Genomic DNA, 54,003 nt, shown 5'->3' with positions numbered 1-54,003 from the left:
CGTCGACCTTCGGCTCCGGCAGGGCGGCGACCTCGGTCGCGGGCTCGGCCGCGGGCTCCGGCGTCACTTCCTTGACCTCTTCCGGCACCGGGTCCGGCGTCGGCGGCCGCTGCACGGTCTTTTCCGGCGCCGCCGCGGTTTCCTGCTCCACGGGCTTTGCTTGCGGCCTAGGCGGCGTCTTCAGGTCGATCTCGTTCTCGCCGGCGTTCTGCGCATTCTCCAGCGTCTGCGGCTTCTCGGACGGTGTCGGCGACGATCGCTCCGCCTTCGGCGCGTCCTTGACGCCCTGCTGCGTCTGGGTGATCGATTCGACCGGAACGATGTCGACCGGCAGCGCCTCGACATCCGCCACCTCGAACTTTTCCGGGCTGCCGATCGACACCAGCGCGAAGGCGATCGCGGCGGCGTGCAGGACAGCGGATGTGGCGAGACTGCCTTTCATCGTCGATCCGGTCAGTTGTCCGTTTCCTGGAGCGTCACCAGGCCGATGTTCTTGTATCCGGCCGCGGAAATCCGGGCCATGACCTTCATCACCGTGCCGTAGTCGGCATTGGTGTCGCCGCGCACGTAGATGCGCTCCTCATAGCCCGTCGTGGCGATCGCCTGCAGCTTCGGCACGATCTCGTCGAGCGCGATCTCCGTCTCCTGGATGTAGATGCCGCCGCTCGGATTGACCGAGACGGTGATCGGCTGCGTCTCGGAATTCATTGCCTTGGCCTGGGTTTCCGGCAGGTCGATCGGCACGCCGACCGTCATCATCGGCGCCGCGACCATGAAGATGATCAGGAGCACCAGCATGACGTCGACGAAGGGCGTGACGTTGATCTCGCTCATCACCCCGCCGCGCCTGCCGCCGCCGCGCCGGCGCCGTCCGCCGCTGCCGCCCTTTGCTCCGCCTGCTGACATGCCCATGGTCGATCTCCGTCGTTACGTGCGCGCGCGGCTCACTGCGCCGCCTGGCGCGACTGCAGCTTCTCGTCGATCTGGCGCGACAGGATGGCGGAAAATTCGTCGGCGAAGCCTTCCATCCGGGCGGAGAGCTTGCCGGCATCGGCGGAGAACTTGTTGTAGGCGATGACGGCGGGAATGGCCGCGAGCAGGCCGATCGCGGTGGCGAGCAGCGCCTCGGCGATGCCCGGCGCGACGACGGCGAGGTTGGTCGATTTCGAGCCGGCGATCGCCTGGAACGAGGTCATGATGCCGACGACAGTGCCGAACAGGCCGACGAAGGGTCCGGCCGAACCGATCGTCGCCAGAGAACCGAGCCGGGCCTCGAGCGATTCCGCCTCGCGCGACAGGGTCACGTCCATCGCCCGGTCGATGCGCATCTGCAGGCCGATCGGCGAGCGGGCGCCGCGCTCGAAGGATTTCTTCCACTCGCGCATCGCCGCGACGAAAATGGCACCCATGCCCGACGGCGAGCGGTCCGACAGCGTCCTGTAGAGCTCCTCGAGCGACTGGCCGGACCAGAACACCTGCTCGAAGGCGTCGAACTGGCGGCGCGCACGGCCGAAGGCCAGCGTCTTGTCGACCACGATCGCCCAGGTCCAGACCGAGGCGGCCATGAGGCCGATCATCACGATCTTGACGACGAGGCCCGCCTCCATGAAGAGCGACCAGAGCGTCACGTCGCTCGTCACGGCGGCCAATGCATCCTGTTCCATCGATGAAGTCCCCGAATCCCAATGCCCGGTAGGAGCCGTGCAGGCTCGTGACCGGGGTGCCAAGACGTCCAGTGCGCAAGAGTGCCGGCTGTCATGCTGACCGGGCGAAACCCCGGAAATTCAATGCTATGCCAGGCCTTCTTGCCGTAAAATTTGGTTAAAGGATGACGTGCGCCGCACAAAATCCCGTCGACCGGATTAAGACATCATTGTGGTTAACAGAATATTAGCGACCGCGGCAAAAAGGCCACGCAAGGCGTGGCGCTGTTCCGCCCGGAACAGCGAAGGTGGGGAGGCCGGCGCAGGATTGCGACAGGGCGCGGCACACCATCCGCGTCGAAGGGAGGCCGCGACCATGCGCAGAACGCTTTTTTTCCTGATCCTTGCGGCAACAGCGAATGCCGCAGCCGCCGCCATGCCCCCGCCCGGGGCCGGCGGCGCGCGCTCCGCCGCGCTCGACGGATCGGCCGCGGACGAGGCGCATGAGCTCTTCGACGAGCCCTTCTGCATCGTCGAAGAGGTGAGCACCCGCGACCGGCAGGGGGCCCGGCGCCTCACGGCGGTCGAGATCTGCGTGTGAGGTCAGGCTTCCCGCCCGAGGAAGCGCTGCGCCAGGATCTCCGGCAGCCGGCGCGGCCGTCCCCTGGCGTTGATCACGGCGATGACAACCTTCGCGGCGATCAGCACCGTCTCTCCCCTGCGGATCTCCTGCGCCAGCACCATCTTGGCGCCGCCGGCCTTTTCCGTCCGGGTCAGCACCGTGACGATGTCGTCCATGCGGGCCGGCGCCCTGAAATCGATTTCCATCCGGTGGACGGCGAAGAGCAGCCCCTCCGCATCCGCCTCCATGAACATCGAATGCTGCTCGACGCCGAGCAGGCGCAGATAGTCGGTGCGGGCGCGCTCCATGAAATGCAGGTAGCGGGCATGGTAGACCATGCCGGAGAAATCCGTGTCCTCGTAATAGACCCGCTGGTCGAGCCGGTGACCGTCCGGCGTCAGCGCACCGGCGAGATGGGCAAGGGAATCGGACATCGCTTCGGCACCTCCGTCGTCTTTGCCGCGCATGTGCCGGAGAGACGGCGCTTTTGCAAGCATTGCAGGCCTGTCACACAAGCGGCGTAAGCACGGCTCCGTTCGCATATTTGACGGAGACGACGCGCATGAAGATCGCGATACTGGGCGGCGACGGGTTCTGCGGCTGGCCGACCGCGCTGCACCTGTCTGCGGCAGGCCACGAGATCCACATCCTCGACAACCTGTCGCGCCGCTGGATCGACACGGAGCTCGGCGTCCAGTCGCTGACGCCGATGGATTCGATCCAGGAGCGCACCCGCGTCTGGCATGCCGAGACCGGCCGGCGCATCCATTTCCACCTGATCGACCTTGCCCGCGACTACGAGCGGCTGAAATCCTGGCTCGCCGGAGAGCGGCCGGACGCGATCGTCCACTTCGCCGAGCAGCGGGCCGCCCCCTATTCGATGAAGAGCGACCGCCACAAGAACTACACCGTCGACAACAATGTCAACGCGACGCACAACCTCCTGAACGCGCTCGTCGAGATCGGCCTCGACGCCCATCTCGTCCATCTCGGCACGATGGGCGTCTACGGCTATTCGACGGTCGGCGCCGCGATCCCCGAGGGCTATCTGCCGGTGACGATCGAGACGGCCGACGGGGGCGCGGCGACGCAGGAGATCCTCTACCCCTCCAATCCCGGCTCGATCTACCACATGACCAAGTGCCTCGATCAGCTTCTCTTCCAGTTCTATGCTAGGAACGACGGTGTGCGCATCACCGACCTGCACCAGGGCATCGTCTGGGGCACGCATACGCCGGAAACGCGGCGCCACCCGCAGCTCGTCAACCGCTTCGACTATGACGGCGACTACGGCACGGTGCTCAACCGCTTCCTGATCCAGGCCGCGATCGGCTACCCGCTGACGGTGCACGGCACCGGCGGGCAGACGCGCGCCTTCATCCATATCCGCGACAGCGTCCGCTGCATCGAGATCGCGCTCGAAAACCCGCCGGATCGCGGCGGACGGGTCGCGATCTTCAACCAGATGACCGAGACGCACCGGGTGCGCGACCTTGCCGGGATCGTCGCGTCGATCACCGGTGCCCGCATCGCCCACCTGCCCAATCCGCGCAAGGAGATGGCCGAGAACGACCTCGTCGTGAAGAACGGGAAATTCCTCGGCCTCGGCCTCGACCCGACGCTGCTGCGCGACGGTCTCCTGTCGGAAATCGTCGATGTGGCGAAAAAATTCGCCTACCGCGTCGACCGCACACGCGTTCCGGCCGTCTCCGCCTGGACGCGCGACATCGCTCCGCTGCTCGACCACGATCCCGAAGGCCTGAGGCTGCGGTCCGTCTCGTGACCGGTTCCGCTCCCTCGCCGGGGCCGGCCGGCCGACATGCCTTCGTCACCCTCGTCACCAATGCCGACTATGCGCTCGGCGCCACGGCGCTTTGCCGCTCGATCCGCGCGACCGGCAGCAGCGCCGACATCGTCGTGCTGCACACGGGCGGCGTCGGGCGCTTCGCGCTTGAGCCGCTCGGCGATCTCGGCTGCCGGCTGATCGAGACGGCGCACCTGCCGCTTTCCGACGCCTTCAACGCCCGCCACGCGCGCCGCACCGTCCATGCCGTCGCGCCCTTCTCCAAGGGCCGCAAGCCGGACTTCCACACGCCTCTCGACAATTTCTGCAAGCTGCGCCTGTGGCAGCTCACCGACTACGAGCGCTGCATCTTCATCGACGCCGACGCGCTGGTGCTGAAGCCCGTCGACCGCTTCTTCGATTATCCGGAATTTTCCGCCGCGCCGAATGTGTATCAAAGCCTTGCGGATTTTCACCGGCTGAACTCCGGCGTCTTCGTCGCGGCGCCGTCGCTTTCGACCTTCGAGGCGATGCTCGACCGGCTCGATGCGCCGGGCGCCTTCTGGCCGCGCACGGACCAGGCCTTCCTGCAGGCCTTCTTCCCGGACTGGCATGGCCTGCCGGTGACGATGAACATGCTGCAATATGTCTGGTTCAACCTGCCGGACCTCTGGGACTGGCAGGCGATCCATATCCTTCACTACCAGTACGAAAAACCCTGGGAGAAGGACCATCCCCGGGCGAAGGCGCTAAAACCCCTGATCGATCTGTGGCATGATGTGCTTCACGGGAGGCCGATCGCCGATCCCGCGTCGCCCCCCAACCCGGAGAAGGGATGACCCGCGTTCTCGTTACCGGCGGCACCGGCTTCGTCGGCCGCTTCATCGTCGAGGATCTGCTGGCGAACGGCTATGCCGTGACCGTCGCCTGCCGGACGCCGCCCGCCAGCGGCCTGTTCTCGAAGCCGGTCGCCTTCCTGCCGATGACGCTCGACGCGGACAGCGACCCGATCGATCTTTTTTCCAGCGCCTACTATCTCGTCCACGCGGCCCTTGACCATCTGCCGGGGCGCTACCGTGGCGGCGAAGGCGACGATCCCGCCGGCTTTCACGCGCGCAACCTCGACGGCACGGCGCGGCTGTTCGAGGCGGCGAAGGATGCGGGCGTCCGGCGCTGTGTCTTCCTGTCGAGCCGCGCCGTCTATGGCCCACAGTCCGGAGACGATGCGCTGGCCGAGACGATGCCCTGTCGCCCCGACACGGATTACGGCAGGGTGAAGCTGCAGGGTGAGCGCCTCCTGCAGGCGCTGTGCGGCCATGGCTTCGTCACGGCGAGCCTGCGCGTGACCGGCGTCTACGGGGCGGCGCGCCCCGGGCAGCCGCACAAATGGCAGGAACTGTTCGACACCTATCGCGCCGGACGGGATGTACCCGTCCGCATCGGCACCGAGGTGCACGGGCGCGACGTCGCCGCCGCCGTGCGGCTGATGCTCGCCGCCGATCCGATGCGCGTCAGCGGCGAAAGCTTCAATGTCGCCGACGTCGTCGCCGACACACGGGAGATCCTCGCGCCTGTGAAAGAGGAAACCGGCTGTCCCCATCCCTTGCCGGAGGCGGCCAGGCGCGCCGGCGCACGGCCCGTGGACACCGCCAAGCTCAGGGCGCTCGGCTGGCAGCCCGGCGGCCGGTCGCTGTTCGATGCCACCCTGCGGGATCTGGTGCGGGCGCTCCGTGCGGCGCCTGCACCGGCGTGACTATCACCCATCCCTGACGATCAGCGCCTTCCATCTTTCCGACAACAGTGTGTCGGCATGGCCGGCGCGGAGAAGCCAGTCGATATGACCGGCGACAGGATCGTCGTTGTCGGAGGATCTTCGCCCGCCTGTCCGTTGGATGCCGGGCAAAAAAGGACTCTCCGGCGAACACTGCTCTACGGGAAAGGCTCCTTCTCTCTATTTCCACGCAGTGTCCGGACCTCAAATCCTGTCCGGAGTGGGCTGGAAATGCCACGACCGGTCCTGCGCCCGATGGTGTTGTCGGACAATCACCACCGGTTGTTGATGTCGCCGGCGCGCCGTCTCGACCTCAGCTCCGCCGCGAGGGACGGCTACGCTCAGGGCGAGCCCGTTTTCGATCGCCTGGCGGCGTCGGCGTGCGGCGGACACCCGCCCGTCGGCATGCTCACCGGCTTTTCTTCACCTCCGAGCGGCTTTTCAGCACCCGGTCGCCATCCTCCTGCCGGATCAGGAAAGCCGGCTCCTCCGTGTCGGCCTTGCGCTTGATCCGCTTGCCCTTGATGGTGCGTGTCACGTCGTCGGTGAACGTCTCGGCCACGGTGCCCTCCGCGCTGGATTTGCCCCAGCGCCAGGTGACGGCATCGCCGGTCTTGATCTTCTGCATGGCACTCTCCCTTTCCGTGCGGCGGAAACACCCCGTCGCGCCGAAGGTTCCGGCGGGCGAGGATCGGCGTCAGAATTTGAGGTCGAGGTCGCCGTCGTGCCAGACGACGTGGCGTGGCGTCTCGGGAAGGGATTCGATCTGCTCGGCGATGAAATAGGGCGGGATGTCGAGCGCCCGCAGCGACGCGACCGTCGCCCGCGCCCATTTGAATTCGAGGGCGTTGCGGCCGTCTTCGATCCGGTGAACCACCTCCGTCTCGTGGAAGGGGAACTGCTCCGGGATCTCCATCCGGTAGTAGAAGCCGATCTCGTGATAGTCTCGCCCCTCGTAGCGGAAGAAGTTCTCGACGCTCCAGAGCAGCGGGCCGACGGTGACCTCGCAACCGATCTCCTCGCGCATCTCCCGGCGCAGCGTTTCGGCGGAGGTCTCGCCGATCTCCGCCCGGCCGCCCGGAAATGTCCAGAACGGCTCATGCGTCGCCCGGTGCACCAGGACGTGGCCGTCGCGGAAGCCGAGGCCGGCGATGCGGAAATTGAACCGCGCCGGCCTGGCGTCGATCCGGATCATCCGCCGCCTTGCCATCACTCGTCCTCTTCGAGGCCGAGGCGGAACTGCGTCGCCTCGACATCCCGCGGCGCGGCGAGGCCGAGATGCTTCCACGCGTTCGCCGTCAGCACCCGGCCGCGCGGCGTGCGCTGAATGAAGCCCTGCTGGATCATATAGGGTTCGATGATGTCCTCGATCGCGTCGCGCGGCTCGGAGAGGCCGGCCGCGATCGTCTCAATGCCGACCGGGCCGCCGCCGAAATTGAGCGCGATCATGGTCAGATACCGGTTGTCGAGCTGGTCGAGACCCTTGCTGTCGACGAGCAGCCGGTTCAGTGCCTCGTCGGCGATCGCCCGCGTCACCGCTTCCGCCCGCGCCACCTCGGCGAAATCGCGGACCCGGCGCAGCAGCCGGCCGGCGATGCGCGGCGTGCCGCGCGAACGCCTTGCGATCTCGACGGCGCCCTCGTCGGTCATGCCGAGGCCCATCAGCCGCGCGCCGCGCCGGACGATCAGTTCCAGTTCCTCCACCGTGTAGAAATTCAGCCGCACGGGAATGCCGAACCGGTCGCGCAGCGGCGTCGTCAGCAGGCCGAGCCGGGTGGTGGCGGCGATCAGGGTGAAGCGCGACAGGTCGATCTTGACCGAGCGTGCCGCTGGCCCCTCGCCGATGATGAGATCGAGCTGGAAATCCTCCATCGCCGGATAGAGGATTTCCTCCACCGCCGGATTGAGCCGGTGGATCTCGTCAATAAAGAGCACGTCGCGCTCTTCGAGATTGGTGAGCAGCGCGGCAAGGTCGCCGGCCTTGGCGATGACCGGGCCGGAGGTCGAGCGGAAATTGACGCCGAGTTCCTTGGCCATGATCTGGGCCAGCGTCGTCTTGCCGAGGCCGGGCGGACCGACGAAGAGCACATGGTCGAGCGCCTCGCCGCGGTTCTTCGCCGCCTCGATGAAGACTTTCAGGTTGGCGCGCGCCTCCGCCTGGCCCGTGAACTCGTCGAGCGACTGCGGCCGCAGCGCGGCATCGACATCCTCGCCGCGCTTTTCGGCGGAGACGAGGCGGGTGGGTGTGTTCATGTCAGGAGTTCCATTCCGGGGACGGAGCGCGCCGCCTTCTCGTCGAGGGTCAAGGTCCTCGCGCACCCCGAAACCCGATTCAGTTCCGCGATCAACGCATCCGCCATATCAGCGCCCGAGGTTCGCACGCATTCGATCGCATTGCCGACACTCTCAAAATCGTCGATTTCCACATCACGCCGCTCCAGAAGCCCTTGGAGAAGATGCATCATCTCGACGTTGCGATAGCCGTAGCGGCTGCGAAGCGTCCAGACCATCTCGACCAGAAGGACGACATTGATGACGATCACGTCGTCGTCGGCGAGCGTTCCGAGAAATTGCCGGACGATGGCATGCTGGCCCTCGTCATCCCCGACAAACAGCCGGACGAGAATGTTCGTATCAATCCCTATCCGCGTCACGCTCGTGTTCCATGGACCGCATGACATGTTCGGAAGCGCCGTCACGCGCAGCCTTCGTCAACGCATCAACCGTCGCGCCCGCGCCCTGCGGCGGCGGACCGAGAATGCCGGCCATATCCGCGAGGCGCTTGTTCCGGGGGACCACGATCATCTGGCCCTCGCGCACCCAGACATAGCACCTGTCGCCCGCCTTGATACCGAGCTGGTCACGAACGACCTTCGGCACCGTCATCTGCCCTTTTGATGTGATTGTCGCCTGCTGTCTGCCGACATTCATGGAATGCACTCCTTACTTCCGGACATTAGTAAGGCGTATCGCGAGAGGCAATGCTTCATCGTGACAGCTCCTTCAGCCCCAGCCGGATCAGCCTGGCGCTGTCGGCCCCTTCCCCGCCGCTCTTCAACGCGGCGGCGACGGCGTTGGCGGCCTGATCGCGGGAATAGCCGAGATTGGTGAGGGCCGAGACGGCGTCCGAGACGGGCGCGGGAACCGCGCCGGCGCCGAGCTCCTGCTTGAAGCCGATGGTCGCCGACGCCTCGCCGGCAAAGGCGGGGACCTTGTTCTTCAATTCGGTGAGGATGCGGATCGCCACCTTCGGGCCGACGCCGGGCGCGCGGGAAATCGCCGTCTTGTCCTGCAGCGCGATCGCATTGGCGATCTCGCCCGGCGACAAAGTGGAGAGGATGGCGAGCGCCACCTTGGAGCCGACGCCTTGCACGCTCTGCAACAGGCGGAACCATTCCCGTTCCAGCGCCGACAGGAAGCCGAACAGGCGAAGCTGGTCCTCGCGCACATAGGTCTCGATGAAGAGCAGCGCCGCCTCGCCCGGCGATCCGAGCCGCGACAGCGTGCGCGACGAGCAGTAGGCGACGTAGCCGACCCCTTGCACGTCGATCACGGCATGGTCCTCGCCGATCTCGTCGATCACGCCCTTCAACTTACCGATCATCGTCGAAACCCCCGATGAGAAGACATGTCAGCCCACGGCTTGGCGCAGCCGGCGGGCACCGCGATGATGCGCATGGCAGATGGCGATCGCCAGCGCATCCGCCGCGTCGTTGCCCTTGAATTCCGATTTCGGCATCAGGATCTTCAGCATCATGTGGATCTGCTGTTTCTCGCCGTGACCGACGCCGATGACCGCCTTCTTCACCGCGTTCGGCGCATATTCGGAAACCTGCAGACCGGCGCGGGCCGGCACCAGCATGGCAATGCCGCGCGCCTGCCCGAGCTTCAGCGTCGCCACCGCATCCTTGTTCACGAACGTCTGCTCGACCGCCGCCTCGTCCGGCTTCAGCTCATGAATGATATCCGCCAGTCCATCATGAAGCTGGCATAGGCGCGAGGCGAGATCCATCTCGCCGTCCGACATCACGGTGCCGGAGGCGACGAAGCGCAGCGAATTGCCGAGCGTGTCGATGACGCCCCAGCCGGTGCGGCGGAGCCCGGGGTCGATGCCGATAATGCGAATCGTGCCTTGCATGCGCGGATCCTAGTGTCCTTTGCCGCAACCTGCCACCGGAATGTGAACAAAACAAAAACATCCGCAACGGAGCCTGCTTGCATTTCCCTTGCGGATTTCTTGGAATCCGGTCTGGATGTTCCTACATGCGGGGCTCCGGTTGCGACGAAAAGGTGAATGCCATGATCCCGTTCTCGATCCTCGACCTCTCGCCGATCACGCAAGGGTCGACGCCGGCGGACGCCTTCGCCCATTCGCGACGGCTGGCGCAGGAGGCCGAACGGGAGGGCTACAGGCGCTTCTGGCTCGCCGAGCATCACGGGATGAAGGGCATCGCCAGTGCCGCCACCGCCGTCGTCATCGCCCATGTCGCTGCCGGCACCAGGACGATCCGGGTCGGTTCGGGCGGAATCATGCTGCCGAACCATTCGCCGCTCGTCATCGCCGAACAGTTCGGCACGCTGGCGGCGCTCTATCCCGACCGCATCGATCTCGGGCTCGGCCGCGCGCCCGGCACCGACATGCGCACGGCCCAGGCGCTGCGGCGCAACATGGAGGCGAGCGCCAACAATTTCCCGAACGACGTGATCGAGCTGCAGACGCTGCTCGGCCCGGCGCAAGGCGACCACGGCCTGATCGCCATTCCGGGCCAGGACAGCAACGTGCCTATCTGGTTGCTCGGCTCGAGCCATTACAGCGCCCATCTCGCCGGCATGCTCGGCCTTCCTTTCGCCTTCGCCTCCCATTTCGCGCCGGACATGCTGCTCTCGGCGCTGGAGATCTACCGCGAGCGGTTCCAGCCGTCCGCACATCTCGACAAGCCGCATGCGATGGTCGGCATCATGGGCGTCGCGGCCGACACGGACGACGAGGCCGCCTATCTCTTTACCTCGATGCAGCAGTCCTTCGCGGCGCTGCGCCGCAACGCGCGCGGGCAGTTTCCGCCCCCCGTCGCCTCGATGGACGGATTGTGGTCGGCGGACGAGCGGATCTTCGTCGATCATGCGATGACCTATGCCGTGGTCGGCGGGCCGGAGACGATCCGGCGGAAGCTCGAGGCCTTCCTGGCATTGACGGCGGCGGACGAGCTGATCGTGTCGATGCCGATCTTCGACATGGGCGCAAGGCTGCGCTCGGTCCGCCTCTTCGCCGAGGCGCGGCGCGCCCTTGCGGGCGGCGGGCAGGCTGCCTCCTCCGCCGCCTGAGCGGCGGAGGCAAAACCACGGTCAGGCCGAGAGGCGGGCCATGACCTCGTCGGAGACCTCGAAATTGGCGTAGACGTTCTGCACGTCGTCATCGTCCTCGAGCGAGTCGATGAGCTTCATCAGCGACTGTGCCTTCTCCTCGTCGACCGGGACGTTGTTCTGCGGCCGCCAGATCGCCTTCACCGTTTCCGGCTCGCCGAGCGAGGCTTCGAGCGCCTTCGAGACGTCGCCCAGATCCTCGAAGCCGCAATAGACGGTGTGCCCCTCCTCGCTGGACAGCACGTCCTCCGCGCCGGCCTCGATCGCGGCCTCCATCACCGCATCGGCATCGCCGACCCCCGGCTTGAAGGTGATCTCGCCGACGCGGTCGAAGGAGAAGGAGACGGAACCGGTCTCGCCGAGCGCGCCGCCGGCCTTGGTGAAGATCGAACGCACGCTGGAGGCAGTCCGGTTGCGGTTGTCGGTCAGCGCCTCGACGATGACGGCGACGCCGCCGGGACCGTAGCCTTCGTAGCGGATCTCGTCATAGTTCTCGCCGTCGGCACCCGATCCCTTCTTGATCGCCCGCTCGATATTGTCCTTCGGCATGGACTGGGCCTTGGCGTTCTGCACCGCGAGGCGCAGGCGCGCATTCATGTTCGGGTCGGGCAGGCCGGCCTTGGCGGCGACGGTGATTTCGCGGGCGAGCTTGGAAAACATCTTGGAGCGGATGCCGTCCTGCTTGCCCTTCCGGTGCATGATGTTCTTGAACTGTGAATGCCCTGCCATGGCGCCCTGCCCCTTGATGACCGTCTGTTCTGGAAGTGGGCGCGTTATAGGTTCATCGGCGCTTTTCGTCCAGATGGGCGGCGGCTTTTCAACTTGCGCCGATACGGCGCCGGCTGAGGAAGAAGCCGTGGCCATCGGCGCGCGAGCAGGTGAGCCCCGTGCGTTCCGACAGGCAGGAGAAGGGGCCGGCACGCCAGACCTCGCCATAACCGAGGACCGGTCCGGCGGCGCAGCAGCCCTGGTCGCCGGGTGCCTCGTCCATCCGGCCGCGCCCGGTGCTGGACAGGATCGCCCGGACATAGACCGGCTCGATCCGGTCGCAGGCAAGCTCGGGCCCGCCATCGGCGGGGCGATAGACATCCGTGCCGCCGGCGGGCGTATAGACGCAGCCGATATTGCCCGACGGCAGGACGAACTGCTGCTGCGGCTCGACCGCGATCACGGGCGCCGGCAAAGGCTCGACGCGGCGGGTGCCGCCATCGGCGGTCGGCTCGCGCGGCGGCGGCGCCGGGCCTTCGGCAAGCGCGGCACCGGCAAGGAACAGGAGGGCGAAGCACAGGGCGAGGCAGGACCGCATGCGGGGTTTCCCGAGCGCTGGAGCGCGTCCACCGGCTGCGGCCGGCAGCATCGCGCGAGGGGATGGTGGTTCAGACGCCCTGGAGGATATGGATCAGCGGCTTTCTTGGCAAGGATCGCAGCGACACGGTGACGCTCGGTCCCGTGGCATAGCTCCTGTCGAAGCTGTCGTCGAACATCGACAGGAAGGCGGTGATCGGCGGGCCGCGGCGATGCATCGGCAGGATGAGGGAGGAGCGCAGCCGCGTCACCACCCGGCTCATGCTTTCCGCGCCCATCGTCAGGCCGCCGTCGACCGGCACCATCAGCACGTCCAGCCGGCCGATCTCGGCGTAATGACCTTCGTCGAGTTCGTGATGCAGGTGGCCGAGATGGCCGATGCAGAGGCCGGCGATCTCGAAGATGAAGATCGAGTTGCCGTCCGGTTCCATCACGCCGCCGCCAGAGCGGATGTCGGTCGTGACGTTGCGGACATAGGCGTCGCCGACGACGAGGCCGTGCCGCGCCGGCCCGCCGCCGTCGCCCCAGCCGTGCAGCACATGGGCGATGCCCGGCTCGGGGTTCAGCGTGTAATGGGTCGAATGCGCCTTGTTCATGGTCGCGACGGTCGGGGTCGCGGCCGGCCTGTACCAGCCATTGTAATCCGTGACGATCGAGACGCCGCCGGCGGTCTCGATGTTGAAGGTGGAATGGCCGAGATAGGTGATGCGCACCGCCTCCGCCCTTGCCTGGGCGGGCAGGACGTCGCTTGCGGAAAACGACGCGTATACGACGTCCGGCAGGGTCCTCGCGATGGCCTGGCACTGGCTGACCGCCGGCCGGTCCTGCGCGGCGGCATCGGGAGGCACTGACGCCAGACCGGAAAAGGCGGATATCAGGAAGGAGAAAGCCAGGCCCCATTGCCGCATCATGCCGCGCTCCAAGGATCATCTCCACGATGGCGAAAGGATCGGACAAGGCGGCGTCAAGGTCCAGCCGCCGCGGCCCTGAAAACGCTCACATTCGCGTCATCGGCACGGCGGCGGCGAGCGCAGGGCACGCTTTGACAACGAGGTTCCGGGGATGCGAAAACGAAGAAAGCCGGCTGCCTCCACAGCCGGCTTTCCTCTCCAAGACCAGCAACGACCGGCGTCCGTAGACCTCCCATGCCGACGTTGTGGGAAACATGAAAGAAACGTCATCGGAAAGGCTCCCACCCACCCAATGCGCTCAGCCTTTTCTTCTGGCCGTGCGGTGCGTTCTTCATGTCTCGGAATGTGGACGATGGGATAGCAAAAGATCTTCGCGATGAAAAGAGCAAAGACTGCTTCTGAAACGTTTTAAATCCCGCAATACTTTGAGAAATTTACAAAGTTTGAGCAAAAGACCAGGCCTCGGGCGATTGCCCGAGGCCTGATGAAGAAACTTTCAGAAGCAGAAATTTATTTTGCCTGATGCAGGATATCGACGCCCGGCAGCGGCTTGCCTTCCATCCATTCGAGGAAGGCGCCGCCGGCCGTCGAGATATAGGTGAAGTCGTCGGCGACGCCGGCATGGTTCAGCGCCGAGACCGTATCGCCGCCGCCGGCGACGGAAACCAGCTTTCCGGCGCGCGTTTCATCGGCGGCGAATTTCGCCACCGCCACCGTCGCCGTGTCGAAGGGCGCGATCTCGAACGCACCGAGCGGACCGTTCCAGACCAGCGTCTCCGCCTTCGCCACCCAGTCGTTGACCGCGGCGATCGAGGCCGGCCCGACATCGAGCACGATGGCGTCGGAGGGAATGGCGGCGATGTCGACGACCGTATTTTCCGCATTCGCCTTGAATTCACGCGCGACGACGCCGTCGACCGGCAGGACGATGGCGCAACCGGCCTCCTTCGCCGCCGCCTGGATGGCGCGGGCGGTCTCGGCCAGATCATGCTCGCAGAGCGACTTGCCGACATCGACGCCGTTGGCGGCGAGGAAGGTGTTGGCCATGCCGCCGCCGATGACCAGGGCGTCGACCTTCTTCACGAGGTTCTGCAGAAGGTCGATCTTGGTCGAGACCTTGGCGCCGCCGACGATGGCGACGACCGGGCGCTTCGGATTGCCAAGGCCCTTTTCGAGCGCCTCGAGTTCCGCCTGCATCGTGCGCCCCGCATAGGCGGGCAGATGGTGGGCGAGGCCTTCCGTCGAGGCATGCGCCCGGTGCGCGGCGGAAAAGGCGTCGTTGACGTAGATGTCGCCGTTCTCCGCGAGTGCCGCGGTGAATTCGGGCGTGTTCTTCTCCTCCCCCTTGTGGAAGCGGGTGTTCTCGAGGAGCAGGATGTCACCATTCCCGAGCGCGGCGATGGCGGCGGCCGCGGCCTCGCCGATGCAGTCGGCCGCGACATGCACGCGGCTGCCGAGGATGTCCTCGACGGCGGGCGCGATCAGGCCGAGCGACATGTCGGCGACCTTCTCCCCCTTCGGCCGGCCGAAATGGGCGAGCAGGATCACCTTGGCGCCCTTTTCCGACAGTTCGCGGATGGTCGGCGCGACGCGTTCGATGCGGGTCGTGTCCGTCACCTTGCCGTCCTTCACCGGCACGTTGAGGTCGACGCGCACCAGCACGCGCTTGCCGGCGATGTCGGTGAGGTCGTCGAGGGTCTTGAACGTCATCGTTGGGTCTCCGGTCAGAGTCTCGAAAAGAGCGTGGGATAATCGGTCACCAGCCCGTCGGCATCGACCGGCAGGTCGGCGGAAAAGCTGCCGTCCGCGACCTCGAAGCGATAGAGCCGGCCGTCCTGAAGCGCGGTGTAGCGCTGGCCATGGCAATGGGGCTGGAGCGTGTCGAGCGGGATATAGAGCATGGCGAGGTCCGCCCGGCCCGAAGCGGCTGCGAGGTTGAGGCGGCGGATCGGCAGGGTGTTGGTAAAGGGCGTGGCCGAGAGATCGATGTCGAGGCAGCCGTCGAAGGCGGGCAGGTCCTCGCCCCGCGTCGTCCACCAGCGGCCTTCGCCATCGGTGAAGAGATCGAGCACGAGGCCGTCGGTGCGCTCGACCGTGACCGCGCGCACCTGCCAGCGCTCGTCGCAGTCGATGCGGTAGCGGCAGGAAAAGCCGCGGCCCTCTCCCGCACCGATCACGACGGCTTCGGCGCGCAGACCCGCGCCGAAGCCGAATTCGAACGGCCTGATCGTCAGATGCTCGAGCCCCTGCCCGTCATGCGCGCGCCAGCGCGCCTCGGTCGGGCGAAGCGGCCGGAACATCGCCCGGTCAGATCAGCTTGGCGAACGCCACGGCCGTGTCGTTCATGCGGTTGGAGAAGCCCCACTCATTGTCGTACCAGGTGAGGATCCGCACGAAGGTCCCTTCGAGCACCTTGGTCTGGTCGATCGCGAAGATCGAGGAATGGGTGTCGTGGTTGAAGTCCTTCGACACCAGCGGCTCTTCGGTGTAGCCGAGGATGCCCTTCAGCGCGCCGTCGGACGCAGCCTTGATCGCGTCGTTGATCTCGGCGGCCGTGGTGGCGCGCTTGGCGACGAACTTGAAGTCGACGACCGAGACGTTCGGGGTCGGCACGCGGATCGAGGTGCCGTCCAGCTTGCCCTTGAGGTGCGGCAGCACGAGGCCGACGGCCTTGGCGGCGCCAGTCGAGGTCGGGATCATCGACAGGGCTGCCGCGCGGGCGCGGTAGAGGTCCTTGTGCATCTGGTCGAGCGACGGCTGGTCGTTGGTGTAGGAATGGATCGTCGTCATGAAGCCGTGGTCGATGCCGACGGCGTCGTCGAGGGTCTTGACGACCGGAACCAGGCAGTTGGTCGTGCACGAGGCGTTGGAGATGACCAGGTGGTCCTTCGTCAGCTTGTCGTGATTGACGCCGTAGACGACGGTCAGGTCGGCGCCGTCGGCCGGGGCCGAAACGATGACGCGCTTGGCGCCGGCCGTCAGGTGGGCTGCGGCCTTGTCGCGCGAGGTGAAGATGCCGGTGCATTCATAAGCGATGTCGACGCCGAGTTCGGCATGCGGCAGGGTCGCCGGGTCCTTGATCGCCGTCACCTTGATCGGCTTGCCGCCGTTGACGACGATCGTGTCGCCCTCGACGGTCACCTTGGCCGGGAAGCGGCCGTGGATCGAGTCGTAGCGCAGCAGGTGGGCATTGGTCTCGACGGGCCCGAGATCGTTGATGGCGACCACCTCGACGTCGGTGCGGCCGGATTCGACGATGGCGCGCAGCACGTTGCGGCCGATGCGGCCGAAGCCATTGATGGCAACTTTCACAGTCATGTCAGGTCTCTCCCTGTATCTTGAAAGGGGACGAAGCGGCGGGGCCGGCGGTTCACGCCCGGCCCCGCCTTGAACATCAGGTGAGCTTGGCCTCGGCGGCCTCGACGACGGCCTCCGGCGTGATGCCGAAATGCTTGTAGAGCTCCTTGTACGGACCGGAGGCGCCAAAGCCCTTCATGCCGATGAAGGTGCCGTCGGCGCCGATGAACTGGTCCCAGCCCTGGCGGATGGCGGCCTCGACGGCGATCTTGACCGGCGCGTCGCCGATGACCGAGGCCTTGTAGCCGTCGGCCTGCTCCTCGAACAATTCGACGCAGGGAACGGAGACGACGCGGGTGGCGATGCCCTTGCCGTTCAGCGTCTCGGCCGCCTTGACGGCGATCTCGATCTCGGAGCCCGAGGCGAAGATCGACACCTTCGCATCGGCCGCGGGCACCAGCTCATAGGCACCGCGGGCGCAGAGATTGTCCTCTTCGTAGACGGTGCGGACCGGCATCAGGTTCTGACGGGTGAGCGCGATCGCCGAAGGGCGGTTGTGGCTTTCGAGCGCGAGCTGCCAGACCTCCGCCGTTTCCGTCGCATCCGCCGGGCGGAAGACGAGGAGGTTCGGGATGGCGCGCAGCGCCGCCATGTGCTCGACCGGCTGGTGGGTCGGGCCATCCTCGCCAAGGCCGATGGAATCGTGGGTGAGCACGTGGATGACGCGAATGCCCATCAGCGCCGCGAGCCGGATCGACGGACGGCAATAGTCCGAGAAGATCAGGAAGCCGCCCGAATACGGAATCAGGCCGCCATGCAGCGCGATGCCGTTCATCGCCGCCGCCATGCCGTGCTCGCGCACGCCGTAATGGATGTAGCGGCCGGAGAAATCGGTCGGCGTGATCGACTTGGTCTGGCTGGTCTTGGTGTTGTTCGAGCCGGTGAGGTCGGCCGAGCCGCCGACGGTTTCCGGAACGACGCCGTTGATCACTTCCAGCGCGTCTTCCGACGCCTTGCGGGTCGCCGGGTTCGGCTTGGTTTCGGCGAGCTTCTTCTTGTAGTCGCTGATCGCGGGCCCGAGCGCTTCCGGCAGGTCTCCGGCGAAGCGGCGCAGGAACTCGGCCTTCTTGCCGGCATCCGTCGCTTCGAGCGCCTTGTTCCAGTCGGCATGGGCGGCAGACGCCTTGACGGCGCTGTCGCGCCAGCCGTCGAGCACGTCTGCGGGCACGACGAAGGGCTCGGACTCCCAGTTCAGCGCCTTGCGGGTCGCGGCGATCTCGTCCTTGCCGAGCGGCGAGCCGTGCACCTTGTGCGTGCCAGCCTTGTTCGGGGCGCCGAAGCCGATGACGGTCTTGGCGGCGATCATGGTCGGCTTGTCGGACTTCTGCGCTTCCTCGATGGCAGCGGCGATCGCGTCCGGATCATGGCCGTCGATGGCGATCGTGTGCCAGTTGGCGGCGCGGAAGCGGGCATGCTGGTCGGTGGAATCGGCGATCGAGATCGGACCGTCGATGGAGATGTTGTTGTCGTCCCAGAAGACGATCAGCTTGTCGAGCTTCAGGTGGCCGGCGAGCGTGATCGCCTCCTGGCTGATGCCCTCCATCAGGCAGCCGTCGCCGGCGATCACATAGGTATAGTGATCGATCAGCCCGGCGCCGAACTCCTCGGAAAGCTTGCGCTCGGCGATCGCCATGCCGACGGCGGTGGCAATCCCCTGGCCGAGCGGGCCGGTCGTCGTCTCGATGCCGCTCGCATGGCCGTATTCCGGATGGCCGGCGGTGCGCGACCCGAGCTGGCGGAAATTGGCGACCTCCTCGATCGTCATGTCCTCATAGCCCGTGAGATAGAGGAGCGAATAGAGGAGCATCGAGCCGTGGCCGGCCGACAGCACGAAGCGGTCGCGGTTCGGCCAGAGGGGGGCCTTCGGATCGAACTTCAGGTAGCGGGTGAAGAGCACGGTGGCGATGTCGGCCGCGCCCATGGGCAGGCCGGGATGGCCCGAATTTGCTTTCTCGACAGCGTCCATGGAGAGGAAACGGATCGCATTTGCCATCCGGTTGTGGGTTTCACGAGAAGTCATGACTGTTCCGTTGCGTTGGATTGTCAGGGAACGGTCTCTATCCTCCAAAGACCGTGTGAGAAGCGGGTGACACATAGCAGGTGCGCGGACCAAGTCAATAAAAACGCCGGGTTCCGGCCCGTGCGCGACAGGTTTTCACGCCGCTGCGACACCCCCTCCCGATCGATGTGAAACGGTGGAAAAGCGCGTCAGCGACCCCCGTGTGGAAGGGCGCGGTCCGCTTCGGCGATTGACGCCGGGCACCGGTCTTTCCTACGTTAGGGGCAGTGAAGTGTGCGCAGGCGGCGGACGATTCGCGGAGAGCCCTCCAGCGATGATGCGCCGCGCGTCAAGCGTGCGGAACGGGACCATGGCGGCAGGACAGAAGGTGGCGGCGGCGATCGAGGAATTGCGCGCGGCCGTGCGCGGGCTCGATGGCGCGATCGATGCGCGCTTCGCGCGCGAACGCGACCAGGGCGAGATCGAGGGCGAGGTACGGCGGGTCAACACCGACCGGTCACGCCTCGCGCAGGAACTCGACCAGTCGCAGTTTCGCGCCAACCGGCTCGAAGAGGTCAACCGCGAGGTCTCGCGCCGGCTGGTGACGGCGATGGAAACGATCCGCGCCGTGCTCGACCGCTGACGCCGACAGGTCGGACGTCGACAGGGGACAAAGGAAAAGCGTCATGGCGCAGATAACGGTGATGATCGACGGCAAGGCCTATCGCATGGCCTGCGAGGAGGGCCAGGAAGACCACCTGACCGAGCTTGCCGCGCGTTTCGACCGCTATGTCGGCCATCTGAAGTCGCAGTTCGGCGAGATCGGCGACCTGCGGCTCACGGTCATGGCCGGGATCATGGTGACCGACGAGCTTTCGGAGGTGAACCGGCGGCTGAAGGCGCTCGAGGCCGACGTCGCGGCACTGCGGCAGACCCGCGACAGCTTCGCCGCCGAGCAGGAACGCAGCGAGGCGACGATCGCCGCGGCGCTGGGCGAGGTCGCCGCGGACCTCAACGGCATCACCGCCAAGCTGAACGGCCGGACAGTCGCGCGGCACTGACGCCGCGCACCCGCCTCAACGCATGGCGAGCCTTTCGGCAGGACGGGTGGCGAACACCGCGCTCGCATCGCTGACGATCGCCACATGGGCATGCGCCGCGCGCGCCGCCGCCGCCGCATCGGCCCGCAACACGGCCCGCACGATCTCCTCGTGCTCGTCGAAGGATTTCGTCAGACGTCCGGGAATGCGGAACTGGGCGCGGCGGAACGGGGCGAGGCGCGATCGCGTCTGCATCGCGAGATCGGTGATGTGGTCGCTGTGGGCGCCCCGATAGAGACGGGTGTGGAAATCGGTATTGTGCGCTTCGTACTCGTCCTCGGCGTTGCGATGGACGAGGCGGGCGGAGGCGCGATGCTCGGCCTCGAGCAGGCGGCGCTCCTCCGCCGTCATCCGCTGCGCCGACAACCGGGCGCAGATGCCTTCGAGCTCCGCCATCGCCTCGAACATCGAGGCGAGATGGTCCGGCGTTACCGTCGACACGACCGCGCTGCGGTTCGGCTCCCGCGCGACCAGGCCCATGGCGCAGAGCTGGCCGAGCGCCTCGCGCACCGGCGTGCGCGACACCTCGAAGCGGCCCGCAAGCGAGATTTCGTCGAGCTTCTCGCCGGGACGCATCACGCCGGTAACGATCATGTCGGCGATCGCCCGGACCATCTGCTCGACGGTGGTTCCCGAGCGGACGACGACACGCTTGCGCGGGCGCCGGACGGACGCCGATTCTCGATCATGACTCATATTGTATACACATGCACGGCGCGGGAGACCTTGTCAATTCCCGCAACAATATATTGAAATCTATCAATATTTATTCTCGCAGGGACGGGACTTCCCGTGGGAGGCACCGCAAGTGCGGAGCCTGGTCGCTACATAAGACAGAATTTTAATCAATGGACAAAATTTCATCATTTAAGAGGAAAAACTGCATGCAGTTTTGACATAGGTCGATCCCTTATATCGGTAAACATATGATTTAACTCGATTTAAAAATTGGCATGCAGGTTGCATACAGTTCACTGCGATCCTTTGAACCGCCTTGAACAGGGAGCCTGCCGATGACCCGCCTTTCCCTTACCCGCCGCACATTCCTGCGCACCTCCTCCGCCGCCGGCCTTACGCTCGGCCTCGGGCCGTCGCTCCTCGCCGGCCGCGCCGTCGCGCAGGAAGCCCTGACCGTCGGCTTCATCTATGTCGGCCCCAAGGACGACTACGGCTACAACCAGGCCCATGCCGAGGGCGCGGCCGCCATCAAGGCGCTGCCGGGTGTGACCGTCGTCGAGGAGGAAAACGTTCCCGAAACCGTCGACGTGCAGAAGACGATGGAATCGATGATCAACCTCGACGGCGCGACGCTCGTCTTCCCGACGTCCTTCGGCTATTTCGACCCGCATATGCTGGCGATGGCGGCGAAGTATCCCGACGTGCAGTTCCGCCACTGCGGGGGCCTGTGGCAGGAGGGCAAGAACCCGATGAACACGGGCTCCTATTTCGGCTATATCGGCCAGGGCCAGTACCTGAACGGCATCACCGCCGGCTACGCCTCGAAGAGCAAGAAGATCGGCTTCGTCGCCGCCAAGCCGATCCCGCAGGTGCTGCAGAACATCAATTCCTTCCTGCTCGGCGCCCGCTCGGTCGATCCGGCGATCACCTGCCAGGTGATCTTCACCGGTGAATGGTCGCTGGCGGTCAAGGAGGCGGAAGCCACCAACGCGCTGATCGACCAGGGCGTCGACGTCGTCACCTGCCATGTCGACAGCCCGAAGGTCGTGGTCGAGACCGCCGCCGGCCGCGGCGCCTTCGTCTGTGGCTACCATGCCAACCAGAGCCCGCTCGCGCCGGAAAAATACCTGACCGGCGCCGAATGGGCCTGGGGCAACGTCTACACCGATTTCATCAAGAAGGCCCAGGCCGGCGAGCCGCTCGGCAATTTCGTCCGCGGCGGCTTGAAGGACGGCTTCGTCAAGATGAGCCCGCTCGGTCCGGCCGTGTCGGAGGAGGCCCGGAAGAAATTCGACGCAACGCTCGCCGAGATGACGGGCGGCGGCTTCTCCGTCTTCAAGGGTCCGATCAAGGACAACAAGGGCGCGGACGTCGTTGCCACCGGCACGGCCTATGCCGAGGACGCGATCGAGCTCGAAAGCATGGGTTACCTCGTCGAGGGCGTGATCGGCTCGACGTCGTGATTGACGGTTGAAGCGAGGAGATCGCCATGACGATCGAGGTGAACAGTCCCGCCCTGCCGCCCCTCATCCGGACCTCCGGAAGCCGGGCCTTCCTGGAATGGCTCGCCCGAAGGGGCGAACCTTTCGCGATTGCCGTCGGCGCGATGGTCGCCGGCCTGGCGATCTTCTCCGTCTTCATCCTGCTGAACGGCAAGTCGCCGGTCCAGCTGTTCACGCTGATGTATACCGGCGCCTTCGGCTCCTGGTTCTCCTGGCAGAACAGCCTCAGCCGCGCGGCCCCTCTCCTCCTGACGGCGCTCTGCGTCGCGCTGCCGGCACGGCTCGGCCTCGTCATCATCGGCGGCGAGGGTGCCGTCGTGCTCGGCGGGCTGGCCGGGGCGGCGATCGCCCTGCCGCTGACGGCGACCTTTCCGCCGGTGATCGTCCTGCCGCTGATGGGCATCGCCGGCATGATCGCCGGCGGCGTCTGGATCGGCCTCGTCGGCGTGCTTCGCCACTATCGCGGCGTCAACGAGACGATCGCCTCCCTCCTGATGGCCTATATCGCCATCGCGCTGATGAACCAGATCATCGAGGGGCCGCTGCGCGATCCGGCCTCGCTCAACAAGCCCTCGACCACGCCGCTGCCGGCCGAGTTCATGCTCGGCAACATCCCCGGCATGGATGTCCACTGGGGCCTCGTCATCGGCGTCGTCGCCTGCCTCGTCTCCTACATCCTGATCGAGGCGACGAGCTTCGGCTTCGCCGCCCGTATCGCCGGCGGCAACGTCCGCGCGGCGCAGATCCAGGGCCTGCCCGTCGGCCGGCTGATCGTCGGCTTCACCGCGATCGCCGGCGCCTTCGCCGGCCTTGCCGGCATGGTCGAGGTCGCGGCGGTGCAGGGCAGCGCCAACGCCTCGATCGCCGCCGGCTACGGCTATACCGGCATCCTCGTCGCCTTCCTCGCGCGCCACAATCCGCTGGCGATCATCCCGGTCGCGATCCTTCTCGGCGGCATCGACGCCTCGGGCGGCCTGATCCAGCGGCGCATGGGCCTGCCCGACGCCACCGTGCTGGTGCTGCAGGGCACGCTCTTCATTGTCATCCTGTTCTGCGAGACCTTCTACGGCCGCTTCAGGATCTTCAATCCCGACCTCTGGAAAAGGAGCGCATGATGGAAGACTCAGGCATCGGCCTCTGGGGCGTGCCGCTCGCGATCTTCGCCGGCGCCATCCGCGTCTCCACGCCCTTCATCTTCGTCTCGCTCGGCGAGGCGATCACCGAACGCTCCGGCCGCATCAATCTCGGGCTCGAAGGCACGCTGGTCTTCGGCGCGATGACGGCCTACGCCGTCGCGGTGATGACCCAGTCGCCCTGGCTCGGCGTTCTCGCCGCCATGGGAACCGGCGTGCTCTTCGGCCTGCTGCACGGCTTCATCTGCAAGTTTCCGAAGGTCAACGACATCGCCATCGGCATCGCCATGATGCAGTTCGGCCTCGGCATCGCCTTCTTTCTCGGCAAGCCCTTCATCCAGCCCTCGGCGCCGCGTCTGCCGTCGATCCCTTTCGGCGGCTGGGCGGAAAGCCCGCAGGTGCAGGCGGCGCTGAACATCAACGTGCTGTTCATCCTCGGCGGCCTGCTCGCCGTCTTCCTCTGGTGGGCCTTCCGCAACACCCGCCTCGGCCTGATCCTGCGTGTCGTCGGCGACAGTTCGGATGCGGCGCGCGCCATGGGGCTCAACCCCGACACCGTCCGGCTGATCGCCACTGGCGTCGGCGGCGCGCTCGCCGCCGTCGGCGGCGCCTATCTCTCGCTCTATTATCCCGGCTCCTGGAACGAGGGCATCTCGTCTGGCCAGGGCCTGATGGCCGTGGCGCTCGTCATCTTCGCCCGCTGGAACCCGATCGGCTGCTTCTTCGCCGCCCTTCTCTTCGGCGGCGCCGGCGCGCTCGGGCCCGCGCTGCAATCGATCGGCGTGACGCAAGGCTACTACCTCTTCTACGCCGCCCCTTACGTGCTGACGCTCGCCATCCTGATCGCCACCTCCTCGCCGACGCGCGCGCTCGCCGGCGCGCCGGGTGCGCTGTCGATCACCAAATGATTCCCGCTTTTCCGAATGACCGCTGATCTCAGGAGTTTCGACATGGATGCGATGGCAGAGGTGACAGGCGACTACATCAAGGCCGATCCCTACGACTGGCCTTGGAACGGCAAGCTCAGGCCCGACAACACCGCGCTGATCATCATCGACATGCAGACCGATTTCTGCGGCAAGGGCGGCTATGTCGACCATATGGGCTATGACCTGGCACTGGTGCAGGCGCCGATCGAACCGATCAAAAAGGTGCTCGCGGCGATGCGGGCCAAGGGCTACCACATCATCCACACCCGCGAGGGCCACAGGCCGGACCTTGCCGACCTGCCGGCCAACAAGCGCTGGCGCTCGCAGCGCATCGGCGCCGGCATCGGCGACGCCGGCCCCTGCGGCCGCATCCTCACGCGCGGCGAACCGGGCTGGGACATCATCGAGGAACTCTACCCCCTTCCCGGGGAAGTGATCATCGACAAGCCCGGCAAGGGTTCGTTCTGCGCCACCGACCTCGAACTGATCCTCAACCAGAAGCGCATCGAGAACATCGTCTTGACCGGCATCACCACCGATGTCTGCGTCTCGACCACGATGCGCGAGGCCAACGACCGCGGCTTCGAATGCCTGATGCTGGAGGATTGCTGCGGCGCCACGGACTACGGCAACCACCTCGCCGCGATCAAGATGGTCAAGATGCAGGGCGGCGTCTTCGGCTCCGTCTCCAATTCCACCGCTTTCGTGAGGGACCTGCCATGAAGGTCGGCGACGCGCTTCCGGAAAAATCCACCCCCGCCGTCAGCATCGAGACGGTGGACATGACCATGCGCTTCGGTGCCTTCACCGCGCTCGACCACGTCTCGATCAAGGTGCCGGCCGGCTCCTTCCACGCGCTGCTCGGCGAGAACGGCGCGGGAAAATCGACGCTGGTCAAATGCATCATGGGCTTCTACCACCAGACCTCCGGCCAGCTGATGGTCGACGGCCGCGAGGTGGCGATCGCCTCGCCGCGCGACGCCGCCGGGTTCGGGCTCGGCATGGTCTACCAGCATTTCACCCTCGTCCCGTCGCTGACCGGGGCGGAAAACCTGGTGATCAGCCGGACGAGCGTGCCGGCGGTGATCAACTGGGCAAAGGAGCGCAAGACGCTCGCCGCCTTCATGGAGCGCATGCCGTTTCGCATCCCGCTCGACCGGCCGGTGAGCGAGCTTGCCGCCGGAGAGAAGCAGAAGCTTGAAATCGTCAAGCAGCTCTATCTCGGCCGCACCTTCCTCGTCCTCGACGAGCCGACCTCGGTGCTGACGCCGCAGGAGGCGGACGAGATGCTCGGCCTCGTGCGCGGCATGACCGAACGGGGTGAGCTGACCGTGCTGATGATCAGCCACAAGTTCCACGAGGTGACGAAATTCGCCGACGCCGTCACCGTTCTGAGGCGCGGCAGGATGACCGGCACCGGCAGGGTCTCCGACCTCTCGACCAAGGCGATGGCGGCGATGATGATCGGCGACGTCAAGCTCGCCGAGCTCGACGAACGCATGCCGACGCCGGCCGACGCGAAACCGGTGCTGACCATGTCGGACATCCGTGCGCCGGACCGCTCCGGCCTGAAGGAGATCGCCATCGACAGTCTCACGGTCAAATCCGGCGAGATCGTCGGCATCGCCGGCATTTCCGGCAACGGCCAGAAGGAACTCGCCGAGGTGCTTGCCGGCCAGCGGCCGACCGACGCCGGCATGGTGAGCGTCAAGGGCGAGAGATACGGCGCGACGCGCGGCGAGACCCGGGCAAACAATGTCCGCTTCATCCCGGAGGAGCCCTTGAACAATGCCTGCGCCCCGCGCATGACGGTGACGGAGAACCTCGCCTTCCGCACCTTCGACGTCGACAAGGCGGGCAAGGACGCGATCTGGCTCGACATGAAGGCGATGAAGGCGCGGGCAGGCAGGCTGATCTCGGATTTCAAGGTGAAGACGGCTTCGCCCGCCTCGCCGATCGCGGCGCTTTCCGGGGGCAATGTCCAGCGCGCGGTGCTGGCGCGGGAACTGACCGGGGATGTCGACCTGCTGGTCGTCGCCAATCCCTGCTTCGGCCTCGATTTCTCCGCCGTCGCCGAGATCCGCGCCCGGATCATGAAGGCGCGCAATGCCGGCACGGCCGTGCTGCTGATCTCGGAGGACCTCGACGAACTGCTCGAACTCTCCGACCGCATCCTCGTCATGTCCGAGGGAAGGCTCGTCTACGAGACCCCGGCGCGCGGTGCCGACATGGCCGCGATCGGCGCCCATATGGCAGGACATCACTGATGCGCGACATACCCGCCTCCCCCTTCGCCTTCCCCCTCACGACAGAGGCGGTCGCGCTGATCGTCATCGACATGCAGCGCGATTTCGCCGAACCCGGCGGTTTTGGCGCCAGCCTCGGCAATGATGTCAGCCGGATCACGAAAATCGTGCCGGACGTCGCAAGGCTGATCGAAGGCTTCCGCCTCGCCGGCCTGCCCGTGATCCACACGATGGAATGCCATAGGCCGGATCTCTCCGACCTGCCGCCGGCCAAGCGCGACCGCGGCAATCCGACATTGCGCATCGGCGACCAGGGGCCGATGGGGCGCATCCTGATCGCCGGAGAACCCGGCACGGCCATCCTGCCGGAACTGGCGCCGCTCGAAGGCGAGGTCGTCATCGAAAAACCCGGCAAGGGTGCCTTCTATGCGACGCCGCTCGGCGAGATTTTGAAAGAAAAGGCGATCCGGCAGCTCGTCTTCGCCGGCGTGACGACGGAGGTCTGCGTGCAGACGACGATGCGCGAGGCGAACGACCGGGGCTACGAATGCCTGCTCGCCGACGAGGCGACGGAAAGCTACTTTCCGGAGTTCAAGGCGGCCGCCATCGCGATGATCACCGCGCAAGGGGGGATCGTCGGCTGGGTCGCCCGTGTCGACGACATACTGGAAGGACTGGCGCATGGCTGAGACGACCCGCGCCGCGCTGACCGCCGGCGGCTGGAAGGACCTCGCCTTCGAGCCCTTCCGCCCCGGCGTCACCCTCCACTGGATCACCCGCTTTGCGGGCGACCAGCCGGGCGTGGCGCTGCTGAAATACGAGCCCGGCGCCGCCGTTCCGCGGCACCGGCATGAGGGGCTGGAGACGATCCTCGTGCTCGACGGCACGCAGTCGGACGAGACGGGGGACTATCCGGCCGGCAGCCTGGTGGTGAACGCCACCGGCACGGAACATTCGGTCTGGAGCACGGACGGCTGCGTCGTCCTCATCCAGTGGGACCGCCCGGTCCTGATCCTCGAGGAGACAGCATCATGACGGACGGACAGGCCTTCGACATCGCATCGCTGCACGCAGCCTATGCTGCAGGCTTCACGCCGGCGGAGATGATCGACACGGTGCTTTCGCGCATCGACGCGGTCGACGATCCCGGCATCTTCCTGCATCTGCCGACGCGCGACGAACTCCTGGCCGAGGCGGAAAAGCTCGGTCCCTTCGATCCGCACACCTTCCCGCTCTGGGGCATTCCCTTCGCCGTCAAGGACAATATCGACGTCGCCGGCATGCCGACCACCGCCGCCTGCCCGGACTATGCCTACAGGCCGGCGGCCGACGCGACCGTCGTGCGTCTTTTGAAGAACGCCGGTGCCATTGTCATCGGCAAGACCAATCTCGACCAGTTCGCCACCGGCCTCGTCGGCGTGCGCACCCCCTATCCGGTGCCGCGCAACGCCATAGACCCTTCGCTCGTGCCCGGCGGGTCGAGCTCCGGCTCGGCGGTGGCGACCGCACACGGCATCGTCTCCTTCGCGCTCGGCACCGATACCGCCGGTTCGGGCCGCATTCCGGCGGGGCTCAACAACATCGTCGGGCTGAAGCCGAGCGTCGGCGCGCTGTCGACCACCGGCGTGGTACCGGCCTGCCGCACGCTCGACTGCGTGTCGATCTTCGCGCTCACCGTCGACGATGCCTTCTCAGTCTTCTCCGTCGCGGCGAAGCCGGATGCCCTGGACCCCTACTCCCGGACGCTGCCGCCCCCCACGCCGGCAGCCCCCGTGCTGACGGTCGGAGTACCGCAAAAGGCCGACCGCCAGTTCTTCGGCGACGCCGCGATGGAGGCCGCCTATGAAACGGCGCTGGCCCTTGTCTCCGGGCTCGGGCACCGGATCGTCGAAGTCCCGTTCGCCGATTTCTACAAGACCGCGAACCTGCTCTACGAAGGCGCCTGGGTCGCGGAACGCTATGTCGCGGTCAAGGATTTCTTCGACGCGAAGATCGACAGCTTCCACCCCGTCACGCGAAAGATCTACGGCGCGGCAAGCGAACTGACGGCGGCCGACGCTTTCGAGGGGCTCTACGCCCTGCAGGCGCTGAAGAAGGCGGTCGCGCCGGTGATCGCCTCGGTCGATCTCTTCTGCCTGCCGACGGCGCCGCGCCATTTCACGAGGGCCGAGCTGGAGGCGGAACCGATCCGGGAAAACTCCCGGCTCGGCACCTATACCAACTTCGTCAACCTGCTCGATCTCTGCGGCATCGCGGTGCCGACGGGAACGCGCGGCGATGGCCTGCCGGCAAGCGTCACGCTGCTCGCGCCCTTCGGCCGGGACGGGCTGACGGCCGCGCTTGCGCGCGACATCCATGCCGCAAGCGGCCTGCCGCTCGGCGCCACCGGCTGGACGCAGGCCCCGGCACGCCCGCCGGCGATCGTTGAGGAGGACGTCCTGATCGAGCTCGTCGTCGTCGGCGCCCATCTCTCGGGCATGCCGCTGAACGGCCAGCTTCGAGATCTCGAAGCCCGCTTCTCGCGCGCGGTGACGACGACGCCCGATTATCGTCTCTACGCCCTTGCCGGCCAGGTTCCGGCAAAGCCGGGCCTGATCCGCGCGGCGCAGGGGAGCGGCGCCGCCATCGCGGTCGAGGTCTGGCGGCTGACGCCTTCCGCCTTCGGCCGCTTCGTCGCCGCCATCCCCGCCCCGCTCGGCATCGGCACGATCGCCCTTGCCGACGGTAGCACGGCCAAGGGCTTTCTCTGCGAACCGGCCGGGCTTGAGGGCGCGACCGACATCTCCGCCCATGGCGGCTGGCGCGCCTTCGTCGAAAGCCAGCAGGCCGCCTGATCAGCCGGTCTGCAGCACCTCGGGCAGCTCCCCGCGCGACAGGCGCACGCAGGAAAGGATGCCGGTCATGAAGGCGCCGGTATCGACATTGATCCGCGACGGCTGCAGGTCGACGCCCCGCACTGGCGTGTGCCCGTGCACGACCAGAAGCCCGGGATCGGGCGGGGGATCGCCGCGGCGCGGCCGCGTCCAGAGCAGCACGGCATCGCGCTGGCGCGCAAGCGGCACGCCGGCCTCGACGCCGGCATGGACGAAGCAGAGGCCGGGGAACGAGAGGAGCGACGGAAGGTCTTCCAGAAAGGCGAGATGGGCGGCCGGCAGCATGCCCGCCGGCAGGCAGGCCCTGCCGTCGGCGCCCCGCGACAGCGCGACGTCATAGGAAGCGAGCGTCTCGATCCCGCCGAATTCGAGCCACGCATGATCGAAGGATGGGCTCTCCAGAAAGTCGAGCATGGTCTGCTCGTGGTTTCCGGCAAGGCAGATGCGCTGGAAGCCGGGCGGCGGCGGCGCCAAGAGATGGTCGATCACCGCCGCCGAGGCTGGCCCGCGATCGACATAATCGCCGAGCATGACGATCAGCGCCTCGCCCGCGCGGCCGCGCCGGTCGGCGGCGATCCGCGCCTCGAGCGCAAGGAGCAGGGCGAGATGGCCATGCACGTCGCCGATCGCATAGACATGCTCGGGAGCATGGTCGAGAAAGAGCTTTCGGCGCCCGCCCGGCGCCTCGTCGTCGATCGGCATCGGCCTCTCCCGTGTCAGACGTCGTCCGCAGCTTCGAACGGCAGGGTGCGGCCTTTGTGCGCCCTTGCCCGCCGCATCGCAAGCGGGGCCGCGGAAAATTGCCGGCGCCGCATTCCCCGGCCCCGGCTCCCCGTGATATGGCCGCCGGAACGACAGCAGGGACCGCGCGCATGACGACGACGATCTACGGGATCCGGAACTGCGACACGATGAAGAAGGCGCGGGCCTGGCTCGACGCCCGGGAGGTTCCGCACGCCTTCCACGACTACAAGGCCTCCGGCATCGACCGGGAAACGCTGTCGCGCTTCGTCGCAGCACTCGGCTGGGAGGCGGTGCTGAACCGGGCCGGGACGACGTTCCGCGCGCTGCCCGAGGAGGCGAAGCGCGGCCTTAACGCGGAAAAGGCGATCGCGCTGATGCTCGCCCAGCCCTCGATGATCAAGCGCCCGGTGCTCGACATCGACGGCCGCCTGACCGCCGGCTTCAGGCCGGAGCACTATGCCAAGCTGTTTGCGGTTTGACCCCATGTCGAAGACCACGCCCGCGACCCAGTTCCTCACCCGTGCCGACGTCACCTTCACGCTGGCGCGCTACGACTACGACCCTTCGGTCGACCGGATCGGCATGGCGGCGGCCGAGGCGATCGGAGAACCGGCCTCGCGCGTGCTGAAGACGCTGATGGCGGAGGCGGACGGCAAGCCGGTCTGCGTCGTCCTCCCCTCGGACTGCGAGGTCAGCATGAAGAAGCTCGCCACCGCCGTCGGGGCGAAATCGGCGACGATGATGAAGCCGGCCGAGGCCGAGCGGCTGACCGGCTACCATGTCGGCGGCATCAGCCCCTTCGGCCAGAAGAAGAAGGTTTTGACGGTGATCGAGGCCAGGGCCTTCGAGGAGCCCTATGTCGTCGTCAATGGCGGCCAGCGCGGCCTGCAGATCCGCCTGTCGCCGGCCGACGCCCGCGCGGCGCTGCAGGCGATCGCGGCACCGGTCGTCGCCGTGTAACGCGCGCCGCGCGGGCGTTGAACCGGGCGGCCGCCTGTCGTAACCCTGTCTCTCCGCCGCGCTTCACGGCCATTTCAGGGAGAGGAAGACCCATGACCACGCATCGTTTCGAGCCGACCCGCTATTCCAACGTCATCGGCTCGCTGGCGCCGGCCCTGACGGTCGCGAGCGGCGACACGGTGGTGACGCGGACGCTGGATGCCGCCGGCTTCGACAGCGACGACGTCCGGCAGGCCTCCGGCCCCAATCCGATGAACGGCCCGGTCTTCGTCGAGGGGGCCGAGCCCGGCGACGCGCTGAAGGTGGAGATCCTCGCCATGACGCCGACGCGCGACACGGGCTGGACCTACAGCGTGCTCGCCGCCAACGTCGTCGACCCGGGCGCCGTGCGCGGCCTGCCGCCAAGCGAGAAGACGATCTGGGCGATCGATCGGGACGCCTCGACGGTTCGGCTCGCAGAACCGGTCAAGGGGCTTGAGGATTTCGTCCTGCCGCTCGCACCGATGATCGGCTGCTTCGGCGTCGCCCCCGCGCTCGGGCAGGCGATCTCGACGGCGACCAGCGGCGAGTTCGGCGGCAACATGGACTACCGCCTGTTCGGCCCCGGCGCCACCGTGTGGTTCCCGGTCTCGGCGCCCGGCGCCCTCTTCTTCCTCGGCGACGGCCATGCGGTGCAAGGGGACGGCGAGATCGTCGGAACCGGGGTGGAGACCACCTTCGAGATCACCGTCCGGCTCACCGTGGAAAAGGCCGCGCGCCTGACATGGCCGCGCGCCGAAACCGCGACGGACATCATCACCATCGGCAATGCCCGCCCGCTCGACCAAGCGCTGCAGCATGCCACGACCGACATGCTCGCCTGGCTGACGGCCGATTTCGGCCTCGACGCGCGCGCGGCGAGCCATCTTCTCGGCCAGGTCGTCCGCTACGACATCGGCAACGTCTTCGACCCGGCCTACACGATCGCCTGCCGCGTCGCGAAGTCCTGGCTGACGCGACGCCAGAGTGCCTGAGCGACAATCGGGATCCGTTTGCCCGGAAGAGGCAAACGACAACAAAAAATGCAAGGTGAGTCTGCCTGGTTCAAATGAACCTGGCGGACCCCAGCAGTCTGTCCATTCGCCGATCGTCGACCAGAAAGCGGCTTGCAACGGGTGGAAACTTTTTTCATACTCGCAGGCGGACGGGAAAGCCTCCTCGGCGGGGCGCCGTCCGGTTGCGGCAGACCGGTCCCGGTGGTGGAGCATCGCGGGCCGGCACAGGAGGATGGTCACGTCGGAGACTGCCGGACGGCAGCATGCCGGCCAGGATTTTCGAGACATCGTTCGGACTCTTGCCGGCTGCCAGCGGATCCTGCAGCGCGCTCTGCCGCGGCATGGTTCGACGGGTTGCCGCAGCTCGGCCGGAAACAACAGGGAGGTGAGGTATGCTTGAAACGAATTTGGAATCCCGCATCGATGCGGTTCTCGACGCGCTCGGCGACGCGCTTCAGCGCAAGGACATCGACGCGATCGTGGCGCTGTTCGAGGAGGACGGCTACTGGCGCGACCTGCTCGCCTTCACCTGGACGCTGAGCACCCAGGAAGGCAAGCCTGCGATCCGCGCCATGCTGGAAAGCCAGCTCGAGGCGGCGGCACCCGTCTCGATCGCGCGCGACAGGAGCGAGCCGGCGATCACGCAGGACGGCGCGACGATCGGCTGGTTCCTCATCGAGACCGCGCTCGGCCGCGGCACCGGTCATCTCCGCGTCCGCGACGGCAAGATCTGGACGCTGCTGACGACGATGTCAGAACTGAAGGGCCACGAGGAGCCGCGCGGCACGCGCCGGGCGCTCGGCGCGCCGCATCACAGCCGCACCGTCCAGGAGACGTGGAAGGAAAAGCGCGAGAGGGAGGCGGCCGAGCTCGGCTACACCACCCAGCCGGAGGTGCTGATCATCGGCGGCGGCCAGGGCGGGCTCGCGCTGGCGGCACGGCTGCGCCAGCTCGACGTTCCGACGATCGTCGTCGAGAAATTCCCGCGCCCCGGCGACAGCTGGCGCAACCGCTACAAGTCGCTCTGCCTGCATGATCCGGTCTGGTACGACCACATGCCCTACCTGCCCTTCCCCGACAACTGGCCGGTCTACACGCCGAAGGACAAGATCGCCGACTGGCTGGAATCCTACGCCAAGACGATGGAGCTGAACTGCTGGACCTCGACCACCTGCAAGTCGGCCTCCTATGACGAGGCGGCCGGCGAATGGACCGTCGTCGTCGAGCGCGAGGGCGTGGACGTCGTGCTCCGGCCGAAGCAGCTCGTCTTCGCCACCGGCATGTCCGGCAAGGCGAGCATCCCGACGATCAAGGGTCAGGACGTCTTCCGCGGCGTGCAGCAGCATTCCTCGCACCATGCGGGCCCGGATGCCTGGAAGGGCAAGAAGGCGGTCGTCGTCGGCTCGAACAACTCCGCCCACGACATCTGCGCGGCGCTCTGGGAGAACGGCGCCGACGTGACCATGCTGCAGCGCTCGTCCACCCATGTGGTGAAGTCCGACACGCTGTTCGAGATGACGACCAGCATCCTCTATTCGGAGAAGGCGCTCTCCGAGGGGATCACCACCGAGAAGGCGGACATGCGCTCCGCCGCCACGCCCTACCGGCTGATGGCCGAGCTGCACAAGCCGGTCTATGCCGACATCCGCGAGCGCGACGCCGATTTCTACGCCAAGCTCGAGAAGGCGGGCTTCATGCTCGATTTCGGCGAGGACGGCTCCGGCCTGTTCATGAAATACATGCGGCGCGGCTCCGGCTACTACATCGATGTCGGCGCGAGCGAGCTGATCATCGACGGCAGCATCAAGCTGGTCAGCGGCGCGACGATCAGGGAGCTGACGGAGAACGGCGTGCTCCTCGAGGACGGCCGCGAGCTTCCCGCCGACCTGATCGTCTACGCCACCGGCTACGGCTCGATGAACGGCTGGGCCGCCGACCTGATCTCGCAGGAGGTCGCCGACAAGGTCGGTCCCTGCTGGGGCCTCGGTTCGGGCACGACCAAGGATCCGGGTCCTTGGGAGGGCGAGCCGCGCAACATGTGGAAGCCGACGCGCCAGCCGGGACTCTGGTTCCACGGCGGAAACCTGCACCAGTCGCGATTCTACTCGCAATATCTGGCGCTGCAGCTGAAGGCACGCCAGGAAGGCATTCCGGTCAAGGTCTTCGACGGCCGGGCGTGACTCGGAAATCATGACGATAAATGCCCGCCCCGCCCGTGTTGCGGCGGGGCGGACGGACAGAAAGCGGACTGCATGGACAGGACAATGCGCACGAACCGGCACTGGCCGCATCGCGGCGGCACGTTCGAGGCGATGATGACCGCCGAGCCGGAGACCCTCGCCGTTTCCGAGCCCGGCGACGAGGAGGTCATCGCCCGGGTGGAGGCGGTCTCGATCTGCTCGTCCGACATCAAGATCATGCGCATGGGGCCGGAGCATCCGCTCTTTGCCGGCGCGAAGGGCGCGATCGACACGGTGCTCGGCCACGAGGCCTGCCTGCGCGTCGTCACCGTCGGCGCGGCGCAGGCCGGACGGTTTCATCCGGGCCAGCGGCTCGGCCTGCAGCCGGCCATGGTGATCGACGGCGCCCGCAGCATCATCGGCATGGACCGGCCGGGCGCCTTCGCGCAATATCTGCGCCTCGGCCCCGAGGCCCTGTCCGGCCATGTCTTCGACGTTCCCGAGACGGTGTCGGCGGCCGCGATCGCGCTTTTGGAGCCCTATGGCTGCGTGGAGAAGAGCTGGCGTCCGAATGTGCGTGGCCAACTCCTGCCCGGCGGCCGGGCGCTGGTCGTCTCCGCGCCGGGCGCCGATTTCTCGCTGGCCGACGTGCCGGAATGGCGGGAGATCACCGTCGTCGGCGACGTGCCGGATTTCCTGCGGCCGCGCGCGGTCACCCGGGCCGACGGCCTCGACGGGCTCTCCGGCCGGTTCGACGACATCCTCGCCCTCGGCGACCTCGGCGCAGCCCACCTCGAACGGCTCGCGGGGCTGCTGGCGACCGGCGGCGTGCTGCTGCAGGGACGGACGGGGCCGTCGCCCGGTCCGGTGTCGATCGATCCGGCGCGGCTGCATTATGACGGGCTGAGCTTCCTCGGCACCTCCTCGCGCGATCTCGATGCAGCGCTTTCCCCGGACGCGCAGCGCTTCGACGTCCGTCCCGGCGGTGTCGCCCTCGTCCACGGCGCCGGCGGCGCGATGGGTCGCATCCACGTCCACCGCCTGCTGCAACTGCCGGAAGGCCCGCGCACCGTAATCGCGACCTCACGCAAGGGCCAGCGGATCGACGACATCCTGCGCGATTTCAAGGCGATCGCCGACGCCAACGGGCGCCGGCTGATCGCGGCCGGCGCCGAGGATCTGGCCGGTATCCTGAAGGAGCACGCGCCGGCTGGCGTCGACGACGCGATGATCGTCGCGCCGAGTGCGGCCGCGATCGCGCAGGCAACGGGCCTGCTCGCGCCGGACGGGCTCCTCTCCCTCTTTGCCGGCTTTCCCTACGGACAAGGCGTCGCCGTCGATCTCGCGGCCGTCGCGTTGACCGGAATGCGCTTCACCGGCTCGACCGGATGCTCGGTCGAGGACATGCGCAACGTGCTTTCCCGCGTTGAGGCCGGCACGCTCGACCTCTCCGCCAACATCGCCGCCGTCGCCGGGCTCGACACGCTGCCGAAGGCGCTGATGGCCGTCTCCGAGGGGACGGTGTCCGGGAAGATCGTCGTCTATCCGCAGGTGCCGGATCTGCCGCTGACGCCCGTCGCCGGCTGGAGCGCCGAGGACGAGCACGGGCTGACGGGCGGCGGCTGAGCCGCACGCAGCCTTGCAACCTGCCGGAGACCCCCTCGACCAGTCGTCCTCCCGCTCTCGATCCACTCGCCGGCCGAGGCGATCGCGCTTCGGCCGGACAGGATCGTTCAGCAGCGCCGGCCGGCCTTGCGCTCCTCGGCGAGCCGGCTCGCGGTCCAGATGCTGTCGGCGATCGACCGGGCGGTGAGCGTGACGGGAACCGAGTGGATGACGTTGGTCGGCTTCATCGCCAGTTCGCCGACGCTCGCCAGATCCGCCTCGGTCGCGTCCTTCAATCCGAGATCGGCAAGCGTCGTCGGCAGGCCGAGATCGATGCAGAAGTCGAGCGCTTCCTCCAGTTCCTCCGGCGGCCGGCCTTCGAGCACCAGCAGGCAGATGACGCCGAAGGCGACCTTCTCGCCGTGGAAGAAGTGATGCGTCGGCTCCAGCGCGGTCAGCGCGTCATGGACGCCATGGGCCGCGGAAACGCCGCAATTCTCGAAGCCGAGGCCGCTCAGGAGCGTGTTCGCCTCGATGATGTTCTCGACCGCCGGCGTCAGCCGGCCGCTGCGCGCGGCGGCAAGGGCGGAACGGCCGTCACGCATCAGCACGTCGTGGCAGGCGCGCGCGATGCGGGCACCGGCAACCGTCGCGGCATAGCCGTCGCCGATATAGTTGTTCGAGCGGGATTCGAGGTTCGATCGCGCCTCGTACCAGGTCGACAGCGCATCGCCCATGCCGGACACGAGGAAGCGCACCGGGGCGCGGATGATCAGTTCGCTGTCGACCAGCACGATGTCGGGGTTGCGGCCGCAGCGCACGACATGGTCGTAGACACCGTCGGCCGTGTAGATGACACCGAGCGAACTCGTCGGGGAATCGGTCGAGGCGATCGTCGGCACCGTGGCGATGCGGGCGTCGAGGTGGAAGGCGGCGATCTTGGCCGTGTCGAGCGCCTTGCCGCCGCCGACACCGATGACGATGCCGGCGCCGGACGCACGGCCTTCCGCCACGCAGCGCTCGACCTCGGCGTCGGTCGCCTCGCCGCCGAAGCGGACGAAACGGCTCGACACGCCCTTGCCGGCGAGCCCCTTCTCGATCGACGGCACCAGGCTGTCCCAGAAGAAGGCGTCGATGACGACGAGCGCCGATGTCGCGATCGGCGCGACATAAGCGCCGAGATCGGCGATCACGCCGGGTCCCTGGACGTAGCGGAGGGGGCCACCATAGCCGCGTTGGGTCATGTCACGTCATCCTGTCGGGTTCGAGAGGTCGGGCCTGCCCGGAACGTCCGGCGGCAGGCGGTGATGGGGCGCTGCCGGCCGCTCACCGGGCATGCTCGAGGGCGAATTGCGCGATCGCCTCGTCGGTGACGAGGACGGTGACGAGGCCCGCGCGCAGCACGCCGAGAACGACGGCCGACTTGTCGCTCCCCGAGGCGATACCGATCACGCGGGCGCCGCGCTTCACATCGGCAAGCGACAGGCCGATGGTGCGGGCGTCGAGATCCTCGTCGACGATCCGGCCGTCGCCGTCGATGAAGCGGCCGAGCACGTCGCCGACCGCGCCCTTCTCCAGAAGCGCGCTCATTTCCGCCCTGCGGACATTGCCGGAACGCACCAGCACGGAATCCTCGCTGAGCGCGCCGCAGGAAAACATCAGGATCTCGGCCGAACGGGCCCTGTCGAGCACGTCGGCGACGATGCGGTCGCGCTCCAGCACCTCGCGGGTGATGCGCTGGCCGACGATCGCCGGCACCGGCAGCGGCACGAGCTGCGCATCGGCCTTGCGGGCGAAGACGGCGGCGACGTCGTTGTGGTACATCACGCCCGGAATGGGCACGACCGTGCCGTTGATCTGCACGACCTCGCCGCCCTCGCTCCATTTGTCCGGAAGCCAGTGGGCGACGGCGCCCATGGTCCGGCCCCAGGAGACGCCGACGGTCGCGCCCTTCGGCTTCAACTGGGCGATATACTGTCCGGCGGCCTGGGCGACCGTGTCCAGCCCCTCCGCCTGCTCGCCCTCGCGCGAGACCACGACGGAATCGGAAAGGTTGAAGGCCCGCTGCAGCGCCGCCTCCAGATCCGGCCGGCGCGGCGAACGCGGCACGATCTCGATGCGGACGATGCCGAGGTCGCGCGCTTCCTGCAGCAGGCGGCTGACCTGCCAGCGGTTGAGCCCCGTCTCGGCGGCGATCTCCGACTGGTTCAGCTCCTGCTGGTAGGTCATGCGCGCCACCTTCACCATCAGGTGCTCGCGGCTTTCGTCCAGCGGCAGGCGGTTGCTGGCACGCTCGCTCTCTTCCCTCATGGCCGCTCCGAGGCTTTCGAGGAGGCGGCGTCCGAGAGCCGGTGGAAGACGGGCGCAAGCCGTTCGGTCGCGTCGCGGTAGTCGGCGAGCATGGCGCGATACTGCCGGTGGCGGCCGGGATCGGGCTGCCGTTCGACGACCGGCGCGCGCAGGGCCCGCGCCGCCGTCGTCAGGTCGGGAAAAAGGCCGAGCGCGACGGTGCAGGCGACCGCCCCGCCATAGAGCGACAGGTTGTCGTCGAGCGCCAGTTCGACGGGTTTGCCGATTGCGTCAATCGTCGCCTCCAGCCAGAGCGGATTGCGCATGATGCCGCCGGAGACGACGATCCGGTCGATCGTCACGCCCTGCCGTTCGAGGTCGAAGACGACGTTCGCCGCGCCGAGCGCCACGCCGGTGACCGCCGCGCGATAGATCGAGGCGCGGTCGTGGGAGAGCGACAGGCCGAGGAAGGCGCCGCGCAGGCGCGCATCGCGATAGGGCGTGCGGTTGCCCATCCAGTAGTCGAGCGCGAGAAGGCCCGTCGCGTCCGGCGCGATCGCGGCGGCATCGGCGCAGAGCGCGCGAAACCCGGCCTCGTCGACGCCGAAGATCGTGTGGCTCAGCCATTGCAGGATGGAGCCGGCCGAGACCTGGCCGCCCTCGATCATCCGGAGACCCGGCGTCAGCGCGTTCGGATAGGGCCCCCAGACGCCGCGGATGTCGCGCCCGTCATCCTCGACCTGGGTCAGGTGGACATTCGAGGTGCCGCCGATGAACAACATCGATCCGGGCGTCACCGTATCGGCGCCGAAGGTGCCCATATGGGCGTCGATGCCGCCCTGGACGACGACGGGCGTACCGGGAATGCCGAGCATATGCGCCATCTCCGGCAGCATCGGCGCGATGATGGCGCCGATGTCGACGATGCGGCCCGGCAGCTTGTCGCCGAGTTCCGGCACGCCGAGAAGCGCGTATAGATCGGTGCAGAAGGCGCGGTTGCGGCTGTCGTAGTTCCACTTGCAGGTGGCGTTCATCAGCGAGCCCGCCCAGACGCCGGTCAGCCGGTGGTTGACGAAATCGAGCGCCTCGCAGATCACCTCGGTGCGGGCCCAGAGGTCGGGCGCGTTGCGGGCGAACCACATGGCCTTCGGCACCAGCCATTCGACCGCGTCCGAGCCGCCGCTGTCGGCAAGGATCGGGTGATCGACGGTCTCGGTGAAGGCAGCCTCCTCGGCTGCGCGCGCGTCCATCCAGAGAACGGCCGGCGCCAGCGGCCGTCCGGCCCGGTCGCAGACGACGACCGTCGAGGCGAAGGTCGCGACCGCGACCGCGGCGATCTCCGGCGATCCCGCCTCGGCGACGAGGCCGGGGACGATGGAGGCGAGCGCGCGCATCCAGTCCTCCGGGTCCTGCTCCGCCCGGTTCGGCGGCAGGTGGCGCGTCCGGTAGGGTGCCTCGCCCCTGGCGACGATGCGATTCGTCGCCGTGTCGAAAATGGCGGCGCGGGCGCCGCCCGTGCCGAAATCCAGACTGAGAACCGCAGCCATTCCGCCCTCCCCTCAACAGCATTTCCCGCCGCAGCGCATCGGCTCCGGCACCGGACCATGCGGCGAAGACATGGGCCGGAACCATGTCCCGCGACCGCGCGGCCGCCCTTCCGGGGCAGTCAGGGATGGAACAGCACCTTCGAGAAATGCAGATCCTTCGCCGCGAACCGCTCGAAGATGCCCGGAAGCTCCTCGAGGTCAAGATCATGCGAGATCATGAACTCCCACTTCAGCTCGCCGGTGGCGAATTTCTCGATCGTCGTCGTCCATTGCGGCCCCGGGAAGGGCGCGCCAAAGCTGTTCCAGGAACCGTGCAGCGACACTTCCTGGCGCAGGAAGCGCTGGAAGGTGGCGTTGGAGAGCGTGACGTCCGGCACCGGGATGCCGATGAAGGTGACATGACCGCCGGGGGCGGCGAGCGTAATTGCGGCGTTGATGGTGGAATCCAGGCCGACCGCCTCGATGACGAGATCGGCGCGCTCCTTGTTGGCGGCGAAATCGGCGGCAAGCACCAGCACGTCGGCACCCGCCTCGCGCGCCAGCGCCAGCTTCTCCTCCGACACGTCGACGGCAATCACCTTGGAGGCCCCCATCAGCCGCATCCACTGGATGGCGAAGAGGCCGATCGGCCCGCAGCCGACCACGCCGCCGACCTGGCCGACGCGCATGCCGCCGGCCTTCCAGAGCGCATGAAGCGCGATCGAGGCCGGATCGGTCATGGCCACGGCGCGCGGATCGACATGCTGCGGCGTCTTGATCAGGTTCTCGACCGGCACGGCGACATATTCCGCATAGGCGCCGTCGCGGCGACTGCCGAAATAGTCGTAGTCGCGGCAGCGCGAGAAGTTGCCGGTCTTGCATTCGATGCACTGGTTGCAGGGCAGAAGCGGCGCGATGGCGGTGAGCTCGCCGACATCCCAGCCGGTGACGCCCTCGCCGAGCGCGTGGATATGGCCGGAAAACTCGTGGCCGGTGATCAGCGGCATCTTCCACGATCCCTTGACCAGCATGCGCGGCAGGTCCGAGCCGCAGACCCCGACGGAGGCGACCCGGAGCAGGACCTCGCCCGGCCCTGCCGCCGGCGTCGGCCGGTGCTCGAGGCGGATGTCGCCGGGCGCGTGCAGCACGATGGCGCGCATGAGATCGTTCGGACGGTGGGCAGTCATCGTGTCACCTTTCGTAACCCGCGCGGCGCAAGCGGCCTGCCAGCGGAACATCACAATTGTGATTTTTTATCACATATGAAAAACGGGATGCAAGGGTCCGGCGAAGGAAAGAGGTATCCCCCGTCACGCTGCGGCCGAAACGCCGGCCCGGGAGGGCGTCCCCTCCCGGGCGCACGGCCTATCGCTTCAGGGAGCCGGTGCTGTACTGCAGCAGCATGGCGATGACGATGATCGCGCCCATATAGACCTGCTGGTGGTAGCCCGGCACGCCGGCGAGGTTCATGATGTTGGTGATGATGCCCATCACCAGCGCGCCGAGCAGCGTGTTGATGACCCCGCCCTTACCGCCCATCAGGCTCGCCCCGCCGATGACGACGGCGGCGATCACGTTCAGCTCCGCGCCGACGCCGACCTGGGCGGAGCCGACGCCCGTGCGGCTCGCCGCGATAATGCCCGCGACGCCGGCGAGCAGGCCGGAAATGACGTAGACCGCCAGGATGTAGCGCGGCACCGCGATGCCGGAGAGGCGCACCGCCTCCTCGTTGGATCCGATCGCGGTGATGACGCGGCCGAAGCGGGTGAAGTTGAGCACGATGCCGCCGACGATATAGACGGCGAACATCAAGAGGACGGGCTGCGGAATGCCGAAAAGGAAGCCGGAGCCGAAGCGGCTGAAGGCGGCACCGGCCTCCTCGAGCGGGATCGGGCGGCCTTCCGAGATGATCAGCGACAGGCCGCGCGCCACCGCCATCATCGCGAGCGACATGACGAAGGAGGGCAGCCGCAGATAGGCGACGAAGCCGCCGGTGACGAGCCCGCACAGGCCGCCGCAGACGAGCACGAGCAGGATGGTGGTCGCCGTGCCATAGCCCAAGATCGCGCAGAAATAGCCGGTGAGCACCGAGCCCAGCGCCATGACCGAGCCGATCGACAGGTCGATGCCGCGCGTCAGGATGACGAAGAGCATGCCGACGGCCATGATGCCGGCGGTGGAGGCGACCTGGCGCAGCACGTTGAGGATGTTGCCGCGGCTGAGGAAACTGTCCGACCACCAGGTGGCGACGATGACGAGCACGAGGAAGATCGCCAGCGTGCCGAAGCGCTGGACGATCAGGCGGATGTCGGCGAGGTTGTTGCGGGCCTGCGGCGCCGCCGTCTCTGTCGTATGGGTCATGCGTGGCTGCCTCGTCTCACGTCTGGTCTGGTCGCGATGGTTCCGCCCGTCATCGACAGGCCGAGCAGGGTTTCCTCGGAATAGTCGGCGGGGAGCAGTTCGCCGCGGATCCGGCCCTGGCCCATTGCCAGAACCCGGTCGCAGAGACCAAACAGCTCCTGGTGCTCGGAGGAGATGACGAGCACCGCCTTGCCCTCCTCCGCCAGCTTGTTGATCAGCGCATAGATTTCCGTCTTGGCCCCGACATCGACGCCGCGCGTCGGCTCGTCGAGGATGATGACGTCGCCATCGGCATGGAACCACTTGGCGAGCACGACCTTCTGCTGGTTGCCGCCCGACAGCGTCGACACCGGCGCATCGATGCTCGACGCCTTCAGCCGCAGGCTCTTGCCGAGCGCGGTGACGCTCTCGCGCTCCGCCGCCGGCCTCAGGAAGCCCAGCGCGTTGACCACCGTCGACATGCGCGCCATCGTCGCGTTGACGCGGATCGGCTTGTCGAGGACGACGCCCTGCTCCTTGCGGTCCTCCGGCACCAGGCCGATGCCGGCCTTCACCCCGTCCTTCGGCGAGCGAAGCGTCACGACCTTGCCCTTCAGCCGGATCGTGCCGCTGTCCAGCCGGTCGGCGCCGAAGATCGCCCGCGCCACTTCCGTGCGGCCGGAGCCGATCAGGCCGCCGAGACCGACGATCTCGCCGGCGCGCACGGAGAAGCTGACGTCGCGCACCATGCGGCCGGCATTGAGCTTCTCCACCGTCAGCAGTTCCTCGCCGATCGTGCGCCGGGCGCGTTCGGGGAACATGTTGGCGATCGGCCGGCCGACCATCATGCGGATGATGTCGTCGATCCCGACGTCGCCGGTCGCGACCGTGCCGACCGTCTCGCCGTCCTTCATCACGGTCATCCGGTCGGCGATGTCGAACACCTCGTCAAGGCGATGGGAGATATAGACGATGCCGACGCCGCGGGCGCGAAGGCCCCGGATGATCTCGTGCAGCTTCATCGCGTCCTTGGCGCCGAGCACGGCGGTCGGCTCGTCGAAGACGATGATCTTGATGTCGCGCGACAGCGCCTTGGCGATCTCGACAACCTGCTGGTGGGCCACCGCCAGCGTGCCGACGATCCGGCCGGGATCGATGTCGAAGCCAAGGCGGTCGATCAGTTCCTTGGCCCGGCTGCGCAGGCTGGAATGGGAGATGATGCCGGGCAATTCGCCGAGAAAGATGTTTTCAGCCACGCTCAGATCGGGGGCAAGCGCCAGTTCCTGGTGGATGACGACGATGCCGAGCGCGCGCGCATCGCGCGGGTCGCGGAACTCGACGGGCTTGCCGTCGATGACGATCTCGCCCTGGCTCGGAATGAGCTCGCCGCCCAGCACGCGCATCAGCGTCGATTTTCCCGCGCCGTTCTCGCCGAGCAGCGCATGGACCTCACCGGGCCGCACGTCGAAATGAACGGATTTCAGCGCATGGATGCCGCCAAAGGATTTGGAGATAGACGTCAGTCTGACGAGTTCGGTCGCCATGCTCCCCCCAATAGAACCCGCCGCGCGACCGGGATCGCGGCAACAGGCGCCACAGCTGTTGTCTCTAAGGCCCCGCGATGCCGGGATCGCACGGGCTTTGCCGCCGCGAAAACGACGGCCAGGCAAGGGACGACCGGCGCTGCCGGCCGTCCCGACGCGGCGGCCTCGCGGCCGCCGCAGGGAGACGGGAACTCAGAAAACGGCGTCGGCGCGATAATACTGGTCGACGTTTTCCTTGGTGATGACGGCGGGCGTCGTCAGGTTCAGCTTCGGGAAGTCGGAGGGAAGCTCACCCTTGACGGCCTTCAGCCCGATGTCGACGGCGGTGCGGGCGACGAGATCGGGATCGTTGAGGCCGGTCGCGCCGTACTTGCCTTCCTTGATCAGCGCGAGCGCCTCCTTCTGGCCGTCGGCGGCGGCGAGCGCCAGCACGTCGGTCTTGCCCTGGGCCTCCAGCGCCTTCAACGCGCCGAGCACCATGGAATCATTCTCGCCGAGAACGACATTGGCGTCCGGATGGGCGGTCAGCAGGTCTTCCATCGCCGCGAGGCCGCCCTCGTGGGCCCAGCCGCCCCAGCCCTGGCCGACCACCTGGAAGCTGACCTTGCCGTCATTGACGAGCTGGCCTTCGACGAGGCCCTTGAACACGCCGAGACGGCGATCGCGCCCGACCTCGTTGCCCTTGTCGCCGGACAGAAGAATGATCTTCAGATCCTTGCCCTTGGTGGCGTTGGCGAGCCACTGGCCGACGAGCACGCCGTTCTGGTCGTTCGAGGAACGGACCTGCGTGACGACGTTCGCCTTGGTGTTGATCGAGGAATCCATGACCACGACCTTGACGCCGGCGGCGGTCGCCGCGTCGGCTGCGGCAACGAGGCCTTCCGGATCGCGCGGGTTGAGGATCAGGAGGTTGACGCCGCGCGCGACCATGTCCTCCACGTCGGCGATCTGCTTGGCCATGTCGTTCTGGCCGTCGGCGCTGGTCACCTCGCAACCGGCCTTCTTGGCCTGGTCCTCGGCGGCCGCCACCTGGGCGGCGAAATAGGGCGCGCCGAGCGTATACATGGCGATGCCGACCTTGCAGTCGGCGGCATTCGCCACGCCGGCCGAGGCGACGCCGGCCATCAGCGCCAGCACATAAGCAGCAATTGAACGTTTCATGGGTCACTCCTCCGATTTCCATGAGCCTGGAGGCCTTCACACCTCCATTATGTAGTTAAATTACATTCACTGCCGCGGGTCAAGGACAAAAGAAGCCCCAAAATTGATACATCCTCACAATGGTGATGACGTCTTCGCCGCATCGCAGCATTCTGGCTTATTTTCGTGCTGCAATGCGGATTCACTTACAAGAGACGCGGCGGCGTCGGGAACGGCGCTCAGCAAAATATGTACTTTTACTACGCAATTCACACGCGTAATTGCCTGTCTCCGCTGCACCCGGCATCCTCGCCCGCAGGGCGCGACCAGCGGGCGTCGCGATCGTGCGCACCGCCGCGTGCCGGAGACAGGAGCGTGTTCTGCGCCGGTTCCGGCAGCCGACGCCCGGCCTGCACGGCGTCCGGCACGCCTCGACATTGGCGCAAGATCCGCCGCGTCCCGATGTCCTTGTCTCCGGAGACGGGCCGCTATCGGACCCCCCTGCCTGTCACCGTCCGGTTGCCGTGTGCAAGGCCGGGCAGCCGCAACCGCACGCTCGGATCCGCTCCTCGAAAACCGCGCGCCTTCCGTCCCATCCCCCGTTCCGCTCCGCCCGCATCCGGACATGGCGGATCTGCCTGCATCCGGCACCGTCGCGACAACCTTGCCTTTCCGCCCGCGCCATGGCATCAGGCGCCCTCCTTGCGGCTGTTTCGCCGCCATCCCCGCTCCCGCCGAAAGCGTGTCGCGACCTCTCACGGATCGCCTCTCCGCTTGAGGCCCCTGTTTTTACGCATGTTTTCTCGCAGAGCGCGGCACGCTCCCGCAGGACATGCCTTTCTGACCTGCGAAAGGGCAACGCCCATGGCGCGTGCGCTTGGCCTCGATTTCGGCACCACCAACTCCGTCATCGCAGAAAGGGTCGGTGACGAGACCCGTTCGATGATGTTCGACAGCATCGCCGGACGAAGCGATACGATGCGGACGACGCTCTCCTTCCTCAAGAGACGCGATCTCGGCGTCACCGTCGAGGCGGGCCAGGCGGCGATCCGTCAATTTCTCGACAATCCCGGCGATTGCCGCTTCCTCCAGTCGATCAAGACATTTGCCGCAAGCCCCCTCTTCCAGGCGACGCAGATCTTCGCCCGGCGGACGAGCTTCGAGGATCTGATGGAGGCCTTTCTCGAAAGGCTGAAAGCCTATGCCGGCCCGGCCTGGCCCGAAAACCCCGGACGGCTCGTGGTGGGCCGCCCCGTCGCCTTTGCCGGCGCCACCCCCGATGAGGCGCTCGCGCTTGCGCGCTACCGCACCGCGCTTGCCCGCGCCGGTTTCGAGGAGATCCATTTCGTCTACGAGCCGGTCGCGGCCGCCTTCTTCTTCTCGCAAACGCTCGATCGGGACGCGACCGTCCTCGTCGCCGATTTCGGCGGCGGCACGACCGACTACTCGCTGATCCGCTTCGAACGCAGCGCGGGCCGGTCCGTCGCCCGTCCGCTCGGCCATTCCGGCGTCGGTGTCGCGGGAGACCATTTCGATTTCCGCATCATCGACAATCTCGTCTCGCCGGACATCGGCAAGGGCGGAACCTTCCGCAGCTTCGACAAGAAGCTGGAGATCCCGAGCGGCTATTATGCGAATTTCGGCCGCTGGAACCAGTTGTCGATCTTCAGGACCTCGAAGGAATTCCAGGAGCTGAAGAAGCTGGTGCGGGTCGCCGATGCGCCGGAAAAGCTGGCGCTCTTCGTCGACCTCGTCGAGCATGACGAGGGTTTTCCCCTCTATCAGGCCGTCTCTGCGGTCAAGATGGCGCTGTCGAGCGCGGACGAAGCCGAGTTCCACTTTCCGCCGCTCGGCGCGGCAAGCCGCAAGACCGTGAAGCGTCGCGACTTCGAAACATGGATCGCTCCGGACCTTATGCGCATCGAGGCCGCACTCGACGAGGTCATGGCAAAAACGGCGATCACGCCCGCCGGCATCGACAAGGTGTTCCTCACCGGTGGAACATCCTTCGTTCCCGCCGTGCGACGCATCTTCGAGAACCGCTTCGACGCCTCAAGGATCGAGAGCGGCGGCGAGCTCCTGTCCATCGCCCACGGCCTTGCCCTGATCGGCCACCAGGACGACATCGCGCCCTGGACCGCCTGACGGCGGCGGCCGGAGCGCATGCCGCCGGGGCGTGCTTTCGGCCTCAGGCCGGATCGACCTTGTCCTTACGTCTTCGTATCGAAGTCGGAGGCGTCGTGGCGCTCGCGAAGCTGCTCGGAAGGGTCGCCGGAGAGGCGGTTGACCTTGCGCCCCCGCGCCACCGCCGGGCGGGCGAAGAGCTGGTCGGCCCAGCGGTTGACATGCCGATAGGTTTCGACCGAGAGGAATTCGCCGGCGCCGTAGAGCCAGCCCTTCACCAGCCCGCCATACCAGGGCCAGATCGCCATGTCGGCGATCGTATACGTGTCGCCGGCGATGAACTCGTTTTCCGCGAGGCGGCGGTCGAGGACATCGAGCTGGCGCTTGACCTCCATCGCGTAGCGGTTGATCGGATACTCGAATTTTTCCGGCGCATAGGCGTAGAAATGGCCGAAGCCGCCGCCGAGGAACGGGGCCGATCCCATCTGCCAGAACAGCCAGGACAGCGTTTCCGCCCGCGCGGACGCGTCCTCGGGCAGGAAGGCACCGAACTTCTCCGCAAGGTAGACCAGGATCGCCCCGGATTCGAAGACGCGCACCGGCGCGGCGCCGCTGCGATCCACCAGCGCCGGGATCTTCGAATTCGGATTGACCTCGACGAAACCGGAGCCGAATTGCTCGCCCTTGCCGATATCGACCAGCCAGGCGTCGTATTCCGCGCCCTGATGGCCGCGCTCCAGGAGTTCCTCGAGCAGGATCGTCACCTTCTGGCCATTCGGTGTGCCGAGCGAATAAAGCTGCAAAGGGTGCCGACCGACCGGAAGCTCCCGGTCATGGGTCGCACCGGCGATCGGCCGGTTGATGCTGGCGAAACGTCCGCCGCTTTCCTTGTCCCATGTCCAGACGGTCGGGGGCGTGTAGGCCTGATCTTCGCTCATCGCATGCTCCGGGCGTGATGTTGCATGGCCCCCGTCTTAAAGGATCCGCCGCGGATTTCAAACGGCGCGGTCCGCGCGCGGTCCGTCAGCGACCATTCGCCGGCTGGACGATGTCCTTCGGGAAAAAGCCGGACGCGCCGTCCTGCCCGAGGCCGCGACCGGGGACGCAGAGCCCCGGGACGTCGGACCTCCGACACAGACGCAGGGTGCCGCGGGCCGCTAAAGGTCCTGCCAGCCGGCACCGACGTCGAACCCTTCTCCCTGAAGCAGCGCCGTCGCGTCGCTGAGCGGCAGGCCGACGACATTGGTGTAGGAGCCGACGAGCTTGACGACGAAGCTGCCGGCAATCCCCTGGATGGCGTAGGCGCCTGCCTTGCCGCGCCATTCGCCGGAGGCGAGGTAGCGGCTGATCTCGATCTCTGACAGTCGCTTGAAGCGCACCTTCGTCTCGACGATCTTTTGCCTGAGACGCCCCTGCGGGGTCACCAGCGCGATGCCGGTATGGACATGGTGGTTGCGGCCCGAAAGAAGGTGCAGCGCATCGGAGGCTTCCGAGGCGGTTTCGGGCTTGGGCAGGATCCGCCGCCCGACGGAAACGACCGTGTCGGCGGCGAGGATATAGCTGCCGGCAAAAGCCGGGTCGTCGCCGATGTCGTGGCGGGCGGCCTGTGCCTTGGCGGCCGACAGCCGCCAGGCGAGCGAGCGCGGATGTTCGGCGCGCTTCGGCGTCTCGTCGAGATCCATCGGCATCAGCCGGCCGGGCGTGATGCCGACCTGCGCCAGGAGTTCCACCCGCCGCGGCGAGCCGGAAGCCAGAATCAGCGTCTGTGCCGCCATCGGTGTCAGCCCCCGTCGATCCGGATCCTACTTGAAGCGATAGGTGATCCGGCCCTTCGTCAGGTCATAGGGTGTCATCTCGACCAGGACCTTGTCGCCCGCCAGAACGCGGATGCGGTTCTTGCGCATGCGTCCGGCCGTGTGGGCGATGATCTCATGGTCATTCTCGAGCTTGACCCTGAAGGTCGCATTGGGCAACAATTCGGTGACCACGCCGGGAAACTCGAGGACTTCTTCTTTCGCCATTGAGACTGTGTCTTTCTATGTCGGTTGCGGGCGCGCCGGGAACGGGCGCCCTCGAAAATTGCGCGGAAACTACACAATCGCCCGGCCTTTGTGAACAGGCTTGGCGCGCGTTCCCGTGGAATTGTGCGGCCTTTCGCCTCTCTGGCGTATCTCCGGTGAAAAGGAAACTCGGGACACGCGTCGCTATTCTGTTTTGACCGCAATATCCGACGCGGGAGCCTCGCGCTTCGGCTGGAAACGCTCAGAGGCATGCCGCGATTTTTGAGATCGGTTCGCCCGCGTCAGGCCTTCGCGTTCACGCGGGAACCATTTGCCCGCGCTTGCAGGACGGGCCTCAGCCGGGCGCCGCCCGCCGGTCCTTCGCAAGCCTGCCGAGGATCAGCCCTTCGAGATGGTCGCGCACGTCGCGATAGGCGCCGAGCCGCTGCTCGCGCGATCCGGTCGTCGCCGTCGGATCGGGCGTCGGCCAGTAGACGACGTCGACCGCCATCGAGCGGGTCAGCTCCAGCGCCGCGTGGTGGGCCTCGGGCGCCAGCGTGATGATCAGATCGAAATAGTCGTCCTCGAGCTCCTCCAGCGAATGGGGCTGGTGGCGGCCGACATCGAGGCCGATCTCGCCGAGCACGGCATCGACGAAGGGATCGCGCTCGCCGCGCCGCACCCCGGCGGAGGCGATGTAGACGCCCGCCGGCAGCATGGCCTTCGCCAGCGCTTCCGCCATCGGCGAACGGATCGAATTCATGCCGCACATGAACAGGACCGAGCGGAGCGGCTTCTCGTCCGTCCGGTCCTCGGCGCCCGCTGCGGCCATCTCGCTCAGCCGCGCCAGTAGAGCACGCAGACGAGGGTGAACAGCCGCCGCGCCGTGTCGAAATCCATCTCGACCTTGCCGGACAGCCGGTCCATCAGCGTCTGCGAACCCTCGTTGTGAATGCCGCGCCGGCCCATGTCGATCGCCTCGATCTGGCTCGGGGTCGCCGAGCGGATCGCCTGGTAGTAGCTCTCGCAGATCATGAAGTAGTCCTTCACGATGCGGCGAAAGGGGGTCAGCGACAGGATGTGGGTGGCGACGGGCTCGCCGGCCTCCGAGGTGATCTCGAGCACGAGCTTGCTGTCGATCAGCGACAGGGTGAGGCGATAGGGCCCGCCGTCATGGCTGCTCGGCCTGAAGCTGTTTTCCTCGATCAGGTCGAAGATCGCCACCGCGCGCTCATGCTCGACATCCGGCGTCGAGCGCCCGATGCTGTCGTCGAGCACGACGTCGCAGAGCCGGTGGCGCGAGGCTGTCATCCGGCGCTCCCCGTCTCGAAGCGGATCGCGACGGAGCGGGCATGGGCCTCGAGCCCTTCGGAGCGGGCGAGCGCGACCGCCGCCGGCCCGAGTTCGTTGAGCGCGCCGGGGCCGAGCGCCAGGATCGAGGTGCGCTTCATGTAGTCGAGCACGCCGAGGCCGGAGGAGAAACGGGCCGAGCGCGCCGTCGGCAGCACGTGGTTCGAGCCGCCGACATAGTCGCCGATGACCTCGGGCGTGAAGCGGCCGGCGAAGATGGCACCGGCATTGCGTAGCGCCGGGATCATCTTTTCCGGATCGGTGGTCGCGAGCTCGAGATGTTCGGGCGCGATGCGGTTGGCGAGCGGCACGGCGGCGGCAAGCTCCGGCACGAGGATGATGGCGCCGAAATCCGCCCAGCTCGCCGCCGCCGTCTCGCGGCGCGGCAGAAGCGCCAGTTGCCGCTCGACGGACGCCTCGACGCGATCGGCAAGGCCGGCATCGTCGGTGATCAGGATCGACTGCGCGCCGCGATCATGCTCGGCCTGGGCGAGAAGATCGGCGGCGATCCACTCGGGATCGTTGTCGGCGTCGGCGATCACCAGCACCTCGGAAGGACCCGCGATCATGTCGATGCCGACCGTGCCGAAGACCTGGCGCTTGGCGGCGGCGACATAGGCATTGCCCGGCCCCATGATCTTGGCGACCGGCGCGATCGTCGCCGTGCCGTGGGCGAGCGCGGCGATCGCCTGGGCGCCGCCGATGCGGTAGATCTCGCTCACCCCGGCAAGGCGCGCGGCTGCCAGAACCGCCGGATTGATCGTGCCGCCGCTCGCCGGCACCACCATGACGACGCGCTCGACGCCGGCGACCTTCGCCGGGATCGCGTTCATCAGCACGGAACTCGGATAGCTCGCCGTGCCGCCCGGCACGTAGAGCCCGACCGCGTCGATCGCCGTCCAGCGCCCGCCGAGCGTAACCCCGAGCGCGTCGGTATAGATGTCGTCCTTCGGCAGTTGGCGCCGGTGATGCGTCTCGATCCGGTCGGCCGCGAGCTTCAGGGCGCCGAGAACCTCCGGCGCGACCGCTGCGACCGCCGCATCGATCTCGTCTGCGCCGACCCGCATCGGCGTCGCGGCGAAATCGACACCGTCGAAGCGCGCCGAATGGTCCGCAAGCGCCGCATCGCCGCGCCGGCGCACATCGTCGATGATGGCACGCACGGTCGTCTCGACGTCGTCGGAGACCTCGCGCTTGGTCGTCAGGAAGGCTGTGAAACGGGTTTCGAAATCGTCGGAAGCGGTATTCAGCCGGAGCGCCACGTCTGCCAGTCCTTCATTCCCATCGGCGGTTCGCAGCGCTTGAGGCCACGTCCGCCCGTCCTGTCATTCGCCGGCAAGATGCCGGGGCCTGAAACTGGTTTCCCATGCTCCGCCCGTATCCGCAAGCAGCACTTCGATGCATTCGACATCGAGCGCGATCGCGCCGGCGCCGGCAAGCACCAGGGTCACGGTGCCGTCCGGCCCCTCGCCCTTGCGTTCGAATTCGATCGCCAGCAGATCCAGCACGGCCTCGCCCGCCTTGCGGTCGAAGCCGACCGAGCGCACGGCCTGGACGCGCTTGAAATTGAGCAGCGCCCGGCGGCGCTCGAAGCCCTTGCCGTCCTCGGCCTTCTCCCAGACGAAACGGTTGAGCGCGAGCGAGAACTGCCCGCCGCGCCAGTCATAGGCAAGGCCCGACACCTTGCCGACCGCGTCCTGAACATGGGCGGAGACGATGGCGAGGTCTTCCTCGTCCAGCGCCAGCAGTTTCAACGCATCCATCACCGGTCTCCTTCGCCCTCGGGCCGCCCTTGCCGGGCCGGCCTTCGCATCCATGCCTTCGGGCAGCAGATGGTGGCGCGCGCCCGAAACGACAATAGGCAGGGTTCAGTCCGAGACGCGCTCGACGACGGCGCCGCAGCGGGTGAGCTTTTCCTCGAGCCGCTCGAAGCCGCGATCGAGGTGATAGACGCGCGACACCATCGTCTCGCCCTCGGCGGCAAGACCCGCGATGACCAGCGACACGGAGGCGCGCAGGTCCGTCGCCATGACGGGCGCGCCCTTCAGCCGCTCGACGCCCTCGATCTTCGCCGTCTGGCCCGAGAGCGAGATGCGGGCGCCGAGACGGGCAAGCTCCTGCACATGCATGAAGCGATTCTCGAAGATCGTTTCCGTGATGTGCGACACGCCGGTCGAGCGCGTCATCAGCCCCATGAACTGCGCCTGCAGGTCGGTCGGGAAGCCGGGGAACGGATCGGTCACCACGTCGACGGGGCGGATGCCGCCGCCATTGCGGGTGACGCGGATGCCGTCCTCGACCGGGGTGATCTCGGCGCCGGCGCGCCGGATCGCCTCCAGCGCCGTTTCCAGGAGCGCCGCGTCCGTGCCCGACAGCGTCACGTCGCCGCCCGTCATCGCCACCGCCATGGCATAGGTGCCGGTCTCGATCCGGTCCGGCAGCACGCGGTGGCGGGCGCCGGACAGCGACGACACGCCCTCGATGGTGATCGTCCCGGTACCCGCGCCGGTGATCTTCGCGCCCATCGCGTTGAGGCAGCGGGCGAGATCGACCACTTCCGGCTCGCGCGCGGCATTGCCGATCACCGTCGTGCCGTTGGCGAGCGTCGCGGCCATCATCAGCACATGGGTGGCGCCGACCGAGACCTTGGGAAAGACATAGCGGGCGCCGACGAGGCCGCCCTTCGGGGCTCTGGCCTCGATATAACCGCCGTCGATCTCGATCTCGGCGCCGAGCGCCGTCAGCCCCTCGATGAAGAGGTCGACGGGCCGCGTGCCGATGGCGCAGCCGCCCGGCAGCGAAACGCGCGCGCGGCCCTCGCGGGCGAGCAGCGGCCCGATCACCCAGAAGCTCGCCCGCATCTTCGAGACCAGCTCGTAGGGCGCGGTCGTGTCGACGATGGTGCGGCAGGTGAAATGGACCGTGCGGGAATAGCCCTCGCCCTGACGCTCGCGCCGGCCGTTGACGGAGATGTCGACGCCGTGATTGCCGAGGATGCGGATCAGCTGCTCGACATCGGCGAGATGCGGCACGTTTTCGAGCGTCAGCGTGTCGTCGGTGAGAAGCGACGCGATCATCAGCGGCAGGGCGGCATTCTTGGCGCCGGAGATCGGGATCACCCCGTTGAGCGGATTGCCGCCGATAATTCTGATACGATCCATGGGGTCCTACGGGCGGCGCCCGCCTTTCTCGATGCCGGAAATCGGGCCTGTCTAGAGGATCGCGGTGAAAATGAGAAGAGCCACGGCCGGAGCGCACCCCCGCATCCGCAGACGGCTGTCTTTTTTCCACCACCGATCCCGGAAGCGATCAATCGCCGGATTGGTCCTTTTTTGCGGCGGGCAGGCCGGATGCCTCGTCGGCAGCGCCGGCGCGGCGCGCCCGCGACTGCTTTTTGCGCCGGGCGAGATTGTCGCGCAGCGTGCGCGCCAGCCGCTCCCGGCGCGTGTCCCGCTCCAACCGGCCGGACGGGATCGTTTCCGCCGCTTTCCCCGACTGCTCGTCGTCCTCAATCATGCCGCCTGCTCCGTTCATGACCCCGCAATGCGCGCGCCGACTAGGCGGGACCGCGCGGGATCCGATACCCCATACCCCATCTTCCCCGCCTCCTGGAACAGCCGACGCGACAAATGCCGGCACGGGACGAGAAACATGGCGAAAGCCGCTTGCGCTCGGCCGTCACCTGTGGCAATAGCCCCCTCGCCGGACGGGCTTTGCCCGTTTCGCCGGATGCTGCTATAGCTCAGGGGTAGAGCACTCCCTTGGTAAGGGAGAGGCCGAGAGTTCAAATCTCTCTAGCAGCACCATTTATCTCCATTAAGAATAAAATCCTTACGGATGTAATTGTCAGTGACTTTAAGGTTTGTCTCTGCATACCTGTTGGTTTGCACGCGGAACTGAGCCGGTTTTTCCACCGAGCATTGAGCCACCTCTAAGTATGGTTTTCTGGTCAGG

57 protein-coding genes and 1 tRNA gene (1 of these 58 only partly in view) are annotated in these 54,003 nt (G+C 67.0%); 22 read left to right on the top strand and 36 right to left on the bottom strand.

Features of this window, described 5'->3' with window-relative positions; genetic code table 11:
* The 3 genes in view from ACEVQ6_RS20325 to tolQ are tightly spaced (at most 32 nt apart) and all read right to left on the bottom strand, a layout consistent with a single transcriptional unit that may run on beyond the window.
* Nucleotides 1-442, bottom strand: partial view of a hypothetical protein gene (locus tag ACEVQ6_RS20325; protein ID WP_374890874.1) — the 5' portion only. It extends 782 nt beyond the left edge of the window; the window shows 442 of its 1,224 coding nt (coding positions 1-442); the start codon lies at nucleotides 440-442; the stop codon falls past the left edge of the window.
* Nucleotides 443-453: 11 nt separating this feature from the next.
* A complete protein-coding gene (gene tolR / locus ACEVQ6_RS20320) occupies nucleotides 454-912 on the bottom strand; it encodes a protein TolR (protein WP_374890873.1) in 459 nt (152 codons plus the stop codon).
* A 32-nt stretch (nucleotides 913-944) separates the two neighbouring features.
* Entirely contained in the window at nucleotides 945-1,664 is a 720-nt protein-coding gene (tolQ, locus tag ACEVQ6_RS20315) for a protein TolQ (RefSeq protein ID WP_374890872.1), read from the bottom strand.
* 355 nt (nucleotides 1,665-2,019) lie between these two features.
* Between tolQ and ACEVQ6_RS20310 the strand changes: the two genes are divergently transcribed.
* Nucleotides 2,020-2,244 carry a hypothetical protein gene (locus ACEVQ6_RS20310; protein WP_374890871.1) on the top strand — a complete coding sequence of 75 codons (225 nt, stop codon included), beginning with the start codon at nucleotides 2,020-2,022 and terminating at the stop codon, nucleotides 2,242-2,244.
* 2 nt (nucleotides 2,245-2,246) lie between these two features.
* Here ACEVQ6_RS20310 and ybgC read toward each other — a convergent pair whose 3' ends face one another.
* Nucleotides 2,247-2,699 (bottom strand): tol-pal system-associated acyl-CoA thioesterase, encoded by a 453-nt coding sequence (ybgC, locus tag ACEVQ6_RS20305; protein WP_374890870.1) that lies wholly within the window; start codon nucleotides 2,697-2,699, stop codon nucleotides 2,247-2,249.
* Between the two features lie 128 nt (nucleotides 2,700-2,827).
* Here ybgC and ACEVQ6_RS20300 point away from each other — a divergent pair, with 128 nt between their 5' ends.
* From ACEVQ6_RS20300 to ACEVQ6_RS20290, 3 genes are read left to right on the top strand one after another with little or no spacing between them, the layout of a single operon-like run.
* Nucleotides 2,828-4,048 (top strand): NAD-dependent epimerase/dehydratase family protein, encoded by a 1,221-nt coding sequence (locus tag ACEVQ6_RS20300; RefSeq protein ID WP_374890869.1) that lies wholly within the window; start codon nucleotides 2,828-2,830, stop codon nucleotides 4,046-4,048.
* Nucleotides 4,045-4,887, top strand: coding sequence for a glycosyltransferase (locus tag ACEVQ6_RS20295; protein WP_374890868.1), 843 nt, complete (start codon nucleotides 4,045-4,047; stop codon nucleotides 4,885-4,887). Before ACEVQ6_RS20300 ends, ACEVQ6_RS20295 begins: the two co-directional genes overlap by 4 nt.
* The gene (locus tag ACEVQ6_RS20290; RefSeq protein ID WP_374890867.1) at nucleotides 4,884-5,801 is read left to right on the top strand and encodes an NAD-dependent epimerase/dehydratase family protein; all 918 of its coding nucleotides are present in this window, start codon (nucleotides 4,884-4,886) and stop codon (nucleotides 5,799-5,801) included. The genes ACEVQ6_RS20295 and ACEVQ6_RS20290 overlap by 4 nt, the downstream gene beginning before the upstream one ends.
* A gap of 427 nt (nucleotides 5,802-6,228) precedes the next feature.
* Here ACEVQ6_RS20290 and ACEVQ6_RS20285 read toward each other — a convergent pair whose 3' ends face one another.
* From ACEVQ6_RS20285 to ruvC, 7 genes are all read right to left on the bottom strand, one after another.
* Nucleotides 6,229-6,447, bottom strand: a complete 219-nt coding sequence (locus tag ACEVQ6_RS20285; RefSeq protein ID WP_374890866.1) for a hypervirulence associated TUDOR domain-containing protein — start codon at nucleotides 6,445-6,447, stop codon at nucleotides 6,229-6,231.
* Between the two features lie 69 nt (nucleotides 6,448-6,516).
* The gene (locus ACEVQ6_RS20280; RefSeq protein WP_374890865.1) at nucleotides 6,517-7,029 is read right to left on the bottom strand and encodes an NUDIX hydrolase; all 513 of its coding nucleotides are present in this window, start codon (nucleotides 7,027-7,029) and stop codon (nucleotides 6,517-6,519) included.
* Entirely contained in the window at nucleotides 7,029-8,072 is a 1,044-nt protein-coding gene (gene ruvB, locus ACEVQ6_RS20275; RefSeq protein ID WP_374890864.1) for a Holliday junction branch migration DNA helicase RuvB, read from the bottom strand. Before ruvB ends, ACEVQ6_RS20280 begins: the two co-directional genes overlap by 1 nt.
* Nucleotides 8,069-8,473 carry a PIN domain-containing protein gene (locus ACEVQ6_RS20270; RefSeq protein ID WP_374890863.1) on the bottom strand — a complete coding sequence of 135 codons (405 nt, stop codon included), beginning with the start codon at nucleotides 8,471-8,473 and terminating at the stop codon, nucleotides 8,069-8,071. The genes ruvB and ACEVQ6_RS20270 overlap by 4 nt, the downstream gene beginning before the upstream one ends.
* Nucleotides 8,454-8,750, bottom strand: coding sequence for an AbrB/MazE/SpoVT family DNA-binding domain-containing protein (locus tag ACEVQ6_RS20265; RefSeq protein ID WP_374890862.1), 297 nt, complete (start codon nucleotides 8,748-8,750; stop codon nucleotides 8,454-8,456). Before ACEVQ6_RS20265 ends, ACEVQ6_RS20270 begins: the two co-directional genes overlap by 20 nt.
* 55 nt (nucleotides 8,751-8,805) lie before the next feature.
* A complete protein-coding gene (gene ruvA / locus ACEVQ6_RS20260) occupies nucleotides 8,806-9,423 on the bottom strand; it encodes a Holliday junction branch migration protein RuvA (RefSeq protein WP_374890861.1) in 618 nt (205 codons plus the stop codon).
* Nucleotides 9,424-9,450: 27 nt separating this feature from the next.
* Complete coding sequence (ruvC, locus tag ACEVQ6_RS20255; protein ID WP_374890860.1) at nucleotides 9,451-9,957, bottom strand: crossover junction endodeoxyribonuclease RuvC; 507 nt, start codon at nucleotides 9,955-9,957, stop codon at nucleotides 9,451-9,453.
* Between the two features lie 161 nt (nucleotides 9,958-10,118).
* On the opposite strand from ruvC, the gene ACEVQ6_RS20250 reads away from it, so the two are divergent.
* Entirely contained in the window at nucleotides 10,119-11,141 is a 1,023-nt protein-coding gene (locus ACEVQ6_RS20250) for an LLM class flavin-dependent oxidoreductase (RefSeq protein WP_374890859.1), read from the top strand.
* A 21-nt stretch (nucleotides 11,142-11,162) separates the two neighbouring features.
* On the opposite strand, the gene ACEVQ6_RS20245 is transcribed toward ACEVQ6_RS20250, so the two are convergent.
* From ACEVQ6_RS20245 to tkt, 7 genes are all read right to left on the bottom strand, one after another.
* A complete protein-coding gene (locus ACEVQ6_RS20245; RefSeq protein WP_374890858.1) occupies nucleotides 11,163-11,909 on the bottom strand; it encodes a YebC/PmpR family DNA-binding transcriptional regulator in 747 nt (248 codons plus the stop codon).
* 88 nt (nucleotides 11,910-11,997) lie between these two features.
* Nucleotides 11,998-12,486, bottom strand: a complete 489-nt coding sequence (locus ACEVQ6_RS20240) for a DUF6636 domain-containing protein (protein WP_374890857.1) — start codon at nucleotides 12,484-12,486, stop codon at nucleotides 11,998-12,000.
* A 70-nt stretch (nucleotides 12,487-12,556) separates the two neighbouring features.
* Nucleotides 12,557-13,396 (bottom strand): MBL fold metallo-hydrolase, encoded by an 840-nt coding sequence (locus ACEVQ6_RS20235; RefSeq protein WP_374890856.1) that lies wholly within the window; start codon nucleotides 13,394-13,396, stop codon nucleotides 12,557-12,559.
* A gap of 510 nt (nucleotides 13,397-13,906) precedes the next feature.
* A complete protein-coding gene (locus tag ACEVQ6_RS20230) occupies nucleotides 13,907-15,106 on the bottom strand; it encodes a phosphoglycerate kinase (protein WP_374890855.1) in 1,200 nt (399 codons plus the stop codon).
* A 14-nt stretch (nucleotides 15,107-15,120) separates the two neighbouring features.
* Complete coding sequence (locus ACEVQ6_RS20225) at nucleotides 15,121-15,696, bottom strand: putative glycolipid-binding domain-containing protein (protein WP_374890854.1); 576 nt, start codon at nucleotides 15,694-15,696, stop codon at nucleotides 15,121-15,123.
* A gap of 7 nt (nucleotides 15,697-15,703) precedes the next feature.
* A complete protein-coding gene (gene gap / locus ACEVQ6_RS20220; RefSeq protein WP_374890853.1) occupies nucleotides 15,704-16,714 on the bottom strand; it encodes a type I glyceraldehyde-3-phosphate dehydrogenase in 1,011 nt (336 codons plus the stop codon).
* Nucleotides 16,715-16,790: 76 nt separating this feature from the next.
* A complete protein-coding gene (gene tkt, locus ACEVQ6_RS20215; protein ID WP_374890852.1) occupies nucleotides 16,791-18,773 on the bottom strand; it encodes a transketolase in 1,983 nt (660 codons plus the stop codon).
* Nucleotides 18,774-19,122: 349 nt separating this feature from the next.
* Here tkt and ACEVQ6_RS20210 point away from each other — a divergent pair, with 349 nt between their 5' ends.
* Together ACEVQ6_RS20210 and ACEVQ6_RS20205 are read left to right on the top strand one after the other, a co-directional pair.
* Complete coding sequence (locus ACEVQ6_RS20210) at nucleotides 19,123-19,395, top strand: DUF4164 domain-containing protein (RefSeq protein WP_374890851.1); 273 nt, start codon at nucleotides 19,123-19,125, stop codon at nucleotides 19,393-19,395.
* 43 nt (nucleotides 19,396-19,438) lie between these two features.
* A complete protein-coding gene (locus tag ACEVQ6_RS20205; RefSeq protein WP_374890850.1) occupies nucleotides 19,439-19,813 on the top strand; it encodes a cell division protein ZapA in 375 nt (124 codons plus the stop codon).
* A gap of 15 nt (nucleotides 19,814-19,828) precedes the next feature.
* On the opposite strand, the gene ACEVQ6_RS20200 is transcribed toward ACEVQ6_RS20205, so the two are convergent.
* Entirely contained in the window at nucleotides 19,829-20,548 is a 720-nt protein-coding gene (locus ACEVQ6_RS20200) for a GntR family transcriptional regulator (protein ID WP_374890849.1), read from the bottom strand.
* A 317-nt stretch (nucleotides 20,549-20,865) separates the two neighbouring features.
* Here ACEVQ6_RS20200 and ACEVQ6_RS20195 point away from each other — a divergent pair, with 317 nt between their 5' ends.
* From ACEVQ6_RS20195 to atzF, 8 genes are read left to right on the top strand one after another with little or no spacing between them, the layout of a single operon-like run.
* On the top strand, nucleotides 20,866-21,993 hold the full coding sequence (locus ACEVQ6_RS20195; RefSeq protein ID WP_374890848.1) for a BMP family ABC transporter substrate-binding protein: 1,128 nt from the start codon (nucleotides 20,866-20,868) through the stop codon (nucleotides 21,991-21,993).
* A gap of 26 nt (nucleotides 21,994-22,019) precedes the next feature.
* Nucleotides 22,020-23,147, top strand: a complete 1,128-nt coding sequence (locus ACEVQ6_RS20190) for an ABC transporter permease (RefSeq protein WP_374890847.1) — start codon at nucleotides 22,020-22,022, stop codon at nucleotides 23,145-23,147.
* A complete protein-coding gene (locus ACEVQ6_RS20185; protein ID WP_374890889.1) occupies nucleotides 23,147-24,073 on the top strand; it encodes an ABC transporter permease in 927 nt (308 codons plus the stop codon). Before ACEVQ6_RS20190 ends, ACEVQ6_RS20185 begins: the two co-directional genes overlap by 1 nt.
* Nucleotides 24,074-24,115: 42 nt before the next feature.
* Nucleotides 24,116-24,817 (top strand): biuret amidohydrolase, encoded by a 702-nt coding sequence (gene biuH, locus ACEVQ6_RS20180; RefSeq protein WP_374890846.1) that lies wholly within the window; start codon nucleotides 24,116-24,118, stop codon nucleotides 24,815-24,817.
* On the top strand, nucleotides 24,814-26,361 hold the full coding sequence (locus tag ACEVQ6_RS20175; RefSeq protein WP_374890845.1) for an ABC transporter ATP-binding protein: 1,548 nt from the start codon (nucleotides 24,814-24,816) through the stop codon (nucleotides 26,359-26,361). Before biuH ends, ACEVQ6_RS20175 begins: the two co-directional genes overlap by 4 nt.
* Nucleotides 26,361-27,029 carry a cysteine hydrolase family protein gene (locus ACEVQ6_RS20170; RefSeq protein WP_374890844.1) on the top strand — a complete coding sequence of 223 codons (669 nt, stop codon included), beginning with the start codon at nucleotides 26,361-26,363 and terminating at the stop codon, nucleotides 27,027-27,029. Before ACEVQ6_RS20175 ends, ACEVQ6_RS20170 begins: the two co-directional genes overlap by 1 nt.
* The gene (locus ACEVQ6_RS20165) at nucleotides 27,022-27,375 is read left to right on the top strand and encodes a cupin domain-containing protein (RefSeq protein ID WP_374890843.1); all 354 of its coding nucleotides are present in this window, start codon (nucleotides 27,022-27,024) and stop codon (nucleotides 27,373-27,375) included. The genes ACEVQ6_RS20170 and ACEVQ6_RS20165 overlap by 8 nt, the downstream gene beginning before the upstream one ends.
* On the top strand, nucleotides 27,372-29,174 hold the full coding sequence (atzF, locus tag ACEVQ6_RS20160) for an allophanate hydrolase (RefSeq protein ID WP_374890842.1): 1,803 nt from the start codon (nucleotides 27,372-27,374) through the stop codon (nucleotides 29,172-29,174). Before ACEVQ6_RS20165 ends, atzF begins: the two co-directional genes overlap by 4 nt.
* Here atzF and ACEVQ6_RS20155 read toward each other — a convergent pair whose 3' ends face one another.
* Nucleotides 29,175-29,915, bottom strand: a complete 741-nt coding sequence (locus tag ACEVQ6_RS20155) for a metallophosphoesterase (protein WP_374890841.1) — start codon at nucleotides 29,913-29,915, stop codon at nucleotides 29,175-29,177.
* Nucleotides 29,916-30,085: 170 nt separating this feature from the next.
* Between ACEVQ6_RS20155 and ACEVQ6_RS20150 the strand changes: the two genes are divergently transcribed.
* The 5 genes from ACEVQ6_RS20150 to ACEVQ6_RS20130 all read left to right on the top strand — a co-directional run bounded on the left by ACEVQ6_RS20150 (nucleotide 30,086) and on the right by ACEVQ6_RS20130 (nucleotide 35,757).
* Nucleotides 30,086-30,436, top strand: a complete 351-nt coding sequence (locus tag ACEVQ6_RS20150) for an ArsC family reductase (RefSeq protein ID WP_374890840.1) — start codon at nucleotides 30,086-30,088, stop codon at nucleotides 30,434-30,436.
* A gap of 4 nt (nucleotides 30,437-30,440) precedes the next feature.
* On the top strand, nucleotides 30,441-30,917 hold the full coding sequence (gene ybaK, locus ACEVQ6_RS20145) for a Cys-tRNA(Pro) deacylase (protein ID WP_374890839.1): 477 nt from the start codon (nucleotides 30,441-30,443) through the stop codon (nucleotides 30,915-30,917).
* Nucleotides 30,918-31,009: 92 nt separating this feature from the next.
* Entirely contained in the window at nucleotides 31,010-31,930 is a 921-nt protein-coding gene (locus ACEVQ6_RS20140; protein WP_374890838.1) for an acetamidase/formamidase family protein, read from the top strand.
* Nucleotides 31,931-32,343: 413 nt separating this feature from the next.
* The gene (locus ACEVQ6_RS20135) at nucleotides 32,344-34,131 is read left to right on the top strand and encodes an NAD(P)-binding domain-containing protein (protein WP_374890837.1); all 1,788 of its coding nucleotides are present in this window, start codon (nucleotides 32,344-32,346) and stop codon (nucleotides 34,129-34,131) included.
* Between the two features lie 72 nt (nucleotides 34,132-34,203).
* Nucleotides 34,204-35,757: an alcohol dehydrogenase catalytic domain-containing protein gene (locus ACEVQ6_RS20130; protein WP_374890836.1), complete on the top strand. Its 1,554-nt coding sequence runs from the start codon at nucleotides 34,204-34,206 to the stop codon at nucleotides 35,755-35,757.
* 107 nt (nucleotides 35,758-35,864) lie between these two features.
* Here ACEVQ6_RS20130 and ACEVQ6_RS20125 read toward each other — a convergent pair whose 3' ends face one another.
* From ACEVQ6_RS20125 to ACEVQ6_RS20095, 7 genes are all read right to left on the bottom strand, one after another.
* Nucleotides 35,865-36,980 (bottom strand): glycerol dehydrogenase, encoded by a 1,116-nt coding sequence (locus ACEVQ6_RS20125; protein ID WP_374890835.1) that lies wholly within the window; start codon nucleotides 36,978-36,980, stop codon nucleotides 35,865-35,867.
* Between the two features lie 82 nt (nucleotides 36,981-37,062).
* Complete coding sequence (locus tag ACEVQ6_RS20120; RefSeq protein WP_374890834.1) at nucleotides 37,063-38,046, bottom strand: sugar-binding transcriptional regulator; 984 nt, start codon at nucleotides 38,044-38,046, stop codon at nucleotides 37,063-37,065.
* Nucleotides 38,043-39,572: an FGGY-family carbohydrate kinase gene (locus ACEVQ6_RS20115; RefSeq protein WP_374890833.1), complete on the bottom strand. Its 1,530-nt coding sequence runs from the start codon at nucleotides 39,570-39,572 to the stop codon at nucleotides 38,043-38,045. The genes ACEVQ6_RS20120 and ACEVQ6_RS20115 overlap by 4 nt, the downstream gene beginning before the upstream one ends.
* Nucleotides 39,573-39,691: 119 nt before the next feature.
* Nucleotides 39,692-40,711, bottom strand: a complete 1,020-nt coding sequence (locus tag ACEVQ6_RS20110; RefSeq protein ID WP_374890888.1) for a galactitol-1-phosphate 5-dehydrogenase — start codon at nucleotides 40,709-40,711, stop codon at nucleotides 39,692-39,694.
* A 205-nt stretch (nucleotides 40,712-40,916) separates the two neighbouring features.
* The gene (locus tag ACEVQ6_RS20105) at nucleotides 40,917-41,912 is read right to left on the bottom strand and encodes an ABC transporter permease (protein WP_374890832.1); all 996 of its coding nucleotides are present in this window, start codon (nucleotides 41,910-41,912) and stop codon (nucleotides 40,917-40,919) included.
* Nucleotides 41,909-43,435, bottom strand: coding sequence for a sugar ABC transporter ATP-binding protein (locus tag ACEVQ6_RS20100; protein WP_374890831.1), 1,527 nt, complete (start codon nucleotides 43,433-43,435; stop codon nucleotides 41,909-41,911). Before ACEVQ6_RS20100 ends, ACEVQ6_RS20105 begins: the two co-directional genes overlap by 4 nt.
* Nucleotides 43,436-43,627: 192 nt before the next feature.
* Nucleotides 43,628-44,596 carry a sugar ABC transporter substrate-binding protein gene (locus ACEVQ6_RS20095; protein ID WP_374890830.1) on the bottom strand — a complete coding sequence of 323 codons (969 nt, stop codon included), beginning with the start codon at nucleotides 44,594-44,596 and terminating at the stop codon, nucleotides 43,628-43,630.
* 843 nt (nucleotides 44,597-45,439) lie between these two features.
* Here ACEVQ6_RS20095 and ACEVQ6_RS20090 point away from each other — a divergent pair.
* Nucleotides 45,440-46,720: an Hsp70 family protein gene (locus tag ACEVQ6_RS20090; RefSeq protein WP_374890829.1), complete on the top strand. Its 1,281-nt coding sequence runs from the start codon at nucleotides 45,440-45,442 to the stop codon at nucleotides 46,718-46,720.
* Nucleotides 46,721-46,785: 65 nt separating this feature from the next.
* Here ACEVQ6_RS20090 and yghU read toward each other — a convergent pair whose 3' ends face one another.
* The 9 genes from yghU to ACEVQ6_RS20045 all read right to left on the bottom strand — a co-directional run bounded on the left by yghU (nucleotide 46,786) and on the right by ACEVQ6_RS20045 (nucleotide 53,565).
* The gene (yghU, locus tag ACEVQ6_RS20085) at nucleotides 46,786-47,637 is read right to left on the bottom strand and encodes a glutathione-dependent disulfide-bond oxidoreductase (protein ID WP_374890828.1); all 852 of its coding nucleotides are present in this window, start codon (nucleotides 47,635-47,637) and stop codon (nucleotides 46,786-46,788) included.
* A 219-nt stretch (nucleotides 47,638-47,856) separates the two neighbouring features.
* Nucleotides 47,857-48,474: a Maf-like protein gene (locus ACEVQ6_RS20080; protein WP_374890827.1), complete on the bottom strand. Its 618-nt coding sequence runs from the start codon at nucleotides 48,472-48,474 to the stop codon at nucleotides 47,857-47,859.
* Nucleotides 48,475-48,501: 27 nt separating this feature from the next.
* Nucleotides 48,502-48,720 (bottom strand): translation initiation factor IF-1, encoded by a 219-nt coding sequence (gene infA, locus ACEVQ6_RS20075; protein WP_014327290.1) that lies wholly within the window; start codon nucleotides 48,718-48,720, stop codon nucleotides 48,502-48,504.
* A 334-nt stretch (nucleotides 48,721-49,054) separates the two neighbouring features.
* Nucleotides 49,055-49,531, bottom strand: coding sequence for an arsenate-mycothiol transferase ArsC (locus tag ACEVQ6_RS20070; protein WP_374890826.1), 477 nt, complete (start codon nucleotides 49,529-49,531; stop codon nucleotides 49,055-49,057).
* Between the two features lie 5 nt (nucleotides 49,532-49,536).
* A complete protein-coding gene (locus ACEVQ6_RS20065; RefSeq protein ID WP_374890825.1) occupies nucleotides 49,537-50,010 on the bottom strand; it encodes a UPF0262 family protein in 474 nt (157 codons plus the stop codon).
* On the bottom strand, nucleotides 50,007-51,311 hold the full coding sequence (gene hisD / locus ACEVQ6_RS20060) for a histidinol dehydrogenase (protein ID WP_374890824.1): 1,305 nt from the start codon (nucleotides 51,309-51,311) through the stop codon (nucleotides 50,007-50,009). The genes ACEVQ6_RS20065 and hisD overlap by 4 nt, the downstream gene beginning before the upstream one ends.
* A gap of 63 nt (nucleotides 51,312-51,374) precedes the next feature.
* Nucleotides 51,375-51,812, bottom strand: a complete 438-nt coding sequence (locus ACEVQ6_RS20055) for a DUF2948 family protein (RefSeq protein ID WP_374890823.1) — start codon at nucleotides 51,810-51,812, stop codon at nucleotides 51,375-51,377.
* A 105-nt stretch (nucleotides 51,813-51,917) separates the two neighbouring features.
* On the bottom strand, nucleotides 51,918-53,210 hold the full coding sequence (gene murA / locus ACEVQ6_RS20050; protein WP_374890822.1) for a UDP-N-acetylglucosamine 1-carboxyvinyltransferase: 1,293 nt from the start codon (nucleotides 53,208-53,210) through the stop codon (nucleotides 51,918-51,920).
* Between the two features lie 148 nt (nucleotides 53,211-53,358).
* The gene (locus tag ACEVQ6_RS20045) at nucleotides 53,359-53,565 is read right to left on the bottom strand and encodes a hypothetical protein (RefSeq protein ID WP_374890821.1); all 207 of its coding nucleotides are present in this window, start codon (nucleotides 53,563-53,565) and stop codon (nucleotides 53,359-53,361) included.
* Between the two features lie 215 nt (nucleotides 53,566-53,780).
* Here ACEVQ6_RS20045 and ACEVQ6_RS20040 point away from each other — a divergent pair.
* Nucleotides 53,781-53,855: transfer RNA gene (locus ACEVQ6_RS20040), tRNA-Thr, on the top strand.
* Nucleotides 53,856-54,003: the final 148 nt, after the last annotated feature.

It is taken from the genome of Ensifer soli (assembly GCF_041928815.1).
Lineage (GTDB): Bacteria > Pseudomonadota > Alphaproteobacteria > Rhizobiales > Rhizobiaceae > JBHFEI01.
The sequence above is the reverse complement of the archived record's forward strand: the minus strand, read 5'-3'. Positions and strand labels throughout refer to the sequence as shown.

Excerpts from the sequence above, each read along its gene's own strand:
- ACEVQ6_RS20235 (WP_374890856.1), bottom strand. The coding sequence starts at position 13,396 with ATGATGCGGCAATGGGGCCTGGCTTTCTCCTTCCTGATATCCGCCTTT.
- ruvA (WP_374890861.1), bottom strand. The coding sequence starts at position 9,423 with ATGATCGGTAAGTTGAAGGGCGTGATCGACGAGATCGGCGAGGACCAT.
- ACEVQ6_RS20190 (WP_374890847.1), top strand. The coding sequence starts at position 22,020 with ATGACGATCGAGGTGAACAGTCCCGCCCTGCCGCCCCTCATCCGGACC.
- ACEVQ6_RS20240 (WP_374890857.1), bottom strand. The coding sequence starts at position 12,486 with ATGCGGTCCTGCCTCGCCCTGTGCTTCGCCCTCCTGTTCCTTGCCGGT.
- ACEVQ6_RS20135 (WP_374890837.1), top strand. The coding sequence starts at position 32,344 with ATGCTTGAAACGAATTTGGAATCCCGCATCGATGCGGTTCTCGACGCG.
- ACEVQ6_RS20205 (WP_374890850.1), top strand. The coding sequence starts at position 19,439 with ATGGCGCAGATAACGGTGATGATCGACGGCAAGGCCTATCGCATGGCC.
- ACEVQ6_RS20165 (WP_374890843.1), top strand. The coding sequence starts at position 27,022 with ATGGCTGAGACGACCCGCGCCGCGCTGACCGCCGGCGGCTGGAAGGAC.
- ACEVQ6_RS20055 (WP_374890823.1), bottom strand. The coding sequence starts at position 51,812 with ATGGATGCGTTGAAACTGCTGGCGCTGGACGAGGAAGACCTCGCCATC.
- biuH (WP_374890846.1), top strand. The coding sequence starts at position 24,116 with ATGGATGCGATGGCAGAGGTGACAGGCGACTACATCAAGGCCGATCCC.
- ruvB (WP_374890864.1), bottom strand. The coding sequence starts at position 8,072 with ATGAACACACCCACCCGCCTCGTCTCCGCCGAAAAGCGCGGCGAGGAT.
- ACEVQ6_RS20245 (WP_374890858.1), bottom strand. The coding sequence starts at position 11,909 with ATGGCAGGGCATTCACAGTTCAAGAACATCATGCACCGGAAGGGCAAG.
- ACEVQ6_RS20250 (WP_374890859.1), top strand. The coding sequence starts at position 10,119 with ATGATCCCGTTCTCGATCCTCGACCTCTCGCCGATCACGCAAGGGTCG.
- ACEVQ6_RS20100 (WP_374890831.1), bottom strand. The coding sequence starts at position 43,435 with ATGGCGACCGAACTCGTCAGACTGACGTCTATCTCCAAATCCTTTGGC.
- ACEVQ6_RS20225 (WP_374890854.1), bottom strand. The coding sequence starts at position 15,696 with ATGTTCCGGCCGCTTCGCCCGACCGAGGCGCGCTGGCGCGCGCATGAC.
- ACEVQ6_RS20080 (WP_374890827.1), bottom strand. The coding sequence starts at position 48,474 with ATGGCGGCACAGACGCTGATTCTGGCTTCCGGCTCGCCGCGGCGGGTG.
- tolR (WP_374890873.1), bottom strand. The coding sequence starts at position 912 with ATGGGCATGTCAGCAGGCGGAGCAAAGGGCGGCAGCGGCGGACGGCGC.
- ACEVQ6_RS20090 (WP_374890829.1), top strand. The coding sequence starts at position 45,440 with ATGGCGCGTGCGCTTGGCCTCGATTTCGGCACCACCAACTCCGTCATC.
- ACEVQ6_RS20290 (WP_374890867.1), top strand. The coding sequence starts at position 4,884 with ATGACCCGCGTTCTCGTTACCGGCGGCACCGGCTTCGTCGGCCGCTTC.
- ybgC (WP_374890870.1), bottom strand. The coding sequence starts at position 2,699 with ATGTCCGATTCCCTTGCCCATCTCGCCGGTGCGCTGACGCCGGACGGT.
- ACEVQ6_RS20185 (WP_374890889.1), top strand. The coding sequence starts at position 23,147 with ATGGAAGACTCAGGCATCGGCCTCTGGGGCGTGCCGCTCGCGATCTTC.
- tkt (WP_374890852.1), bottom strand. The coding sequence starts at position 18,773 with ATGACTTCTCGTGAAACCCACAACCGGATGGCAAATGCGATCCGTTTC.
- ACEVQ6_RS20310 (WP_374890871.1), top strand. The coding sequence starts at position 2,020 with ATGCGCAGAACGCTTTTTTTCCTGATCCTTGCGGCAACAGCGAATGCC.
- ACEVQ6_RS20175 (WP_374890845.1), top strand. The coding sequence starts at position 24,814 with ATGAAGGTCGGCGACGCGCTTCCGGAAAAATCCACCCCCGCCGTCAGC.
- ACEVQ6_RS20110 (WP_374890888.1), bottom strand. The coding sequence starts at position 40,711 with ATGCGCGCCATCGTGCTGCACGCGCCCGGCGACATCCGCCTCGAGCAC.
- ACEVQ6_RS20130 (WP_374890836.1), top strand. The coding sequence starts at position 34,204 with ATGGACAGGACAATGCGCACGAACCGGCACTGGCCGCATCGCGGCGGC.
- ACEVQ6_RS20045 (WP_374890821.1), bottom strand. The coding sequence starts at position 53,565 with ATGATTGAGGACGACGAGCAGTCGGGGAAAGCGGCGGAAACGATCCCG.
- ACEVQ6_RS20105 (WP_374890832.1), bottom strand. The coding sequence starts at position 41,912 with ATGACCCATACGACAGAGACGGCGGCGCCGCAGGCCCGCAACAACCTC.
- ACEVQ6_RS20115 (WP_374890833.1), bottom strand. The coding sequence starts at position 39,572 with ATGGCTGCGGTTCTCAGTCTGGATTTCGGCACGGGCGGCGCCCGCGCC.
- murA (WP_374890822.1), bottom strand. The coding sequence starts at position 53,210 with ATGGATCGTATCAGAATTATCGGCGGCAATCCGCTCAACGGGGTGATC.
- ACEVQ6_RS20155 (WP_374890841.1), bottom strand. The coding sequence starts at position 29,915 with ATGCCGATCGACGACGAGGCGCCGGGCGGGCGCCGAAAGCTCTTTCTC.
- ACEVQ6_RS20280 (WP_374890865.1), bottom strand. The coding sequence starts at position 7,029 with ATGGCAAGGCGGCGGATGATCCGGATCGACGCCAGGCCGGCGCGGTTC.
- ACEVQ6_RS20230 (WP_374890855.1), bottom strand. The coding sequence starts at position 15,106 with ATGACGTTCAAGACCCTCGACGACCTCACCGACATCGCCGGCAAGCGC.
- ACEVQ6_RS20195 (WP_374890848.1), top strand. The coding sequence starts at position 20,866 with ATGACCCGCCTTTCCCTTACCCGCCGCACATTCCTGCGCACCTCCTCC.
- infA (WP_014327290.1), bottom strand. The coding sequence starts at position 48,720 with ATGGCGAAAGAAGAAGTCCTCGAGTTTCCCGGCGTGGTCACCGAATTG.
- tolQ (WP_374890872.1), bottom strand. The coding sequence starts at position 1,664 with ATGGAACAGGATGCATTGGCCGCCGTGACGAGCGACGTGACGCTCTGG.
- ACEVQ6_RS20200 (WP_374890849.1), bottom strand. The coding sequence starts at position 20,548 with ATGAGTCATGATCGAGAATCGGCGTCCGTCCGGCGCCCGCGCAAGCGT.
- ACEVQ6_RS20070 (WP_374890826.1), bottom strand. The coding sequence starts at position 49,531 with ATGGCCGCAGCGGGCGCCGAGGACCGGACGGACGAGAAGCCGCTCCGC.
- ACEVQ6_RS20095 (WP_374890830.1), bottom strand. The coding sequence starts at position 44,596 with ATGAAACGTTCAATTGCTGCTTATGTGCTGGCGCTGATGGCCGGCGTC.
- ACEVQ6_RS20285 (WP_374890866.1), bottom strand. The coding sequence starts at position 6,447 with ATGCAGAAGATCAAGACCGGCGATGCCGTCACCTGGCGCTGGGGCAAA.
- gap (WP_374890853.1), bottom strand. The coding sequence starts at position 16,714 with ATGACTGTGAAAGTTGCCATCAATGGCTTCGGCCGCATCGGCCGCAAC.
- ACEVQ6_RS20125 (WP_374890835.1), bottom strand. The coding sequence starts at position 36,980 with ATGACCCAACGCGGCTATGGTGGCCCCCTCCGCTACGTCCAGGGACCC.
- ACEVQ6_RS20170 (WP_374890844.1), top strand. The coding sequence starts at position 26,361 with ATGCGCGACATACCCGCCTCCCCCTTCGCCTTCCCCCTCACGACAGAG.
- ybaK (WP_374890839.1), top strand. The coding sequence starts at position 30,441 with ATGTCGAAGACCACGCCCGCGACCCAGTTCCTCACCCGTGCCGACGTC.
- ACEVQ6_RS20265 (WP_374890862.1), bottom strand. The coding sequence starts at position 8,750 with ATGAATGTCGGCAGACAGCAGGCGACAATCACATCAAAAGGGCAGATG.
- ACEVQ6_RS20140 (WP_374890838.1), top strand. The coding sequence starts at position 31,010 with ATGACCACGCATCGTTTCGAGCCGACCCGCTATTCCAACGTCATCGGC.
- atzF (WP_374890842.1), top strand. The coding sequence starts at position 27,372 with ATGACGGACGGACAGGCCTTCGACATCGCATCGCTGCACGCAGCCTAT.
- ACEVQ6_RS20210 (WP_374890851.1), top strand. The coding sequence starts at position 19,123 with ATGGCGGCAGGACAGAAGGTGGCGGCGGCGATCGAGGAATTGCGCGCG.
- ACEVQ6_RS20065 (WP_374890825.1), bottom strand. The coding sequence starts at position 50,010 with ATGACAGCCTCGCGCCACCGGCTCTGCGACGTCGTGCTCGACGACAGC.
- yghU (WP_374890828.1), bottom strand. The coding sequence starts at position 47,637 with ATGAGCGAAGATCAGGCCTACACGCCCCCGACCGTCTGGACATGGGAC.
- ACEVQ6_RS20150 (WP_374890840.1), top strand. The coding sequence starts at position 30,086 with ATGACGACGACGATCTACGGGATCCGGAACTGCGACACGATGAAGAAG.
- ruvC (WP_374890860.1), bottom strand. The coding sequence starts at position 9,957 with ATGCAAGGCACGATTCGCATTATCGGCATCGACCCCGGGCTCCGCCGC.
- ACEVQ6_RS20120 (WP_374890834.1), bottom strand. The coding sequence starts at position 38,046 with ATGAGGGAAGAGAGCGAGCGTGCCAGCAACCGCCTGCCGCTGGACGAA.
- ACEVQ6_RS20300 (WP_374890869.1), top strand. The coding sequence starts at position 2,828 with ATGAAGATCGCGATACTGGGCGGCGACGGGTTCTGCGGCTGGCCGACC.